Origin of the sequence: Candidatus Seribacter sulfatis (assembly GCF_964187635.1) — a bacterium.
GTDB lineage: Bacteria > Verrucomicrobiota > Verrucomicrobiia > Opitutales > Seribacteraceae > Seribacter > Seribacter sulfatis.
Genome location: NZ_CAXLMO010000038.1, coordinates 1 through 57,671 on the forward strand (window position 1 = coordinate 1; position 57,671 = coordinate 57,671).

The 57,671-nt window shown below is 40.7% G+C and carries 57 protein-coding genes (1 of these 57 running past the window's edge); 40 read left to right on the forward strand and 17 right to left on the reverse strand.

Going from position 1 to position 57,671, the window contains the following annotated elements; translation table 11 throughout:
* Positions 1-175: 175 nt before the first annotated feature.
* The 4 genes from clpX to ACKPQ5_RS04255 form a co-directional block, all read right to left on the reverse strand.
* Positions 176-1,471 carry an ATP-dependent Clp protease ATP-binding subunit ClpX gene (gene clpX, locus ACKPQ5_RS04240; RefSeq protein WP_407677853.1) on the reverse strand — a complete coding sequence of 432 codons (1,296 nt, stop codon included), beginning with the start codon at positions 1,469-1,471 and terminating at the stop codon, positions 176-178.
* A 9-nt stretch (positions 1,472-1,480) separates the two neighbouring features.
* Entirely contained in the window at positions 1,481-2,080 is a 600-nt protein-coding gene (locus ACKPQ5_RS04245) for an ATP-dependent Clp protease proteolytic subunit (protein WP_407677854.1), read from the reverse strand.
* 32 nt (positions 2,081-2,112) lie between these two features.
* Complete coding sequence (gene tig, locus ACKPQ5_RS04250; RefSeq protein WP_407677855.1) at positions 2,113-3,447, reverse strand: trigger factor; 1,335 nt, start codon at positions 3,445-3,447, stop codon at positions 2,113-2,115.
* A 127-nt stretch (positions 3,448-3,574) separates the two neighbouring features.
* Positions 3,575-4,195, reverse strand: coding sequence for a hypothetical protein (locus tag ACKPQ5_RS04255; RefSeq protein WP_407677856.1), 621 nt, complete (start codon positions 4,193-4,195; stop codon positions 3,575-3,577).
* 50 nt (positions 4,196-4,245) lie between these two features.
* Here ACKPQ5_RS04255 and ACKPQ5_RS04260 point away from each other — a divergent pair, with 50 nt between their 5' ends.
* Positions 4,246-4,650 (forward strand): acyl-CoA thioesterase, encoded by a 405-nt coding sequence (locus ACKPQ5_RS04260; protein WP_407677857.1) that lies wholly within the window; start codon positions 4,246-4,248, stop codon positions 4,648-4,650.
* Between the two features lies 1 nt (position 4,651).
* Here ACKPQ5_RS04260 and ACKPQ5_RS04265 read toward each other — a convergent pair whose 3' ends face one another.
* Complete coding sequence (locus ACKPQ5_RS04265; protein ID WP_407677858.1) at positions 4,652-5,191, reverse strand: shikimate kinase; 540 nt, start codon at positions 5,189-5,191, stop codon at positions 4,652-4,654.
* 66 nt (positions 5,192-5,257) lie between these two features.
* On the opposite strand from ACKPQ5_RS04265, the gene ACKPQ5_RS04270 reads away from it, so the two are divergent.
* The 8 genes from ACKPQ5_RS04270 (at position 5,258) to tpiA (ending at position 13,580) form a co-directional block, all read left to right on the forward strand.
* Complete coding sequence (locus tag ACKPQ5_RS04270; protein ID WP_407677859.1) at positions 5,258-5,701, forward strand: bifunctional nuclease family protein; 444 nt, start codon at positions 5,258-5,260, stop codon at positions 5,699-5,701.
* A gap of 59 nt (positions 5,702-5,760) precedes the next feature.
* On the forward strand, positions 5,761-6,825 hold the full coding sequence (locus tag ACKPQ5_RS04275) for a tRNA dihydrouridine synthase (RefSeq protein ID WP_407677860.1): 1,065 nt from the start codon (positions 5,761-5,763) through the stop codon (positions 6,823-6,825).
* Between the two features lies 1 nt (position 6,826).
* Positions 6,827-8,422 carry an apolipoprotein N-acyltransferase gene (gene lnt, locus ACKPQ5_RS04280; protein WP_407677861.1) on the forward strand — a complete coding sequence of 532 codons (1,596 nt, stop codon included), beginning with the start codon at positions 6,827-6,829 and terminating at the stop codon, positions 8,420-8,422.
* Between the two features lie 80 nt (positions 8,423-8,502).
* Positions 8,503-9,417 (forward strand): HDOD domain-containing protein, encoded by a 915-nt coding sequence (locus ACKPQ5_RS04285; protein ID WP_407677862.1) that lies wholly within the window; start codon positions 8,503-8,505, stop codon positions 9,415-9,417.
* Positions 9,418-9,471: 54 nt separating this feature from the next.
* Entirely contained in the window at positions 9,472-10,389 is a 918-nt protein-coding gene (locus tag ACKPQ5_RS04290) for an HDOD domain-containing protein (protein ID WP_407677863.1), read from the forward strand.
* Positions 10,390-10,491: 102 nt separating this feature from the next.
* Positions 10,492-11,514, forward strand: coding sequence for a type I glyceraldehyde-3-phosphate dehydrogenase (gene gap, locus ACKPQ5_RS04295; protein WP_407677864.1), 1,023 nt, complete (start codon positions 10,492-10,494; stop codon positions 11,512-11,514).
* Positions 11,515-11,590: 76 nt separating this feature from the next.
* Positions 11,591-12,790 carry a phosphoglycerate kinase gene (locus tag ACKPQ5_RS04300; protein ID WP_407677865.1) on the forward strand — a complete coding sequence of 400 codons (1,200 nt, stop codon included), beginning with the start codon at positions 11,591-11,593 and terminating at the stop codon, positions 12,788-12,790.
* Positions 12,791-12,815: 25 nt separating this feature from the next.
* Positions 12,816-13,580 carry a triose-phosphate isomerase gene (gene tpiA, locus ACKPQ5_RS04305; protein WP_407677866.1) on the forward strand — a complete coding sequence of 255 codons (765 nt, stop codon included), beginning with the start codon at positions 12,816-12,818 and terminating at the stop codon, positions 13,578-13,580.
* A 24-nt stretch (positions 13,581-13,604) separates the two neighbouring features.
* On the opposite strand, the gene bcp is transcribed toward tpiA, so the two are convergent.
* From bcp to ACKPQ5_RS04325, 4 genes are read right to left on the reverse strand one after another with little or no spacing between them, the layout of a single operon-like run.
* The gene (bcp, locus tag ACKPQ5_RS04310) at positions 13,605-14,096 is read right to left on the reverse strand and encodes a thioredoxin-dependent thiol peroxidase (protein ID WP_407677867.1); all 492 of its coding nucleotides are present in this window, start codon (positions 14,094-14,096) and stop codon (positions 13,605-13,607) included.
* Positions 14,097-14,101: 5 nt separating this feature from the next.
* Positions 14,102-14,371 carry a YhbY family RNA-binding protein gene (locus ACKPQ5_RS04315; RefSeq protein ID WP_407677868.1) on the reverse strand — a complete coding sequence of 90 codons (270 nt, stop codon included), beginning with the start codon at positions 14,369-14,371 and terminating at the stop codon, positions 14,102-14,104.
* Positions 14,371-15,030 carry a peroxiredoxin gene (locus tag ACKPQ5_RS04320; RefSeq protein WP_407677869.1) on the reverse strand — a complete coding sequence of 220 codons (660 nt, stop codon included), beginning with the start codon at positions 15,028-15,030 and terminating at the stop codon, positions 14,371-14,373. The genes ACKPQ5_RS04315 and ACKPQ5_RS04320 overlap by 1 nt, the downstream gene beginning before the upstream one ends.
* Positions 14,978-15,682 carry an SDR family oxidoreductase gene (locus ACKPQ5_RS04325; protein ID WP_407677870.1) on the reverse strand — a complete coding sequence of 235 codons (705 nt, stop codon included), beginning with the start codon at positions 15,680-15,682 and terminating at the stop codon, positions 14,978-14,980. Before ACKPQ5_RS04325 ends, ACKPQ5_RS04320 begins: the two co-directional genes overlap by 53 nt.
* Positions 15,683-15,779: 97 nt before the next feature.
* Between ACKPQ5_RS04325 and ACKPQ5_RS04330 the strand changes: the two genes are divergently transcribed.
* The 9 genes from ACKPQ5_RS04330 to ACKPQ5_RS04370 are packed head-to-tail and all read left to right on the forward strand — an operon-like array spanning position 15,780 to position 24,797.
* Positions 15,780-16,781, forward strand: a complete 1,002-nt coding sequence (locus tag ACKPQ5_RS04330) for an aldo/keto reductase (RefSeq protein WP_407677871.1) — start codon at positions 15,780-15,782, stop codon at positions 16,779-16,781.
* The gene (gene panB, locus ACKPQ5_RS04335) at positions 16,771-17,865 is read left to right on the forward strand and encodes a 3-methyl-2-oxobutanoate hydroxymethyltransferase (RefSeq protein WP_407677872.1); all 1,095 of its coding nucleotides are present in this window, start codon (positions 16,771-16,773) and stop codon (positions 17,863-17,865) included. The genes ACKPQ5_RS04330 and panB overlap by 11 nt, the downstream gene beginning before the upstream one ends.
* Positions 17,862-18,875 (forward strand): NAD(P)H-dependent glycerol-3-phosphate dehydrogenase, encoded by a 1,014-nt coding sequence (locus ACKPQ5_RS04340; protein WP_407677873.1) that lies wholly within the window; start codon positions 17,862-17,864, stop codon positions 18,873-18,875. Before panB ends, ACKPQ5_RS04340 begins: the two co-directional genes overlap by 4 nt.
* Before the next feature lie 21 nt (positions 18,876-18,896).
* Positions 18,897-19,556 (forward strand): epoxyqueuosine reductase QueH, encoded by a 660-nt coding sequence (locus ACKPQ5_RS04345; protein ID WP_407677874.1) that lies wholly within the window; start codon positions 18,897-18,899, stop codon positions 19,554-19,556.
* An 18-nt stretch (positions 19,557-19,574) separates the two neighbouring features.
* Entirely contained in the window at positions 19,575-20,384 is an 810-nt protein-coding gene (gene cysE / locus ACKPQ5_RS04350) for a serine O-acetyltransferase (protein ID WP_407677875.1), read from the forward strand.
* 54 nt (positions 20,385-20,438) lie between these two features.
* Positions 20,439-21,725 (forward strand): nucleoside monophosphate kinase, encoded by a 1,287-nt coding sequence (locus tag ACKPQ5_RS04355; protein WP_407677876.1) that lies wholly within the window; start codon positions 20,439-20,441, stop codon positions 21,723-21,725.
* Between the two features lie 32 nt (positions 21,726-21,757).
* On the forward strand, positions 21,758-22,876 hold the full coding sequence (locus tag ACKPQ5_RS04360) for an aminopeptidase (protein ID WP_407677877.1): 1,119 nt from the start codon (positions 21,758-21,760) through the stop codon (positions 22,874-22,876).
* A gap of 15 nt (positions 22,877-22,891) precedes the next feature.
* The gene (locus ACKPQ5_RS04365) at positions 22,892-23,899 is read left to right on the forward strand and encodes an adenosine deaminase family protein (RefSeq protein ID WP_407677878.1); all 1,008 of its coding nucleotides are present in this window, start codon (positions 22,892-22,894) and stop codon (positions 23,897-23,899) included.
* The gene (locus ACKPQ5_RS04370) at positions 23,892-24,797 is read left to right on the forward strand and encodes an RluA family pseudouridine synthase (protein ID WP_407677879.1); all 906 of its coding nucleotides are present in this window, start codon (positions 23,892-23,894) and stop codon (positions 24,795-24,797) included. The genes ACKPQ5_RS04365 and ACKPQ5_RS04370 overlap by 8 nt, the downstream gene beginning before the upstream one ends.
* Positions 24,798-24,844: 47 nt before the next feature.
* Here ACKPQ5_RS04370 and ACKPQ5_RS04375 read toward each other — a convergent pair whose 3' ends face one another.
* Positions 24,845-25,660 (reverse strand): LOG family protein, encoded by an 816-nt coding sequence (locus ACKPQ5_RS04375; RefSeq protein ID WP_407677880.1) that lies wholly within the window; start codon positions 25,658-25,660, stop codon positions 24,845-24,847.
* 250 nt (positions 25,661-25,910) lie between these two features.
* Here ACKPQ5_RS04375 and ACKPQ5_RS04380 point away from each other — a divergent pair, with 250 nt between their 5' ends.
* Positions 25,911-26,153 (forward strand): hypothetical protein, encoded by a 243-nt coding sequence (locus ACKPQ5_RS04380; protein ID WP_407677881.1) that lies wholly within the window; start codon positions 25,911-25,913, stop codon positions 26,151-26,153.
* A 216-nt stretch (positions 26,154-26,369) separates the two neighbouring features.
* Positions 26,370-26,657, forward strand: coding sequence for a hypothetical protein (locus ACKPQ5_RS04385; RefSeq protein WP_407677882.1), 288 nt, complete (start codon positions 26,370-26,372; stop codon positions 26,655-26,657).
* 3 nt (positions 26,658-26,660) lie between these two features.
* Here the strand turns inward: ACKPQ5_RS04385 and ACKPQ5_RS04390 are convergent, their stop codons facing one another.
* Complete coding sequence (locus ACKPQ5_RS04390) at positions 26,661-27,149, reverse strand: SixA phosphatase family protein (RefSeq protein WP_407677883.1); 489 nt, start codon at positions 27,147-27,149, stop codon at positions 26,661-26,663.
* A 55-nt stretch (positions 27,150-27,204) separates the two neighbouring features.
* Here ACKPQ5_RS04390 and ACKPQ5_RS04395 point away from each other — a divergent pair, with 55 nt between their 5' ends.
* Positions 27,205-27,774, forward strand: a complete 570-nt coding sequence (locus tag ACKPQ5_RS04395) for a toxin-antitoxin system YwqK family antitoxin (protein WP_407677884.1) — start codon at positions 27,205-27,207, stop codon at positions 27,772-27,774.
* On the opposite strand, the gene ACKPQ5_RS04400 is transcribed toward ACKPQ5_RS04395, so the two are convergent.
* Positions 27,771-28,664, reverse strand: coding sequence for a hypothetical protein (locus ACKPQ5_RS04400; RefSeq protein ID WP_407677885.1), 894 nt, complete (start codon positions 28,662-28,664; stop codon positions 27,771-27,773). The genes ACKPQ5_RS04395 and ACKPQ5_RS04400 overlap by 4 nt on opposite strands.
* Positions 28,665-28,775: 111 nt before the next feature.
* Between ACKPQ5_RS04400 and ACKPQ5_RS04405 the strand changes: the two genes are divergently transcribed.
* Complete coding sequence (locus ACKPQ5_RS04405; protein WP_407677886.1) at positions 28,776-29,501, forward strand: hypothetical protein; 726 nt, start codon at positions 28,776-28,778, stop codon at positions 29,499-29,501.
* A gap of 74 nt (positions 29,502-29,575) precedes the next feature.
* Positions 29,576-30,769, forward strand: coding sequence for a M29 family metallopeptidase (locus ACKPQ5_RS04410; protein ID WP_407677887.1), 1,194 nt, complete (start codon positions 29,576-29,578; stop codon positions 30,767-30,769).
* Positions 30,770-30,787: 18 nt separating this feature from the next.
* Here the strand turns inward: ACKPQ5_RS04410 and ACKPQ5_RS04415 are convergent, their stop codons facing one another.
* On the reverse strand, positions 30,788-31,039 hold the full coding sequence (locus ACKPQ5_RS04415) for a hypothetical protein (protein ID WP_407677888.1): 252 nt from the start codon (positions 31,037-31,039) through the stop codon (positions 30,788-30,790).
* 285 nt (positions 31,040-31,324) lie between these two features.
* On the opposite strand from ACKPQ5_RS04415, the gene ACKPQ5_RS04420 reads away from it, so the two are divergent.
* Positions 31,325-41,059 carry a tandem-95 repeat protein gene (locus ACKPQ5_RS04420; RefSeq protein ID WP_407677889.1) on the forward strand — a complete coding sequence of 3,245 codons (9,735 nt, stop codon included), beginning with the start codon at positions 31,325-31,327 and terminating at the stop codon, positions 41,057-41,059.
* Between the two features lie 35 nt (positions 41,060-41,094).
* Here ACKPQ5_RS04420 and dxs read toward each other — a convergent pair whose 3' ends face one another.
* Complete coding sequence (dxs, locus tag ACKPQ5_RS04425) at positions 41,095-43,017, reverse strand: 1-deoxy-D-xylulose-5-phosphate synthase (protein ID WP_407677890.1); 1,923 nt, start codon at positions 43,015-43,017, stop codon at positions 41,095-41,097.
* On the reverse strand, positions 43,017-43,271 hold the full coding sequence (xseB, locus tag ACKPQ5_RS04430; protein WP_407677891.1) for an exodeoxyribonuclease VII small subunit: 255 nt from the start codon (positions 43,269-43,271) through the stop codon (positions 43,017-43,019). The genes dxs and xseB overlap by 1 nt, the downstream gene beginning before the upstream one ends.
* 216 nt (positions 43,272-43,487) lie before the next feature.
* On the opposite strand from xseB, the gene ACKPQ5_RS04435 reads away from it, so the two are divergent.
* On the forward strand, positions 43,488-44,765 hold the full coding sequence (locus ACKPQ5_RS04435; protein WP_407677892.1) for a M48 family metallopeptidase: 1,278 nt from the start codon (positions 43,488-43,490) through the stop codon (positions 44,763-44,765).
* Between the two features lie 6 nt (positions 44,766-44,771).
* On the opposite strand, the gene ACKPQ5_RS04440 is transcribed toward ACKPQ5_RS04435, so the two are convergent.
* Positions 44,772-45,227: a VanZ family protein gene (locus tag ACKPQ5_RS04440; protein ID WP_407677893.1), complete on the reverse strand. Its 456-nt coding sequence runs from the start codon at positions 45,225-45,227 to the stop codon at positions 44,772-44,774.
* A gap of 86 nt (positions 45,228-45,313) precedes the next feature.
* On the opposite strand from ACKPQ5_RS04440, the gene ACKPQ5_RS04445 reads away from it, so the two are divergent.
* Together ACKPQ5_RS04445 and ACKPQ5_RS04450 are read left to right on the forward strand one after the other, a co-directional pair.
* Complete coding sequence (locus tag ACKPQ5_RS04445; protein ID WP_407677894.1) at positions 45,314-45,898, forward strand: FmdB family zinc ribbon protein; 585 nt, start codon at positions 45,314-45,316, stop codon at positions 45,896-45,898.
* 41 nt (positions 45,899-45,939) lie between these two features.
* Positions 45,940-46,311, forward strand: a complete 372-nt coding sequence (locus ACKPQ5_RS04450; protein WP_407677895.1) for a toxin-antitoxin system YwqK family antitoxin — start codon at positions 45,940-45,942, stop codon at positions 46,309-46,311.
* A 21-nt stretch (positions 46,312-46,332) separates the two neighbouring features.
* Here ACKPQ5_RS04450 and ACKPQ5_RS04455 read toward each other — a convergent pair whose 3' ends face one another.
* Positions 46,333-47,913, reverse strand: a complete 1,581-nt coding sequence (locus ACKPQ5_RS04455; protein WP_407677896.1) for an ATP-binding protein — start codon at positions 47,911-47,913, stop codon at positions 46,333-46,335.
* Positions 47,914-48,127: 214 nt separating this feature from the next.
* Here ACKPQ5_RS04455 and flgB point away from each other — a divergent pair, with 214 nt between their 5' ends.
* The 13 genes in view from flgB to ACKPQ5_RS04520 are tightly spaced (at most 25 nt apart) and all read left to right on the forward strand, a layout consistent with a single transcriptional unit that may run on beyond the window.
* Positions 48,128-48,517, forward strand: a complete 390-nt coding sequence (gene flgB, locus ACKPQ5_RS04460) for a flagellar basal body rod protein FlgB (RefSeq protein WP_407677897.1) — start codon at positions 48,128-48,130, stop codon at positions 48,515-48,517.
* A 17-nt stretch (positions 48,518-48,534) separates the two neighbouring features.
* Positions 48,535-48,969: a flagellar basal body rod protein FlgC gene (gene flgC / locus ACKPQ5_RS04465; RefSeq protein WP_407677898.1), complete on the forward strand. Its 435-nt coding sequence runs from the start codon at positions 48,535-48,537 to the stop codon at positions 48,967-48,969.
* A gap of 8 nt (positions 48,970-48,977) precedes the next feature.
* Positions 48,978-49,394, forward strand: a complete 417-nt coding sequence (gene fliE / locus ACKPQ5_RS04470; protein ID WP_407677899.1) for a flagellar hook-basal body complex protein FliE — start codon at positions 48,978-48,980, stop codon at positions 49,392-49,394.
* A gap of 25 nt (positions 49,395-49,419) precedes the next feature.
* Positions 49,420-50,988, forward strand: a complete 1,569-nt coding sequence (gene fliF, locus ACKPQ5_RS04475; protein ID WP_407677900.1) for a flagellar basal-body MS-ring/collar protein FliF — start codon at positions 49,420-49,422, stop codon at positions 50,986-50,988.
* 18 nt (positions 50,989-51,006) lie between these two features.
* The gene (gene fliG / locus ACKPQ5_RS04480) at positions 51,007-52,050 is read left to right on the forward strand and encodes a flagellar motor switch protein FliG (RefSeq protein ID WP_407677901.1); all 1,044 of its coding nucleotides are present in this window, start codon (positions 51,007-51,009) and stop codon (positions 52,048-52,050) included.
* Positions 52,037-52,717 carry a FliH/SctL family protein gene (locus ACKPQ5_RS04485; protein ID WP_407677902.1) on the forward strand — a complete coding sequence of 227 codons (681 nt, stop codon included), beginning with the start codon at positions 52,037-52,039 and terminating at the stop codon, positions 52,715-52,717. The genes fliG and ACKPQ5_RS04485 overlap by 14 nt, the downstream gene beginning before the upstream one ends.
* Positions 52,710-54,035, forward strand: a complete 1,326-nt coding sequence (locus ACKPQ5_RS04490) for a FliI/YscN family ATPase (protein WP_407677903.1) — start codon at positions 52,710-52,712, stop codon at positions 54,033-54,035. The genes ACKPQ5_RS04485 and ACKPQ5_RS04490 overlap by 8 nt, the downstream gene beginning before the upstream one ends.
* Positions 54,032-54,484, forward strand: a complete 453-nt coding sequence (gene fliJ, locus ACKPQ5_RS04495; RefSeq protein ID WP_407677904.1) for a flagellar export protein FliJ — start codon at positions 54,032-54,034, stop codon at positions 54,482-54,484. Before ACKPQ5_RS04490 ends, fliJ begins: the two co-directional genes overlap by 4 nt.
* Positions 54,485-54,486: 2 nt before the next feature.
* Positions 54,487-55,158, forward strand: a complete 672-nt coding sequence (locus ACKPQ5_RS04500) for a hypothetical protein (protein WP_407677905.1) — start codon at positions 54,487-54,489, stop codon at positions 55,156-55,158.
* Positions 55,159-55,167: 9 nt separating this feature from the next.
* Positions 55,168-56,115: a hypothetical protein gene (locus tag ACKPQ5_RS04505; RefSeq protein WP_407677906.1), complete on the forward strand. Its 948-nt coding sequence runs from the start codon at positions 55,168-55,170 to the stop codon at positions 56,113-56,115.
* A gap of 24 nt (positions 56,116-56,139) precedes the next feature.
* Entirely contained in the window at positions 56,140-56,565 is a 426-nt protein-coding gene (locus ACKPQ5_RS04510; RefSeq protein ID WP_407677907.1) for a flagellar hook capping FlgD N-terminal domain-containing protein, read from the forward strand.
* A 6-nt stretch (positions 56,566-56,571) separates the two neighbouring features.
* The gene (locus ACKPQ5_RS04515; protein WP_407677908.1) at positions 56,572-57,423 is read left to right on the forward strand and encodes a flagellar hook-basal body protein; all 852 of its coding nucleotides are present in this window, start codon (positions 56,572-56,574) and stop codon (positions 57,421-57,423) included.
* 25 nt (positions 57,424-57,448) lie between these two features.
* On the forward strand, positions 57,449-57,671 hold the beginning of the coding sequence (locus ACKPQ5_RS04520; RefSeq protein WP_407677909.1) for a flagellar basal body-associated FliL family protein. 317 nt of this gene lie beyond the right edge of the window; 223 of the gene's 540 nt are visible here — the first part of the coding sequence; the start codon lies at positions 57,449-57,451; the stop codon falls past the right edge of the window.

Consider the following 57,671-nt stretch of genomic DNA (forward strand, 5'->3'; position numbering starts at 1 on the left):
CCCGGTCTATTTAAAAATTTCATGGAATTATTTATTTCATTTATTTAACACCCTTGGGTTTACGGAAAAGATTACTCCAAAACAATTAATACAGGAAATTATTATCCGATTTGGCCCGCCTGAACTTATTCCACAAGTTCAGGTACGAACGAGTTCAATTTAGGGATCAAAGGAATTAAGCGGCGTCTAGCTTTTCAGGTTCTATTGGAGTAATCTTTGCTTTTCCTTTACCTCTTACCACGCCCGCACTTATTAGTACTTCCACAGCACCTTCAATTGCTGGTAAGTCGTACATAATATCGAGCATGATAGTCTCCATGATAGATCGAAGTGCGCGGGCACCTGTTTTCATTTCGACTGCCTGTTGGGCAATTGCTAAAATTGCTTCGCGAGTAAACCGCAGGTGTGCACCTTCCATCAGGAAAAGTTTACGATATTGTTTGAGCAGGGAATTTTTTGTCTCTTTTAAAATGCGAACTAATTCGGGGCGTGTGAGTTCGTCCAAAACTGAAACGATGGGCAATCGACCAATAAATTCAGGAATTAAACCGTATTTAACTAAATCTTCCGGTTTAACCACTGCCAATAATTCGTGAGATTCTTTGGGGGCATCGGCAGAATATCCTACCATTCGATTACCTGTTCTTTGTTCAATAATTTGATCGAGGTCAGTAAAGGCACCTCCGCAAATAAATAAGATGTTGGAGGTGTCCAGTTGAATGTATTCTTGATTGGGGTGTTTTCTTCCACCCTGTGGAGGCACATTACAAATGGTACCTTCTAAAATTTTAAGTAGTGCCTGTTGGACGCCTTCGCCGGATACATCACGAGTGATTGAAACATTATCAGTCTTGCGACCAATTTTATCAATTTCGTCTACATAGATAATACCACACTGTGCTTTTTCCACATTTTGATCTGCCGATTGAAGAAGGCGAAGAACGATATTTTCAACATCATCTCCGACATATCCTGCTTCAGTAAGAGTAGTAGCATCGGCAATCGCAAAGGGAACATCGAGCATTCGGGCGAGGGTACGGGCAAGGTAGGTTTTCCCACTCCCGGTTGGACCGATTAGTAGAACATTGCTCTTTTCAATCTCCACATCATCCAGTTCGCTGGATGAAAATTGGTCCAATTTACAATCACCGATGTTTAGTTCGGATGCTAATCTTTTGTAATGATTATGGACTGCGACTGATAATACTTTTTTTGCATGTTCCTGTCCGATCACATGTTGGTCAAGAAAACCCTTTATTACACTCGGTCTTTGTAGATTAAAAACTGGTTTCTCATCAGAACCTTTAGGTGGGGTAGTCTTTTCGCCCAATTCGCGATCGATAATTGTTTTACATACTCGCACGCAAGAATCGCATATGTAAACACTTGCAGGACCTGCAATCATCTTTTTAACCTCGCCCTGTGGTTTACCACAAAACGAACAAAAATTGATCTTGGTCGGTTTCGCCATAATGGATTTTTATTCCTTGGGCTTTTTGGAAATTACTTCGTCCACGATACCGTATTCTTTGGCTTCGTCTGCAGACATGTAATAGTCGCGGTCTGAGTCTTTTTCTAATTGTTCAATCGATTTCCCACTGTGTTGAGATAGAATTTCGTTGATTGTACTCCTCCAACGAAGAATTTCTTTCGCTGCGATTGAAATATCAGATGTTTGTCCACCAGCACCGCCACTAGGTTGATGAATCATGACCCTACTGTTGGGTAATGCAAATCGTTTACCAGGTGTTCCTGCAGCAAGGAGAACAGTACTCATACTCGCTGCCATGCCAATGCAATAGGTTACAATATTGCATTCCATAAAGTTCAATGTGTCGTAAATCGCCATCCCGTCAGAAACACTTCCTCCAGGTGAATTGATATACACATGAATGTCTTTTTTGGGGTCTTCCATTTGCAGGAAAAGCAACTGTGCAATGATCGAGTTGGCCACATAATCATCAATCGGCGTGCCGATAAATACTATGCGGTCGCGAAGTAATCGACTGTAAATGTCCCAGGCACGCTCTTGGCGACCTTCGCGTTCGTATACGTATGGTAAAGGTAAATAGGCTCCCATGTCTTCGATTTGGTTATTCGTTAATTAAAATTTTAGTGTGAGTGTTCGCCATCGATTTCACAAACTTTTTCCTTTGCTTTGGAAGCAACAAGTTCTAGTGTTTTGTCGTGTAGGACATCTTGTCGGAGACGACTAATCCGAGCTTGGTCTTTGGCTAACTCTTGCACATAGACCTGTGGGTCTGCACGCATCATCATTGCTTCGCGGGTCGCTGCTTGGGCAAGATCTTCGTTTGAAACTTCAATCTTTTCTAATTCTGCAATTCTACTCAGAGCAATGGTGATTTTAACTCTTGCTTTGCCTTGTACTTGTGCTTCGTTCCAAAGTTCATCTCTCTTACTCTCCATATCCTCTTGTTTTGCACCCTGTTGGACTGCTCGTTGGATATTGGATTGAAAAATCGACTTGGACTCATCTTCCACTGCCTGTTGAGGGAGAGGGAAGTCTGGAATTTCAAGAAATTTTTGGGTAACTTGACTACGTTTACCGTCAATGTTTTCTCTTTCTTTTCGAGAGAGAAGGTCGTCTTTAATTTTCTTTTTTAAATCATCTACGTTTTCAACCTTCAAAGCCTTTAAGAATTCCTCGTCGTCCACCGCTGGTGCTTTCTTTTCACGAACTTCGTGAATTTCGAGGGAGTAGACTACTTTTTTTCCAGCGAGTGGTGCGACTTCAAAGTCTTTTGCAAAATCTGCATCCACTTCTTTCTTCTCTTCCTTTTTCATGCCAATCACAGCTTGTGCAATTGCATCCACTCCCAAGCCTTTGGCTTGACCGGCTTCCTCCCATGTATTGGTTTGTTTTCCGTACATCGGTTTATCGGGAAGAAGTTCCGCCACGGGGGAACCGTCCAGCATTCCTTCATAAGAACATTTTACATAGTCACCCTCTACGATCGCTCTTTCAACCTCTTCGAAGGAGGCACGTTGATCACGAAGGGAGTCTAATTCTTTATCAACCTCTTCATCCTTAACTTCGGTGGGATGAGTAGTGAGTTCAAATTCTTCGTACTTAGGAAGTTCAAAATCGGGTTCTATATCCACAGTCACTTCCACTGTTGCCGGAATTCCTAACTGCACATCACCTGCATCCACCTTGAGGATAGAATAAACTTTAATATCCTTGTTTTCCAATACCGCTTCGTAAGCAGCAGTAGAAACCTTTCGGTTTAATTCCTGAATGATTTCAGTCGCGTATTTTTTACGAATGACTTGCTCGGGTGCTTTCCCTTTTCGAAAACCGGGGATATTTGCAATGCGACTAAGCTCTTTACATACTTGATTTCCCTTTTCAGACATTTCGTCCAAGTCAAAGGATACATTTACTATTTTGCGAGCGTCTCCCGCCTCTTTTATTTCTAGATTCACGGCTTTAGGTCAAAGAATATTGATTAGTATTAATGATGGTCTATGTGGAAATGCAACGAGCACAACACAAAGTAAGATATCATCAAAAAAAACCCTTAGGGTCAACGAGATAAAGGTACTCTTTATGTTAGCGACTTGGAGTCCAGTGAATTAGTTGAACACCTGAAATAAGCCTGGTCAGTTTGGATAGTCCCGATAACGAACTACGTAATTCTGTGGGTGAGAAGTCTTTAATCTGAAGAATCCATTCCCCTGTCTTAGAATGTTGGCCGATAATTTTGTACTGTTCTGGATCTAGTTTTTGTTCAATTTCCTCTTTTGTTACTCCGGGGTGGGGGAGTAGGTAGACTTCAGATGCTCGATAAAAGTAGTACTCACATTCTCCATCGAAGAGGGCACTGCTTGATTGTTCCTGAGCCAGGATAAAGAGTCTTTCCGAGCGAAAAGACCCGGACGACTCGATGACCCAAGAGCGTTGAAATACGGTTTGATTAAAATCCTCAGTGCTTTGATTATTTTCGAAATAGACCACGATACCATAGGGAATTTTTTCCTTAATTGGTTCAGGGAGAGGATGGAATGGTTCTCCCCCCGATGCACATTGCAATGATTCGTAATTACCGGGTCGTTCTTTGGTTTGGGTTTCTTTTTTCTCCAAAGCATAGCGGACGAGCATGGAGGAGAGGGCCACCCCGATGGCAATCCCAATCCAAATGGAAAAGGATCTTTCTTTTTTTGAAATAGACATTAAAAATTCGTTCGTTGCATATGTTAGGGTTTTTGCAGTAAAGAAATATTATGCTTTCGGCAAGCGTTGACATTCGAGTGCGTTACAAAGAAACCGATCAAATGGGAGTGGTTTACCATGCCAATTATTTTACATGGTTTGAAATTGCCCGGATCGAATTACTCGATCAAATGGGTTGCCCCTATCTTGATTTGGAAAAAAAAGATTATTTTTTACCGGTGCTTACATGCTCGGCTTCTTTTCAATCGCCCGCTTTTTTTGATGATCGACTCCAGGTGAAAGTGGAAATTGCAAAAATTCCCCTGGTTCGAATTCAAGCGAGTTATGAGGTGAGAAGAGGGAGTGAATTACTGGTGACCGGTCAAACGGAGCATGCATTTGTTTCGGGTGCCGGGCGGGTAGTACGGCCACCAGGAAATTTTTTGAATCTCGCGAAAAAAAGTTTTGAAGATTAATTTAGCTTATTGAACTGAGATACGCTTGCACAATTTCATCGGCAACTTGTTCGGTATTTCGCTTTTCGGTTGAAATACAATGATCTGCAAGAAGATATTTGGGTTCCCTTTTTTTCAGAAGCGATTGGATGGCTTCTTTGGGATTTTCCGTTTGAAGAAGCGGGCGAGAATTATTTTCTGAAGTTCTTTCCAAAATCGTATCGACGGAGGCATCGAGAGTGAAGACCTTTCCTTTTGATTTGAGCAATTCAATCATTCCTTCGGGAATGGGAAGTCCGCCCCCGCATGAAATTAGGCAATTTGTTTTTGGGCAACCGGATTGAATAAACTTTTTTTCAAGTTCCCGGAATTTTGCCTCTCCCTCGTTTTCAAAGATTATGCGAATCGAAGAACCGTAAGTTGCTTCAATTTGTTGATCCGAATCAAGGAATTCCATTTTTAACTTCTTCGCGGCCCATTTTCCGGCAGAACTTTTTCCCGTTCCCATGAAGCCAATTAGGTAAAGGTTGGGCGCCCGGACATTTTTTTTCTTAGGATTCATTCAAGTGAGCAAATAAGAAGTTGATAATTGCTTGCGAAACAGAGAAAATATGGAGATAATAAAAATATGAATAACGACTCAGTGGAAGTCACCGTAAAAGGAGTAATGCCAACATCCAACGGATGCGCAATCTTTTTGGGGAATGATGAAAAGACCTTTGTCATATATGTAGACCCGGCAATCGGCAATGCGATCAATATGACGATTAATCAGGTCAAAAAGGAAAGACCCTTAACTCACGACCTGATTGGATTAATTCTGAGGGGATTAGAAACGCATATTGAACGGGTTCTTATTAACGATGTAGATGAGGGTACTTTCTTTGCCCGAATCATTTTACAAATGCAAAATGAATTGGGAAAAAAAATTATTGAATTAGATGCCCGCCCGAGCGATTCAATTGTTCTTGCCTTACAGATGAAACAACCGATTCATGTGTCCAAGAAAGTATTGGAGAATGTGGAGGATATGTCCGAGATCCTCGAGCGCATTCTCCGTAAGCAGGATTAGCACTCGTTGGGGCGATTGGTTCAGTGATTTCAGAATTGAAATCATTTCCGTTTAATCAAGTGAGTTCAATACCCCATTCTTTAATAGAGGGACAATGGCCCACTGCCCTTGCACCAATGCAGGATGTAACAAGCTTACCCTTTATGGAAGTAGTTGCAAAAAGAGGGGCTCCCGATTTTTTCTTTACGGAATTTTTTCGAGTACATGGAAACTCGAGAATCGATCAAGATATTCTTCTCGCAATTACTGAAAACCCAACCGATCAGCCAGTTTTTGCCCAATTAATTGGTGAAAATATAGAAGATTTAAGACGAACTGTTCGTGATTTTGCTCCTTATCCTATAGCAGGAATCGATTTAAATTTAGGATGCCCAGCTCCTCGTGTATTTAAAAAAAATGTGGGGGGCGGGTTATTACGTTCACCTGAGCAAATCCTTGAAATTTTGAAAATGCTTCGAAATGAAGTCAGTTCACTGCTTACAGTAAAAATGAGAATTGGTTTTGAAGATGATCGATTTTTTCAAGAATTATTGGAGGTAATGAATGAAACCAAAGTTGACCTATTAAGCCTGCATGCTCGAACAGTACTGGGTGGTTATCGATCGGCGCCCAGTTACGATCATGTTAAAACCGCGGTACGGAGTGTGGGTTGTCCGGTTTTGTTAAACGGGAATGTGACCTCAGTTGAAAGTGCAAATAAGTTACGGGAACTCACCGGTTCCCATGGGGTAATGATTGGCAGGTCTGCAATTCGTAACCCTTGGATCTTTCGACAGATTCGAGAATCCCAGGATGGGGAAGAAGTTTTTTGTCCGACTTTATCGGATGTGTATGAATATGTTGTAGATCTTTATGATTCGATTGAAAAACCTGAAATTGAAGAGAGAAAAAATGTGGGTCGGATGAAAAAGTTTCTCAATTTTGTTGGATTATCTGTGGATGCGGAAGGACAATTCCTGCACCTGATGCGCCGAACGCAAAGTAAAAAGGATCTGTTTGAAGTCTGTGCTCACTATTTACTTAGTGAAGGGCGAGAAGGTCAGTTTTACAATCTTGAACCATTTGATGGTCTAGTAGCGAGACCCAGTTCCGAATCCTCGTATTCCACTTGTCAACTAGGATAAAATGATGAAGCCGGATTTTTCTTTTAAAGAGTTTTTACAAAAGGTATGGATTCCGTTGAGTGCTTCAATGGGAACTTACCTTTTCCTGTTACTCGCCCAACCTCCAAGACAGTCACCGGAGTGTGCCTATTTTTTCTTATTACCCGCGATTAGCTGGTTTTGCTTTAAACCAAAGTTAAAGACTGTTGCATTCAACTTTTTCTTAGCTGGATTACTGTATCATGTATCATTGGTCGGATGGATGAGGCATATTTCACTGGGTGGTTTATTGTCTGCATGCACTCTTCTTTCACTTTACTACCTTCCTTGGTTTTTATTGGCTCGGATTCTTGTGCCGCGTGCAGCAACTGGAACCTTTAAGATTCGTTTGTTAATTCTTCTTATTCTGCCCTCTGCCTGGGTATCGATGGAATGGTTGAGGTGTCAATTTACTTTAGGTTTTCCTTGGTGTCCACTTTCAGTCACTCAATGGGAACGTCCAGTTTTATTGCAAACTGCTCAATGGCTGGGGTCTTGGGGAGTATCCTTCTTCCTCGTTCTTTTTAATTTGTGTCTCTGTTCATATGTACATCATTTGTTGGTAAGGAGAAGGGAGTCAAGTGGAGGCATTTTGGGAAATATTTGCCCGGACTTTTATTTAGCAATAATCGTTTTTGTTTTCATGGTGAGTCCATTTTTTCTTTTTAAAAATCAAACGACGGGTGATAAGGTGGAATTCCAGGTCGGTCTTTGCCAACCCTATTTGATGGAAAAATGGAAGGGCGGTAATGCGGGGATCCATAAGGATACCTTAAAAAGGCAGACCCGTTTTTTAGGATTGATGAATCCGGACCTGATTGTCTGGCCAGAGGCTTCCACTCCTTATGCCTTGAATCAAGATTCTGCATGGGTGGAAGAACTGTCTAGCCAAACTCAAACCCCCTTGCTTATTGGAGCAGTATGGAAGGGAGAGGATTCAATACACAATACAATATCAGAAGTTTTACCGGAAGCGGGAGTGCAAGATAATTGGTATGCGAAGAGAGTTTTAGTTCCATTTGGTGAGTATGTACCATTTCCATTTAAATGGATTCCTGGAGTAAGGAAATTAGTTGGACCGGTTGGAAGTTTTAAGGAGGGAGATGAGGTGAAAACCTTTTCCGTTCATTCAAAAAAGAATCAAGATTCGACATTCAAAATTGGCCCACTTATTTGTTACGAGGATATATTTCCCAGATTGTGCAGGGAAACCGCACTCGAGGGTGTTGATCTCTTCTTTGTTACCACTAATGATGCATGGTTTGGTCGGGAGGGTTGCGCTGAGCAACATGCTGCTCATTCTGTCTTGCGTGCGATCGAGACCCAAAGACCTTTTCTTCGTTGCGGTAATGCAGGCTGGTCGGGATGGATCGATTCTAATGGATACCAGCGCGAAGTATTGAGGAATGAAGAAGGAAGTATCTATTTTGAAGGCGCGACCACACTTAGCATTACAATTAATCAGAATCAATTATCCACAGCATCTTTTTATGTCCGCTATGGCGATTGGTTTGCATATATGTGTCTATTTTTAACCCTTGCGTCCCTTCCTTTCGCTTTAAGAAAAAAACGAAATTAACTTTTTAGGTTTGAAATTTTTTTACACTTGTTCATCTATTGTAAAGTCTAATGATGTTGTAATCTAACTACAAAATACAAATGGAATCGAGTTCTATCAATTATGAATATTTAGTCGGGCAAATTCAGCGGAATTTACCCACTTTGCCGACCATTGTTAATGAATTGACCAATGTATTGCAAAATCCAGACGCCTCCACTTTTGCTGTTGAAGATGTAATGACTGCTGATCAATCCATGACGATGAAAATTTTGCGAGTTGCAAACACTTCTTTTTATCGTGGGGGAAGAGAACGGGTAACCGATGCCAATGAGGCAATTGGGACATTGGGCTTTGAAAAAATAAGAAATGTGGTACTGACCACCTCTGTGTTTAAGATGTTTTCTGGGCCATCCGCGGAGCAGAAGTTCTCCCTCGAGGGATTGTGGAAGCACTGTCTCGGCGTTGCATCAGCGTCAAGGTGCATTGCCAATTTTTTAGGTAAATCTTGGAGTGAAAGGGCATATACATGCGGATTAGTCCATGATATTGGAAAAGTGGCTCGATTCAAACTGGATGAAAGTGAAGAGACGGAGGACTTTATTACTGATTCGCAAACCTCTCTTGATAAAAAGATTAATTTTTATAAATCTGAATTAATCAACCAATCACCCCGTCATGATTACCTTGGCTATTTGATATGCAAAAATTGGGGATTATCGTCTTTTGTGGAGGGGGTGGTAAGGTGGCACCATGAACCCCAACCCGAACGCCGACAAAAAGTAACTTCGGAAGATGCACACGAACTCATTGATGTGGTAATTCTTGCTAATTGGGCAGTGAACGATCAAAAATTTGGCTTTAGTGGACACGAAAGCCCAGACAAACCATCAGATGCTTTGCTTGCCCGTCTCAACTTGAATCCCGGTCAAACAGATCATTTGTACAAAGATATACAAAACGAATTAAAAATGACGGAGGACTTCTGTGACCTTCTTGATAGCGGGGGCGTTTAAATAAATTTTTCAATTTAGGTTGATTCCTATATTTGAATTAATTAGCTTAACTTCGTGGGAGCGGAAAGTATTGGTGGTTTTATAGATTATAAGTCTATTGGTGAAGAGTTAAAAGATAACTTGCCTACACTTCCTACTGTCTTCGAATCTCTTTCTGACATGTTAAAAGATCCGAACTCTCCTACCCACTCTATTCAGGAGATAATGAAGTCTGATCAAACTTTAACGATGAAAGTCTTGCGCGTGGCAAATAGCGTCCATTATCGGGGAGAAAGGGAAAGAGTAACCGATGTGGGAGAGGCGATTGGTACACTCGGGTTTGATAAGATTCATATGGTTATTTTGACTGCATCTGTTTTTAAAGCATTTTCCTTTAAAAATGCAAAAGACTTAAATTACGATCCTGTAGAACTTTGGAAACACAGTTTAGGGGTAGCAGTTGCATCTTCTACCATTGCTGAGCTAACTAATCATTGTCAAAGGCAGCGGGCTTACAGTTGTGGATTAGTGCATGACATCGGAAAGGTTGCCCGTCTTCAATTACACCCAGAGTCTTTTTGCGAAGATGTGGGTGATGCAATTTACGAAGAAATTCCATTGATCGATGTGGAAAGAAAGAAAAATTCCCCGACCCATGATCGAGTGGGGCAAATTGTTTGTAATGAATGGGGTTTAAACAGAGATGTGGAATCTGTTATCCGCTGGCATCATGAAACCGATATTGTTGAGCGCGGGACGGTAGGAGAAGACGATTTAAATAAGCTAATTGATGTGGTCTATGTTGGGAATTGGCTTTCTCATTCATTACATTTTGGATTTAGTGGTCATCGGTCTCACGGTAAACTTTCAGAGGAGATTATGGCTCGATTAAATTTAGATGAAGATCAACTCGATTATTTCAAACAGGAAACCAGAGAGAATTTTAAGGAATTCCGCAACTTCCTAAATTTGATCGAGCGTGCTTTTGGCTAGTTTTTTTCGTATATACTTGCCATTTTTGGTATAAAATCTCATTCGTATTATCTTCACACAAATTTTAGGTTATATTACCTTAAACTCAAACATTATCAGTCAATGTCTATTAAAATTGGAATAAATGGTTTCGGTCGTATCGGCCGCTTAGTTTTTCGCGCTCTTGTCGATCAAGGTTTGCTAGGTAGCAAATTTGATGTTGTGGCAATCAATGACTTGGTTCCATCTGACAACCTTGCTTATTTATTAAAGTATGATTCCACTCAGGGGCGTTTTAATGGTACGGTTGATGCACCGACTGAAGACTCCTTGGTTGTTAATGGTCATACTATCAAATGCTTAGCGGTTCGAGAAGGGCCTGCCGCATTGCCATGGGCAGAACTTGGTGTTGATATCGTGATTGAATCGACTGGATTATTTGTGAGTAAAGATGCCGCCGAAGGTCATTTAAAAGCAGGGGCCAAAAAGGTAATCATTTCAGCACCCGCGAAAGGAGATGTGAGGACTATTGTTCTTGGAGTGAACGACGACGAGTTGAAAGAAGACGATGCGATTGTATCCAATGCATCTTGCACCACCAACTGTTTGGCTCCGATGGTAAAAGTAGTTCTAGAAAATTTTGGGATTGTGGAAGGTTTAATGACCACAGTACATAGTTACACTGCGACACAAAAACCAGTAGATGGTCCGTCGATGAAAGATTGGAAGGGTGGAAGAGGTGCTGCAATAAATATTATTCCCTCCACGACTGGTGCCGCAAAGGCAGTCGGTTTAGTTCTTCCCGAAGTTCAAGGAAAGCTCTCCGGTATGGCATTTCGAGTACCCACTCCAACCGTTTCGGCAGTTGACTTAACGGTTAAAACGGAGAAATCAACTTCTTACGAAGAGATTTGTCAAAAAATGAAGGAAGCTTCCGAAGGTCCTTTAGCCGGAATTCTTGAATACACCGGTGATGAGGTGGTTTCTTCTGACTTTATTCATTGTCCCGCTTCATCTATTTACGATGCAGGTTCAGGAATGGGATTAAGTGACACATTTTTTAAACTTGTTTCTTGGTATGATAACGAGTGGGGCTACAGTAATCGTTGTGTCGATTTACTGAAGAAAGTAGCTAAGTTTGTCTAGACTTTAGAACTGCTTTTTTTGCCAATAAGCGGAAAACTTCCGCTTAATTCCATTCCCATTCTGACAGTACTTTATTATGAATGATGTAAAAAACATCGATGATGTAAACCTACAAGGTAAACGCGTTTTTGTACGAGTTGATTTTAATGTCCCCTTGGACGCGGATGGAAGCGTGACAGATGAAACCAGAATCAATGCCGCACTTCCGACCATTAGGAAATTACACGAGCAAGGTGCAAAGATTATACTTGCTAGTCATTTAGGACGTCCGAAGGGGCAACGTGTTAAATCGATGAGCCTCGCACCAGTTGCACCCATACTTTCTGACAAGTTATCATTACCAGTCTTGTTTTTGAATGATTGTATTGGTAGTGATGTGGAAGAAGCCCTTCAAAATTTACAGGATGGCCAGATCGTGTTGTTAGAAAACCTTAGGTTTCATAAGGGTGAAACTGAAAATGATCCGACTTTTGCAAAAAGTCTTGCCGCACATGCTGATGCCTTTGTTAGTGATGCTTTTGGGACGGCCCATCGGGCACATGCTTCGACCTATGGAGTCGCAGAACTTTTACCCATTAAAGTATCAGGGTACCTGATTGCGAAAGAGCTTGAATTCCTTGGGCAAAAAACTGCTTCTCCCACTCGTCCATTCACGGTGATCTTGGGTGGGGCGAAAGTGAGTGATAAAATTATGGTAATCGATTCACTCTTGGACAAGGCAGATGTGATCATTATAGGTGGCGCAATGGCTTACACCTTTGCATTGGCAAACGGTAAGAAGGTGGGTGAAAGTTTGAGTGAACCGGATAAAGTTGAATTAGCACGGTCCGCACTTACCAAAGCCAAGGAAAAAGGGGTTCGATTCCTATTACCCATCGATACGCTTGGAACCAATGCATTAGACTTTGATGCAAAAACTTTGGGCGAGACTCAGGTTTTTGAAGGAGATATTGATGATGGTTGGGAAGGGGTAGACATTGGTCCTAAAACAACCGAATTATATGTAAAAGAAGTAGGAGAGGCAAAAACTGTCTTGTGGAATGGACCAATGGGTGTTTTTGAAATTCCGGAGTCCAGTAAAGGTACTTTTGCGATCGGAAAAGCAGTTGCAGAGGGAGATGCCATTTCAATAATTGGTGGTGGCGATTCGGTTAAGGCAATTAATCAAAGTGGTTACTCGGACCAAGTTACTTTTATGAGTACTGGTGGAGGTGCATCATTAGAATTTTTGGAAGGAAAATCTCTTCCCGGTGTCTCTGTTTTAGATCGTCGATAATTATTAACTATAAGAAACTATTAAAATGTCCCGTAAATTTCTCATCGCAGGTAATTGGAAAATGAATAAAACCGCTTCTGAAGCGGTTGATTTAATCGAAGAAATCAAGTCTTCAGTAGGCGATCAGACTTCTGTCCAGGTGTGTGTTTGTCCACCGTTTACCTCTCTCTCTCAGTCATCAGAGTCTGTCGAGAAGTCTGAAGTACTTCTTGGCGCTCAGGATATGAATGCCGCTCAATCTGGTGCATATACTGGTGAGATTTCTGCCGAAATGCTTCGTGATTTATATGTTAGTTTTGTTATTCTTGGGCACAGCGAGAGAAGGCAGTTCTTTGGAGAGACTAATCAAATTGTAAATCAAAAGATCCATGCTGCGATCGGAAATAATTTAAAACCGATTTATTGTATCGGAGAAACTTTAGATGAAAGAGAGGCGGGGAAAACTTTAGACATTGTCAGGACACAAGTAAGGGAGGGCTTAGAAAATTTTCCTACTCATTCCATTGAAAACTTAGTCATTGCTTATGAACCTATTTGGGCAATCGGGACGGGTAAAACTGCAACCGATGAGATGGCACAGGAAGTTCATGCAGAGATTCGAAAGGTTCTTGCTGAAATGTTCGGTGATACTTCGGCGGACAGTATCCGTATTCTATATGGAGGTTCAATGAAACCTGAAAATGCGGCTGGTTTGCTTGCTCAGAAAGATGTGGATGGTGGTTTAATTGGTGGAGCTTCTTTAACTGCACGTGCTTTTGTGGGCATTATTGAAGCGGCTCAGTCTGCATAACAAGCATACGAACAAGCCAACAGATCAAGTAGAGTTACTCTTTTTGTCCTGTAATTCCCGAACAAGTTCTTCGGGGTGACTTTTTGCTTTTACCTTTAAATAGGTGCTTTCTACGGTCCCCGATTTGGTAATAAGAAATGAAACTCGGTGAATTCCTTCGAATGTACGCCCCATAAATTTTTTTTCACCCCACACACCAAATAACTTGGCTATTTTATTCTGCTCATCAAGAAGTAAAGGAAAGGGTAATCGAAATTTTTGCCTGAAATTTTCATGCGTTATTCTACTCCCTCCCGAAATACCAAAGATTTTAATTTCCTTATTTTGAAAAAAGCAATAGTGATCGCGGAATCCACAAGCTTGTGCCGTACAACCGGGAGTGTTATCGCGAGGATAAAAATAAAGTAAGTATTTTTGGCCTAAAAGAATTTCTTTTGAAAAAGAATTTCCTTCTGAGTCGGTAGTAGAAAAATTGGGTACGGTATTAGCTTTTTGAAGAGGGGAAATCTGTTGCATGTTATTTACAATGCAAAGGTAGCGGTTTTTCCGACAAATTCAACCAAGGTGGATTCAATCTTTTCTTGGATCTCTTCCACTAACTTGACTCGTTTTTCTCGTTCGTCTCGAAAAGAAACTTTTACCATTTTATCTCGGTTCAGAACGAGTTGGATTTCAAGGATGACATTTTGTGTTAATCCTTTTTTTCCAATTTTGACATCCACCTCTCTTACTTTTGCGGAGGACTTTAACAGTCTTCGTTCGCTTCCACTCTTGCTATTTTCTTCGGACATTAATTTTGTTTGTTAATAAATTGCATTACATTACTGCTGTCTTCCGATGCAGTAACTAGCTCATTCTTATAAATGAGTTTTCCTGATTTAGAAATAAGAAATGTCCATCGTTTGGGAGTCACTCCTCTTTCAAGTGTGAATTTATCACCTTTGAAGAAACGTTCAATTATCCCTCCCTTGCTTATTGGCACATTAAAAAGCTTGGCAACTTTACCTTGGGGATCCGAAAGAAGGGTGAATGGAAGTTTTTCGGCTTTCTTAAATAAGGAAAGGTTACTGGTTTGGTCTCCACTTATGCCAACAACCTCCACTTCCAATTTTTTCCATTTCTGAAAGTCATCTTTGTAGGAGCATGCCTGCTTGGTACACCCACCCGTCATCGCAGCAGGATAAAAATATAAAAGTATCTGCTTTTTAGCTAAGAAACTTTTGGAGTTCCAAGTTTCTCCTTTTGAATTAACGGCCTGAAAGTTTGGCACTACTTCATTAATCTCAATTCCTGGTAAGGAATTGGAAATTAAAAAAAGAGTAGAGAAAATGAGTACATGAATGTTCATTCTTTTATTTTGCTCTTTAAGTTCCGCGAGAACAAGAATTCTTTTATTATTACCAAGGAATTGGTTCGCCGTCCTCTCCAATGAAAATACCGGTTTTGTCATGGGGGAGTTTTTCCAGTGCATGGAGCATCATCGAAACTGCCTCCTCTACATGATACTTTGCCTCTTGTCCGCCCATTTCCGTTTTTACCCAACCGGGGCTTTGCGAAATCACTCTTATATTGAACGGTTTAAGATCAATAGAGGTCTGCCTGGTTAACATATTTAAAGCTGCTTTTGAACATTGATATGCAATCGCTCCTCCCAATTGAGTATCCCCTCGTAAATGAATTGAGCCCAAACGTGAAGATAAATTAATAATTAAAGGTGAGGTTGAACGTTGGAGGCATGAAACTGCATTTCTGGTCACCAAAAGTGCACCCAGCAAATTGACTTTATAGACCTGCTCGACTGATGAACTTGTTACTTCTTCCAGTTTACTCCAGTCAATGATACCCGCATTATTAAAAAGCAGATCGATGTATTTTTGGTTTTTATCCAACTCATCAAAACAGGATTTTACGGACACCTCATCTTCCACATCTAAGGATAATATTTCAATTCTGCCTTTATATTGCAGTTGCAACGATTGTAATTCATTTGCCCTATTTGTATCTCTGCAACAAGCGTAGATGAAATTTCCCTGCAATAGGTATTGCTTTGTCAATTCAAGCCCGATGCCACGGTTGGCTCCAGTTATTAAAATTCTTTTCATATTTTTTTAATTCCTTTGAGAATATCCTAGATCAAGGTGTGGAGTAAGGATAGTGTAATAGGGAGTTAGAAGTAATATTAAATAAACAAATTTGGCGATGAAACAAAATCAATTAGGAAACTCCGATCTTTTGCTATCTGAAATTGGCCTTGGCACTTGGGCGATTGGTGGTGGTGATTGGGGGATGGGGTGGGGCGAGCAAGACGAGCAAGATTCAATTTCCTGCATACTGGAAGCTTTGGAGCAAGGAATTAATTGGATCGATACGGCTCATGCATACGGTTTTGGGGTTGCCGAAGAAGCAGTCGGAAAGGCACTTCGTGAATTTAACGATGACAGTATTATTGTAGCAACAAAATGTGGCGTGCTCCCCGAGGAGGATAATAAACCCAAACGATTTATCTCGAGAGAAACAATACTAGAAGAAGTGGATGGTTCATTAAAAAGGTTGGGCCGCGATTGGATTGACCTTTATCAAATCCATTGGCCAGTACCGTCCGAGAATTTGATTGAGGCGTGGGAAACATTACAGGATTTAAAAAAAGCAGGTAAAATCCGTTGGGCTGGAGTATGTAATTGTTGGCAGCCTGAACTGGAGGCATTGCAAGCAGTGGCTCCAGTGTCTTCTAATCAACCCATGTACAACATGTTGGACCGTAAAATCGAAGAGAATGTATTGGGTTGGTGTGATCAAAATAATTCTGGTCTTTTGGTTTACAGTCCAATGCACTCCGGAGTATTAACCGGTAAAATTTCTCACCAGTGGCTGGATAGTCTTCCTCAAAATGATTGGAGAAAGCATAAAACCGATCACCCCGTGGTTAAACCACTTCATAGTAAAGATGGTTTACAAGCCTTTCTTATTCTGCAAGAAGAGTTACGATTATTCGCACAAGAAAGAGAGATGACAATTGGGCAACTAGCCGTGTGCTGGGCATTAAGTCCCCGAGAAGTCACTTCTGCTATTGTGGGAGCCCGGAAGCATGGCCAGATTCTTGAGACTGTACAGGCATCTAACAATTCGCTTTCTCAGGATGATAAAAATTTAATTATGAAATATATTACCAAATTTGAAGAAAGTCTTGATCATGCCGGATGAAAAAAAAGTAAAGCCTGTGGAGGGCTCTAAAAAAGAAGTAGTGAGTGATAAAACTGCTTCCGAGATTAAGAAGCCGGTAAGAAGGAAAAAAAAGCCCGTTGCCTTATCAAAAGTAAAAGAGAAAAAACCTGCTACCAAGAGTTCGGTTGCCAAGCCCGTTGAGAAGAAGGAAATAATTACTAAGGAGAATGACGAAAAACCCCAACCTGTAGAAAGTGCCAAAGTAGCTACTGAACCTGTTGTTTCGACTCGCCCGCAGCCTCCACGTGAACCCTCTCCCCGTCGACATCGTGTCGATCTCGCCGAGATTAAGCCCAATATCAAATATATTGCCGGATTGAAGGGGAAAAGATCGATAGTGGGTTTAACTGCTTATGATGCAATTATGTCAAAACTTGTTTCGAAGGCGGGAGTCGATTTTATTTTGGTAGGTGATTCTGTAGGAACTACCCTTTTGGGGTACGACACCACCATTCCGGTTACGATCGATGATATGGTTCATCACACTTCTGCCGTTCGTAGGGGACAACCTGGTTGTTTAGTGGTCGCAGATTTACCATTTGGTGAAGCGAGTCTTTCGTTTGATCGATTACTTGAATCTTCGCGTCGACTTATGCAAAATGGAGCAGATGCAGTGAAGATCGAAGGAGGGAAAGATGTGGCAGATGATATTGAGAAACTGGTTGCCACCGGAATCCCAGTCATGGGGCACATTGGATTGTTGCCCCAGACTGTTAAGGCGATTGGAGGGTATCGTAAATTTGGATCAAGTCGTGAAGAAGCCGATAGTTTGTACACCGATGCGATTAGCTTGGAAGAAGCGGGTTGTTTTGCCGTGATCGCAGAGATGATGGACGATCGGGTTGCCACTCAATTGGCCACTCAAATTCTTCCTCCTTTAATAGGTATTGGAAGTGGCGATAAGTGTGATGGTCAAATACTCGTCACCCATGATTTAATTGGACTTACCCCGAGCCCACTGCCTTCTTTTGTTAAACCATGTGCAAGTTTAGGTCTCGATGGATTAAATGCCCTCACTGGCTATGTGCAAAAAACGAGGAGTAACCCAATCGCGAAAAAATGAACTTTTGCGTGCTTGGTGCTGGTGCCTGGGGGACTGCAATGGCAGTCTATCTATCCAAGTGCGGACACTCGGTCTCGTTGATTCCACGACGCGTTGAACATGCCCTTACCCTTTCTTCGGAACGAGAAAATAAAGATTACCTGCCTGGGGTTTGTTTTGATGAGGACTTACAAATTGGATGTTCCTTACGCCCCGTTCTCATGGAGTCCGAATACCTCTTTTTTGCATGTCCATCTCATGCCCTTCGTGACACTTGTAAACAGGTACGTTTATTCCGTGAGGATTCTTGGAATTTAAAAGGTGGCATCGCACTATGCAAGGGACTGGAGCCAAAAAGTAATTTATTTGCTCATGAAGTGATTCAGGAAGAACTAGGCAATGAAATTGGTTCTGGTTATTTAACAGGACCAAGTCACGCTCATGATGTAGCTGTCAATAAGCCCACTGCGATGGTACTTGCGATGGATTGTGAGGAGACTGAACTGATTGAACTGCAGAGTAATTTAAGTTCTAAAACAATGAGAATTTATAGATCCGAGGATCGGATCGGAGTGGCTCTGGGAAGTTGTTTGAAGAATGTATACGCCATTGCAACCGGCTTATCAGACGGACTGGGTTTAGGAGATAATGCAAGAGCCGCACTTCTCACAAGGAGTATGAATGAAATGATCAACCTCGGAATTTCACTTGGAGGTGAGAGCGAAACATTTTTTGGACTGAGTGGATTTGGTGACTTAATTGGAACTTGCATGGGCGAATGGAGCCGCAATCGAAGATTCGGACTCGCGTTAGCGAAAGGGGGTACACCGAAGGATATTATTAGAACTCAAAAAACGGTTGTCGAGGGGTATTGGGCAACTGGATGCTTTTTTGAGAAGTGTGATTCTCAGGGTGTTGAAATGCCAATTCTTCGTGAGATTTATGGTATTTTATATGAAGGGAAAGATCCTTATCTTGCACTGTCGGATTTAATGAGTCGTGGGCTTAAGGCTGAATCATTACGGGAATAATCAACTTTCATTTTAATTATCATGAATACTGCGGAAGTACCGATTTTAGAAACCCCCAACAAGGAAGATCGTTTATTACTACATTCATGTTGTGCACCCTGTGAGGGGGAGGTGTTGGAAACTTTGTTGAATTCAAAAATTCAACCTACTGTATTTTTTTATAATCCTAATATTCACCCCAAAAAAGAATACGAGATCCGCAAGGCCGAGGATAAGAAATTTTGTGATAAAAAAGGGGTGGATCATATTGATGTTGATTATGATGTAAGAAATTGGTTCGAACGTATAAAGGGATTGGAATGGGAGCCAGAGCGAGGAGCACGGTGTACCGTTTGCTTTGATATGCGTTTTGAAAGGACTGCTCTCTATGCACATGAACACGGTTTTAATTTGTTTTCCAGCAGCCTGGGTATTTCACGGTGGAAGAATATGAAACAAATTAATGGTTGTGGAGAGCGGGCAGCGGCTCGCTATGAGAAGCTAGACTATTGGACTTACAACTGGAGGAAAGCCGGTGGTTCGCAGAGAATGATTGAGATTTCAAAAAGGGAAAATTTTTATCAGCAAGAATACTGCGGTTGCGTTTATTCCTTGCGGGATACTAATAAATGGAGAGTTTCTCAGGGCCGAAAAAAAGTAAATATTGGAGAAACTTATTACGGAGTGGAGCCGGGTGCTTAATGTTAACTTTTTATTACCATGAATAATTCAACGGTTTGGAAAACTTTGGTAGAAGAGGCGCGGGAGATTGCCTCCAAAGAAAGAATTCTGTCAAAGGTTTTGACTGAGTTTATTTTGGAAAGAGAAAGTCTAAGTGATGCTTTGGGTTGGAGATTAGCATCTCGTTTAGTCAAAAGTAGCGTGCCAGAAAGTGATATTCGTGACTTGATCAAAAAGGCTTTTGAGGAAGATATTGAAATGCTACAAAGCGTTGAATCTGATTTAATTGCCGTTACTGAGAGGGATCCTGCCTGTAATGATTTTATCAGTCCCTTTTTATATTTTAAAGGATTTCAGGCACTGTGCTGTTATCGAGTTGCCCATTTTCTTTGGCAAAAAAATCGAAAGGATCTAGCCCTTTATTTACAAAGCTTAGTGGCGGTTGTTTATTCCGTGGATATTCACCCTGCCGCAACCATTGGAAAAGGAATTCTACTTGATCATGCAACTGGCTTTGTGGCCGGTGAAACGACTGTTATTGAAGATAATGTATCGATTTTACACGAAGTGACTTTGGGAGGGACCGGAAAAGATCGTGGCGACCGACATCCCAAAATTAGATCCGGTGTCTTAATTGGTGCTGGAGCTAAGATTCTAGGTAATGTTGAAATTGGAGAAGGATCTAGAGTGGGGGCCAGTAGTGTAGTGCTCGATGATGTTCCTGCCCATATTTCAGTCGCCGGAGTTCCGGCCAAAGAAATTGGCACGATTAAAAATGTATCTCCTGCCATGGGAATGGATCATAATTTATTGGAGATGCGTGAATATGAGAGCGGGGGAGGGATTTAATTAAAAATGTCCTTTTATTGACGAAACTACTCCCTTCATGTACACAAAATTCTGATGCTTCCAAAATCTAAACCCGAACCACCTATTTCTTCCGACAGTTCTTCAAGCACTGAGGATCAATCAAACGAGTCCATTATTCCTGCTGATTTTGAAAACAAAGGGAAAAAGAAAGTGGAAGATCTTGAAGTAAAAGATGCGCAATTAATTTTTCACTCGATTTGGCATGAACTCGAACAAGAGGTCGGAGTGGAGAACCTTCATTTCCCGGCTGAGATATTCTGGCTTAATGGATCCCCGGGGGCGGGAAAAGGTACTCAGACTGCGTTTATCATGGAGTTTCGTGACCTGACTGAGAAGCCAATAATCGTCAGCGAACTGTTAAACTCTCCGGAAGCACGCAAGAAGATTGATGCGGGTCTACTGGCGGGAGATCGTGAAGTTACCAAGTTGGTACTTCGCAATTTACTGGAGCCCAATTATCAGAGTGGTGCTATTGTGGATGGGTACCCAAGAACAAAGACCCAGGTTGAATGTTTGAAACTTTTTCATCGTCGGCTCACTGAATTAAGACATAAATATCTTGGTACTTTTCAAGAAGCACAATTTCCAAAACCTCGTTTTCATATCATCATGCTATTCATTGATGAAGAAGAGAGCGTCAGAAGACAATTTATTCGTGGTCAAAGGTCATTGGATCATAATGCAGAAGTGGATGCCTCCGGTGTGGGGAAAAGAAGAGAGGTCCGGAAGACCGATTTGGATGAAGCGGCAGCACATAGTCGGTACAAAACCTTTAAGGAGTCAACCTATGATTCTCTTACCACTTTGCGTGATGTATTTCATTACCATTTCATCAATGCACATGGCTCGGTTATTGAAGTTCAGCAACGGATTATTCAGGAGCTTAAATATCAAAGTTCATTGGAACTGGATGAATTAACTCATGACCAAATTTCCTCGATTCCTCTGGCTCAAAAACTTTCGTTACATGCCAGGCAACTTTTAGTACAGAGGCTTGATTCTTATCAGAAATTTCACCCGGAGCTTTTTGAACAAGTCGTTGGCTTGATCAAAAGTAAATTCATTCCTATCGTTGAGAAACATTCCATTTCTGGTTTAGCTTATATTAATTCTGAAGCTTCCGTTTTTGATGATCCACTCGCTGTAGCGATGTTAATTGATATCTTCACAGAAAGAGGTTTCACCGCTGTTGTGGATATTCGAAGAATGGAAGTTCCTTCCCGAATTGATCCTAAAACCTATGAAATTATTAATCGGGTGAAGAAAGTCTATCGAGTAAGAATTAATTTCCCTGGTTCTACCATTCGACGAGGTTTGTAAAAATTCCACCTAGCTATTTCTTTACTTAAATTATGGATCATAGATACGAAAAATTAGCGGACACTCTAGTTTATCACTCCACCAAGTTAAATCCTGGAGAAAAGGTATTGATTCATGCAATTGATATCCCTCAGGATATGACCTTGGCACTAATTCGTGCGACCCGAGAATGTAAGGCAATTCCTTTTGTGCAGGTTCAAAATGGACGGATTGATCGCGAGTGTATATTGGGAGGAGAGGATATTCAGTTTGAAACTTCTCTCAGTTGGGAAATGGAGAGAATGAAGAGTATGGACGCTTACATAGCGATTCGTGGATCTTTAAATGTCTTTGAAAATTCTGACCTCCCACAGGAAGATTTAAAGCGGGCAATGAAGATACTGAAACCTGTTCTTGATTGGCGTGTGCAGAAAACAAAATGGTGCGTTTTGCGTTGGCCTTCTCCCTCGATGGCACAACAAGCAAAAATGAGTAGTGAGGCATTCGAGAACTTTTATTTTGATGCCTGTTGTATGGATTATGGACGAATGAGTGAAGGTATGGTTGCTCTCGAGAATCGTATGCGAAATGCGGATCAAGTTAAGATTGTTGGTCCGGGTACAGATTTGAAATTTTCAATTAAAGGGATCGATGCCGTAGCATGTGGAGGAACGCACAATATTCCTGACGGAGAAGTCTTTTCCTGTCCTGTTCGCGATAGTGTAGAGGGTACAATTACTTTTAATGCAGATACGATTTATCAGGGTACTTCCTTTTCAAATGTCGTTCTTCATTTTGAAAAAGGAAAAATTGTGGAATCAAGTTCATCCGCTAACTCTGAAAAATTAATCGAAATTTTAGATTCTGACGAAGGAGCTAGATTTATTGGCGAATTTGCGATCGCCTTTAATCCCATGATTCGTGAACCCATGCTTGATATTTTGTTCGATGAAAAAATTGCAGGCTCATTTCATTTCACTCCTGGACAGGCCTATGAAGAAGCTAACAATGGAAATAAATCCCAAGTTCATTGGGATATGGTAAACATTCAACGACCTGAATATGGTGGTGGTGAAATTTGGTTCGATGGTGAGATGATTCGAAAAGATGGTGAATTTGTTCCTGTGGATTTACATAAATTAAATCCTGATTATCTTTTGCAAAATTCATAGCACAATCTGACTGAAATGAGCCCGCCGGCATTGAATCAATTCCTTGCCTCTTTGCCCAAAACAGAGACCCATTTACATATTGAAGGTGCTCTGCCGTGGGAACTTTTAATTGAAAAAGATCCTGCGAAGTTTAATCCGGTTCCCTTTTTTCATGAACCGAACTTTAAGTATCAGAGTTTCGAGCAGTTTGAATCTATTCTTATCGAACATGCGATGGGTTGGTTTGATTCAGCAGAAAGTTATCATGAAGCGGCAAAAGTAATTTTTTCAAAACACATACAGCAAAATGTTAAGTATGTAGAAACAAGCTTTCACGCTGGAATGATTGAATTTTTGAAACTGCCTGGCGAAGAAATTTTAAATGCGATACTGGATGCTGTTCCAAAGGGACTTGAGGTTCGTGTTTTTCTTGGCATTAGTCGTAATGCATATACCCCTTATTTGGGTCCCATATTGGACCAGGCGATTGGTTGGTCCAATTTGTCCGGTATTGATTTACATGGTCTTGAGTCGTTACCATTCGAGACTTGGATTTCTCCTTTTTGGAAACGTGCACAGGAGCATGGGAAAACAGTAAAGGCCCATGCGGGTGAATTTGGTCCTGCTTCCAATGTGTCACAAGCCGTTAAAGAATTAAAGGTGAAGAGAATTCAACATGGTACCCGTGCATTTGAAGATGAGGAAGTAATGCAACTCTTGGTTGATGAACAGGTTACCCTTGATATGTGTCCCATCAGCAATGTTAAATTAAGAGTAGTGGATCGAATGGAAAACCATCCCATTAAAGATTTTATGAAGAGAGGAATTCGTTGCACTGTCAGTACGGATGACCCTTTATCTTTTAATAATTCATTGAATGAAGAATATACTTCTTTGGTGAATCACTTATCTTTTTCTTACCAGGAAATTGCCCACTTAGTATCCAATGGCTTCGAGGTTGCCGATTTGTCCGAGGCGACTAAAAAAAGTTTTCTCAGTCAAATTAAAGAAGAAATATCCAAAATGAACAGAGTTGATGGCTGAGGAACTTTTTATTTGCCCGGAAGGATTATCGGGAAGGGTTGATAAAATTCTTGCTCAGGTATTTCCAGATAAAAGTCGTTCGTTAATTCAAAAGGCAATTGAGGGGAAAAAAGTTAGACGACAAGAGGGGGCATTGCTTGTAGCGAAATCAAAGATCTATGCTGGAGAGGTATTGGTAATAGATCTGTCTCGAGATGACATTATTCCGTTAGTTGCAAGAGATATCCCCCTTACTATTTTATATGAAGACGAAGAAATAGTAGTAATTAATAAAGCAAGTGGAATGGTGGTTCACCCGGGAGATGGAACGAAGGATGATACCCTTGTTCATGCATTGCTCCATCACTACCCAAATGGTTTATGCCCAGTAGGAGCACCTGAAAGACCCGGTATAGTTCACCGTTTAGATAAGGAAACAAGTGGCGTTATGGTAATCGCAAAATCAGAACGGGCTTACTATTCGTTGGTTGATCAATTTTCGCAAAGGAAGACGGATAAAGAATATTTTGCCTTAGTTTTTGGGGAACTTCCCGAGGAGAAGGGAAGGGTGGATAAACCAATTGGCAGGCATCCCAAAAACCGGACCAGGATGGCAGTGGTTGAACACGGAAAGTCGGCATTGACTGAATGGGAAACCATTCGAACATATCAAGGACCTTTTAGTTTTTTGCGTGTTAAAATTCATACTGGTAGAACGCATCAAATCCGTGTCCATCTTTCATTTCTTGGTCATCCGTTGGCAGGTGACTCAACCTATGGAGCAAAGAATCACTCTGGATTTAATCGAGTGATGCTTCATGCGCATTGTTTGAAACTGACTCATCCTGTCAGTGCTGAACAACTTACTTTTAGAGCCGAATTACCCTTAGATTTTGAAACCTGTTTACATTTATTGTAGGGGGCGAAGGGAGATCCTGGTTTGTCAAATGGGTGGGTAATCTAGATCTAACTAATTTCTTTTAGGTTTTTGGTAATGAGTGCGAATGCCTCATCCACATCATCTACAATTTTAAATAATTCAATATCTTTGGGCGAGATAACACCCCATTTAATAAATTGTTCAAAATTGATTAGTCCTTCCCAAAATTCGCGCCCGTATAAAATAATAGGCATTTGTTTACCCAGTTTTTTGGTTTGGATTAATGTTAATGTTTCAAAAAGTTCATCCATTGTTCCAAATCCACCCGGGAAGACTACCACCGCTTTTGCGTGATAAAGAAAATAGAATTTACGTACAAAGAAATAATGAAACTCGAAGGATAATTCTGGAGTCGCATATTGATTCACGCCTTGTTCAAACGGAAGACTTATACCCAATGCGATTGATTTACCTTTGGCCTCAGTCGCACCTTTATTTGCCGCTTCCATCATGCCTGGTCCACCGCCTGAACAAACATAATATTTATTTCCAGGCACTTCTTTAGTATCGGACCACTCTGTTAGGCGGAACGAAAGTTTTACGGCTTCATCATAGTATTTGGACAATAGGACGATACTCTCCTTCTGGGCCAGTTCCGCTTGATCCTGATCTGAAATTGTTGCTTTTGAAGAAAGGCTTTTTTTGAATAACGAAAGTTCCTCCTGTGCTTCTTCCTGAGGTTTTGAGCGAGCGGATCCAAAAAAAACGATTGAGTTCTCAACTCCCTGTTCACGCAGCCGTACTTCAGGTTCAATTAATTCACATTGTACTCGGATTGGCCGTGCTTCATGGCTATTGAGGAACTCTTTATTTGAATATGCTTTGGATAATTTTTTTGTCATATTGATAGTGTCGCGTTTTCTTCGGTAAATGAAAAGTTCATTCAGAAAAATAAAAAATGATTTTTTACTAAAGTTGCGTGTTTAACGACCGATTATAATAATTAGCCGCAAGGATGCAGCCTCATTTATTACTGATTCAATCAACAGGAGGTCGATTAGAATCACAACCATAAGCAATGTCTTAGGACATTAAATTCAAATTGTTGTGATATTTATTCAAGACTATCTAGATAAAAAGGAATTGTTAACTATGAGTGACGAATCAAACCAAACTGCATCTAAATTTAACACCCAACGGGATGTGATCTCATTCCCCTCTGAAGCAGAGGACGAAGTTACCAAAGAAGAAATTGGTAAATGGGTCGATCAATTAATGGAGATGCCCGAACCTGAAATTTCCTCTTCAGTATTCGTTCATGAAGGATGTAACGAACTTGATGATCCATTGACCTGTGTTGCAGAAAGAATTCTTTCGGAAGAAAGCTATCTGTAGAATGCAATATTTTGGAAAATGAGGTATCTCATGATGAACCGACGAAATAGGTAAGAGGTTGAATCAAAATCTTTTCGTTAAAGATTTTGATTATACGGTCGACTATAGAGGTAGCTACATGGATGTAGCCTCATTAAAATTTGGTTCAATCCACAGGAGGTCGATTAGAATCACAACCATCAATTTTGCCTACTTGGCATTTTTAACAATTTTGTTGTGATATTTATTCAAGACTATCTAAAAACGGATGAAAACTTAATGATGAGTTCTGATTCTACTCCTTTGAGTTCAAACTCCAGTAATCAGAGTGTGGTTATTACATTCCCCACAGATCCAACTGAGGTAGTCTCCAAAGAAGAAATTGGTAAATGGGTAGACTTGCTAATGGAAATGCCGGAACCTAGGAATTCCGGTGCTGATTTCATCAACAAGGGACTTGAGCAATTCGATGATCCCTTGGGCTGTGTTGCAGAAAAAATTCTTTCAGAAGAAAATTTAAGATAGAATTCAATTTTTTTTGGGATATTCAAAATTTTCGATTGCACAACTTCCCACTTCGAGAAAATTCCATTTATCGGTTTTACTACTTAAAATTACCACTCCACATGTTGGGATACTTGAGATTGAACTCGATCCCAATAAGTTCGCGAGATGGGTAATGGTTGGGTTGTGAAATACTAAAGCAACGGAACTTATTTCTGAGGGAAATGTTTGAATTTTATCCAAAATTGTAGAGGTGGATCCTTCGTATAGTAGTTTGTCATATTCTACTCTTTGTAAAGGACACCATTGAGCTTTAATTAATGCGATTGTTTCTTTTGCTCGGCATGCAGTCGAAGAAATAATTTTTTCTGGAGAAGCGTAAAGGGATTTTAGTGTTTTGCCCATATTGGGGGCATCTTGTAGCCCTCTTGCATTTAATGTTCGTTCGTGATCTTGAATTTGGCTGTTGTCCCAAGAAGACTTTGCATGTCGAATTAAGAATAGGTTTTTCATTGCGGTAAGTTTTTTTCGTATTGCACGAGTCGGACTATTCTTCACCATATCAATTATGAGATCAATTATTCTTTCGTTCGTATGGATCACTTTTTACTTGGGGGGATGTAGTGATCAGGATCCCGAATCTGACACTCAAAACACAGAAACCGCTTTCATTGAAGTAGAGAAGAGCGAAGATTTGGTGATCGATGATCGATTTAGTTCAAAAGATCGTGATGTAGTCAAAATATTTGCCGATTTTGAAAAACCGATTGCGACCTTTCCCACGATTGAGCAACGCGAAGCAGTTACCCAAAAAAATGGTCGTCTATATCGTAAAGATTTATGGGACGAACCTTTTACCGGTACTGTGATTGAAAATTTCTCCGATGGATCACTTTCGTTAAAAACCTCTTATTACAGAGGATTACCCCATGGGCAACAAGTCAGGAATTTCTCCGATGGGCAAAGAGCCCTTGAGGCAAACTTTGATCAAGGTGTCCTCGTGGGGGTTAAATCGAGATGGTGGCCCAATGGAGTAATAAGGGAAGAGGCTTACTGGAGTGAAGGGAAGTATATTGGACGTCGTTTGTGGGATCGAACTGGACGACTAATAAAAGAGGAAATTACACCTCAAAGTTAGCTTCTTACTTTTTCACTTTCCTGAATTTTTGATACATACTCAGAAAAGTCTCCGACTCGGATAATGGATAGGTTCTCAATCACCTGCCTTCTTTCAATTGCACGAAGTAATTCGAATGATTCGTCGCTTATGTCGTCTGGCACTACTACGACGAGATGACGTGACTGGAGTCTGAAATTGGTATCGCTCAGTGTTTGAATTAAAGAAATTTCGTCACTATTTTCCCAAGTATTTCTAATTTCAACTCCAAGTGATAAGGAAGGAATCCACAAATCTGTTTCGCCGACTGAGTATCTCTTTCTTACCTCCAATTTAAGGGCCAATAACTTGTATTCACAAATATGAATCAGATCCATAATCGAAGCAGAATTACTTAATAATGATTCTTTTTCTTTTAGCACAAGGGATGAAAGGTAGGCGATCAAGTCGCCATGATGAAGCATCTGCATTCTTTCTCTCGCAAAACTCCGCAGGTGAGGATCTGGAAAGAGAGTGTCCAAAGAGAGTGTCTCGTTATTATTTTGTGCTGGATTGAATGTTTTGTTTTCAATTTTTAAAATAGCAGGTTCAAGGTCTTCTGGAAAAGGAATCGTGTGGACGCGAAGATCGTAACTCGCTTGCTTTCTAGACATTTCGCTCAGCTTCTCTCGAAGCCATATACCAAGGTAGAAAACATTTTTATTATTTTCATATCCAACTTCTCTGTATCCTTTTACTTTTTCCCTGAATGCAAATACGCCCTTATCATAGTACTCGTATGGTCCATCCAATTTATTTACCGATGCGGCAACTTCTTCAATTAAGTCTCGATCATCTTTCCAGTCTCTTCTCCTCCGGTGGTAAACTGGGGTTCCAATCGTCGATGCTCTCGGTCTTTCAAATCTAGGCATTTTTATAGAATAAGATAATTTAAGAACACTTTCAATCTATATTATGTCAGGAATTTTAAAGTTTTCATATTGTTGCATTGAATAGGGAAGAGTGTTTGAATTCAATTCCTTATGAGAATCATAAAAGTTGAATTTTTCTTTAGTGTTTTTTTATTACTGCTGATTTCTTTAACTGATTCTTTCGGAGAATTAAACAAATCACAAGTTTCCCCGTCCGGAAACGAAGCAAATAGCACACTGTTAAAGCAAGAGGTTATTAGAGTTATTAAACCTGGAGTCTTTGACTACCAATCACAGGATTACATGGTTCGGATGAGAGTATGGGGAGTTGAGTTTCCTAAGCGGGAACAACCTGGTTACAATGAGGCACTCACATTTAGTGAACAAAAACTCTTATCTGTCTCCCCGAAAATTCAAATAAGGCAAGAATTTGATTTGCAAAATTTGAAAGTGGTGGAAGTTACCATCATGAATGGGCAGATGAATTTTAGTAGGGAGGCTATTTCGCTTGGAATTGGCTGGCATTCAGAAAAAGAATCGAACCGTTACGGTCCTTTTGTAATCGCTCAGCTAAAAGCGAAAAGATTAAATTTAGGAATTTGGGCTAATAATTTTAACTACAAGCAAATTCAATCCCCTTCTTCCATACCCACACCTCGGCTTCCCGGAATGTACAATAGCCAAAGATCTTTCGTCCCATCGCTTAGTTTTTGGGTGACTACTTTTGGAAAGATTCACCGACCAGGGTGCTCTTTTTATCAAAGAGGGCGGGGGAATTTGACCTCAAAACCCCAAGGACTTGATTGTCGAATATGTGGAGGTCGGAACTCGAAATAATTAAAAAATTTAAAAAAATGTGTTTTTTTAAAGCGTAGTATTGTAGAATTCGCAAAAACTTATATACAACCCTTATGTATTTACCAAATATCAACGAATTCCCAAAGTTTTCTTTAAAGCGTCTTCTCAGTACCTGTTTTGGCAATAATGATTCAGGAGGGAAACAAATCTGCATATTAATTGATCTTCCTGACCTTGCTTTGATGCACGGGCACAAATTTTTGGATTCTAGCGAGTTTTCTGTTCAGAAGTATGCACACGATGTCTTTCTTCGAGATTTAAAAAACGGAGTATCACAGGATCTCAATTATTCGGGCAATGACATATTTGCATTCAAAACTACTGGCGGAAGCAACCTAGATCCGGAGGATGCAGCAACTAATTTCAACGGTGATTCTCTTTCCTTGGAAAATGATATTTATCCAAAATATGATATCATACTTGCGATTACTGATTATTCATTAACTGCACCATTAACTGCTTCTGCTAAGATTCATGGCTTTCGTGGTGCTACACTGCATGGTGTTAATGATATAATTTTGAACTCAGGTTTAGCGGTTGATTACAATGAAATTAGCAAACAATCTGAACTCTTTAGGAGTGTATTAGATCAGTCTGATTCCTTTGAACTCGACTTTGAAGTGTTGGGGAAAAAGTCTACACTCACAATCAATTGCCAAAACCAATCGGCTCAGAAAAGTCATGGTCTTTGCCCGGGGGGGATACCCGATGTTGCAAATCTTCCCGCCGGTGAAGTTTATTTTGTTCCCACATCTGCCTCGGGATCATTTCCATTTCGTTTTTCGGACGGTACGCTCGCCCAGATGGAGGTTGATAACGGAGCAATTATAAATGCCTCGCTCATTCGAGGAGATCAACAGAAAGTTGATGACCGCAACCAGCAACTCAAGGAAGATCCTGCAACCGGTATAATCGGAGAACTTGGCTTTGGTACTCAATTACTACCTTTCTCTGGTAAAGATATTCAAGATGAGAAAATACTCGGTACTTGTCATGTTGCCACCGGACGGAGCGATCATTTAGGAGGTTCATTAACCCCTGACCTTTTCAATTCACGGATGAATGCATCGCATGATGATATTTTATATGCACCACCAAAGACTCCTGAAATTAATGTTTCGGAAGTAAGAATGAACAAAAATGGGGAGAGTATTAGTATTTTAAAGGACTTTCAGCCCACTGCTTTTTTACTGGATCATCTCTCCTCTGAGTATCCGGTTGAAAAATTTCTAACCAGTGTCTCCTAACAGAAGATTTTTTTTATTTTATTTAACAGGATTTTTCCTGTTCACAGTTTCTGTTTTTGGCTTTCGACAAGCACCTTCTGTCCCTCGTGCACCCTCAGTCAGTAAAGTTCGTACTGTTCCAAGCTTCGGTGCCTTCAAGCGTGCACCCTTCGTACCCTCCGCTCGAATTGCTCGAAAATCACCAGGCGCTCCTCGTTCTCCCACTGCTAGATATCCAAAGCGTGTCAAGCGCCCACCTTTAGTTAAACGTCCTAAGCCGGTCAGAAACACTCCGTTTGTTCAACGTGTGCCTACATCCAAAAGAGTTCCTTATGTAAGACGAGTACCGAAGAGGTCATGAGTTAGATCCTTCCGAGTTCACTCGGGCAAAATTTTTCCCTAAAAGCTTTGCAATACGACCTTATATTTAGGAGGTTATTGTTAATGTTTGTGCGCTTACCTATTTTTGCTCGTTGGAGTAATTGCATCCTCGTTTTTTGCAAAAGGTTGCTGGTTTGTTTGTTTTTGCTTTTTTTGTCTCAGCACAGAGGGTATTCGAGCAACCAAGATGGTAGTATGAACCAGACATATTCGGTGGATTGGAATGGTACGGTCTTCTTAGTGAGTGGGGATGGGTTTTTGAATTCATCCTTTCCCACTTTGTCATTATACGAAAATAATTATTATGTTTTTAACAATAACAGCACTGGGGAGTTTCGTTTTTCTGTAGGAGAAGATAACAATACTCAATATTCAAGCCTTGATGTTTGGAACAACGGGTCTTACAGCAGTGACGAATATTTGTTGTACTCCCCTGAGTTAAATTCTTCCCGAATCCTTTACTATTTCAATCCCGAAGATAACGCTTCGGTTGGCCAAATTAATATTTCTCCTCATGATTCACAATTTTTTCATCCCCAAGTTAATGTAACTTCTTTTAAATTTGGTCAATCGGTTGCAATTAATGATTGGAACCAAACTATTATTGGTTCCCCGGGGGAGACAATATCTCATGACGGTGCAATTCATGTTTTCAATAAAGAAGTAAATGGAAGTTACTCTTACCTTGAAGAAATTGTTCCTCCTGTGTTGGGTCAAAATGGCCAGTTTGGCCATGCATTGGAAGTAGAAAACCAATTTCTTTTTGTGAGTTCGCCTGATAGTTCGACTTATTCCGGTTTAGTCGATGTTTTTACTCGCGAATCGAATGGAAGTTATGGATTTACGGAAAGCCTGAATACCTTTGCAGATAATTTGGACAGTTTTGGTTGGGATATTTCTGCCTCTGGTAATTATTTGGCAGTCAGCTCACGACAATCCATCAACAATGGTGGTGGTAAAATCTCAATTTTTGAAAATAATGGTACTAATTGGGGTAATGTTACTGTTTTACGTGCAGATGATAATCAAAGTAATGATGAATTTGGTTACTCATTAAACCTTTCTGGTTCTCGTCTACTTGTAGGTGCACCGAAAGCGGACGCTAATGGTACTGATTCGGGAGCAGCCTACATTTTTGAGCAAAATGGATCGGGATGGAATCAAACTGCAAAGCTATCTCCGAGTGGTTTATCGGCTGGCGATGAGTTTGGATATTCAGTCTCGTTAGCAAATAATTTGGCCTTCGTCGGAGCGAGGCAAAAAGATGGAAATAGAACTAATGCGGGAGCGGTTTATATTTTTCATCTTAATGGACTGAACTGGGAGCAGGTTTCAATAATTTATCCACCCCAAGACCAATCCAATCAGTTTTTTTCTTCTGACTTGAAAGTAAACTCGGATATTCTTGCTGTCTCCTCACCCAGTCAGGGTGAGGGGTATGTATATTTATATCGTGTGGAAAACAATGGTTCGAATATTTCATTGATTTCGAGCCTGGGTCTTGATGAGGCCAATTCCACGGATCAGGGTTTTCTTTCTATCGCATTGAAAAATGGAACCGCGATAGTTGGAATTCCTGGAGATAGTACTTTTGCGGATGTCGGTGGTGGTGCTTTGGCGTTTCATAATGATGCATGGCAAATGAAGGTTTTACCCGAGTTGGCGCCGATTATTGATCATAATGCATCGAGAAATCATACTATCGCGGAAGATAGTGGAATCTATCAATATGACTTCAACGGTTCACATCCATTTGATTCAAATTTGATTTGGTCTCTATCCCTCCATCCAGATGGTAATGCAAGTTTTGATTTAAATTCTACTACTGGCATGTTTTCTTACACTCCAGATGGCAATTTTAGTGGAATTCATGAATTTCAAGCGACTCTTTCAAATGAAAATTACTTCGATGTAGTTGATTTTAATGTAACAGTCACACCGGTTCAGGATGCTCCAATATTTATTACCACCTCTCTTCCATCAGGCATGGAAGGAGATGATTATAACCAAACTATCTCCGTTTTTGACGCCGATGATGATGACAACCTATCTTTGAGTTATAACTCTGCTTTAGTGGGTTTAAACGTATCCGGGTTTAATATTGTTGGAGTTCCGGATGCAGGAAGTGCGAATGGACAAGCATATCAGGATTATAATGTTACTCTTTCGCTTAATGACGGGAATGTTAGTGTCCAAGGAATATTCGATATTCGGATTCTCAAGCGCAATAACCCGCCACAAATTTGGGTGAACGGAGATTCTAATCTATCAGTTTTACCTGATATTACTCTAAGTGAGGATTTTAATGAGACTACTTGGTATGCCTCTTTACCATTTTTAGACTACAATGATTCAGACGGTCATTTAGTTGATCTTAATGTGACCGTTTATCCAACCTATGGGAATCTGACTTGGGACATTAATGCAACCGATTTGAACAGGAGTATTTCCTATACTCCGCTTGTACCTCATTTCAATGGAACTGATTCCTTTACGATGATTTTAAGAGATATTGAAGGGGAGGGTAATAAATCTACTGTATTAACTTTTAACTTGGTGGTTTCTCCAGTCAATGACCCTCCAGTAATTTCGTCTGTGCCTTCCTCCACTGTCGTAAATGAAGGTGATATGTTTCATTACCCACTGGTGTTATTGGACCCAGATCTTAGCGATGTGGGAAGCACGGAGGTGCTCAATGTGACGGTTGAGAACCTTCCTCCCAGTGGATGGTTGGAATACAATTCCACCACTCAGATTTTATCGGGTACGCCATCTTGGTCGGACTATGAGGACGCGGGACCGAGGCTAATAGTCATTAAGGTGTTTGATCATGCTGGATTGGAGGATACTCAAGCATTTACCCTTCAAGTTATCCCTGATAACTATCCACCAGTGATAACACAGGGGGCGACTTTCTCAACCTCCCTGAATGAGGATTCAGTTCTCAATACGTGGAGTGGGCTTGATTTATCCGTTACAGGATTAGACCAGACCTTGGGTACTTTAACTTGGGCAATTTCACAGCAGGCCCAAAATGGAACCGCATCGGTTACAGGAACCGGAACAACACCCACTTCCCTGAGCTATCAACCAGATGGTAATTTTTCTGGAACTGATTACTTTTTAGTTCAAGTTTTTGAATCTTTGGATCCAAATGCTTCGGACGTAATTCGAATTAATTTAAATGTTTTGCCAGTAGAGGATGATCCGGTTTTTAAGAGTTTGACCTCAGGGGTGGCCATCCAGGATTTCCTCTTTGACTATAATATCACAACTTTTGATGCAGACCTTGGTACAAATGTAACGATTTCCTCTCTTGTTCCTTTACCTGGGTGGTTAAGCTTAAGTGATTTTGGGAATGGTTCGGCACGATTGAGGGGCACACCTAATCAATACGACCTTGGTAATAACTTAATCGTGCTCGAAGTTCGCGATCAAACGAATCGATTTGCAGTTCAGGCTTTTATGCTTGTTGTTTTGGATGAAAACACCAATCCAGTCATCGCACAGGGAGAAACCACCACCTTTGTGCATACAGAGGATCTGGCTTGGAATGGAAGTTCGCTCATTTCCGCAACCGATATAGACGGACAATTCTTAAATTGGACTCTCAAATCGAGCCCATCCAATGGAAGTGCTCAAGTTTCTGGTCAGGGTTCATCGCCCCCTGTTTTAGACTATATTCCTGATTCAAACTTTTCAGGTTTGGATTCTTTTCAGGTTGAAGTCAGTGATGGAATTGGAAGTGATTTTATTACCATTAATTTAAATATCCAAAATGTTGACGATGCACCCGTTTTTTCGATTCTTCCCACCGATCAGGTTACGATCGATAACCAAAGTTTTGCCATTTCTCCAAAGGTATATGATGCAGATAGCCTAGTTGGAAGCGAGATTCAATTGACTGGTCCTGCATGGCTCGGAGTTTCCTCTTTTGATCGTTCCACCGGAGTTGTTCAATTGGCAGGAGTTCCTGGAGAAAGTGATGAAGGCAATTCATCCTTTTCTTTACTAATTACCGATTCAACTGGTTTACATAATTCCGCTGAATTTAAAGTTCAGGTGCGGGTTCTTAATTATGCACCATTAATCAATTCTGGTTCGGCGTTGGTATCGGTTACAATGATCGAGGATGATAATACAAGTTGGAGTGCACCCAATTTAGTTGGTGCTGATCACGAAACTTCTGCAAATGATTTAGTATGGTCTTCCACTAAGCCCAACTTTGGTTCCGTTTCCGTTTCGGGTACTGGTTCTAGTCCGGTTACTTTTGATTATTATCCTGACGGAAATTTTTCTGGCTCAGATTTCTTTACAGTTATGGTAACCGATGGGGGTGGGATTGAGGGATCACCTCCTAAATATGATACGATTTTAGTGAATGTGGAAGTTTCTCCTGTAAACGACGCTCCGGTTTTTATTTCCACCCCAATGACGGACAGGAATGAATCTTATAGTTGGAACGATGAATCAGTCTATATTTATCAGGTAAAAACCTATGACGCAGACTGGAATTATGAATGGCACACCATTGATCTAAATGTCAGTGGGAATCTACCGGAATGGTTAACTTTTAAAGATGAGGGAAATGGTACCGGACTTCTTTATGGATTGGCTTCCGTCCAAGAGGAAGGAAATTATACTATTTCTCTTGAGGTTTTTGATTCCAATCAAACTTCAACGATTCAGAATTTCACGCTGGAAATCAGAATCGATAATTACCCGCCAGTTTTTAAGTCAGTCAGCGAAGCGAACAAAACAATTTCTGAATTAATTGTATATGTTGATGAGGATTCTAATCTAAGTAGTTCCCGGGGCGGATGGGTTGCCCCCTCTGACTACATAGCTGTAGACCCTGATCCGACAAAGCCATCAGCAATGCCCCTGACTTGGACTTTGGCAGAAAATCCTAATAGTGGGGCAAGTGTAGTAGTTCAGGACTCACCTGATTTCGGTGTACTTGACAGGCAACGACCTTATTTATTTTCTTATCTTCCCAGACATAATTTTTTTGGTGATGATATTATCAAGCTCAAAGTGAGCGATGGTAATCGAAGTTCTATCCTTCCTGTACGGGTAAAAGTAAGAGCTCTTCCTGATGCCCCCACTTTTACCACATCGTTTGACTCTGTATTAGTGGCAAAAGAAGGAGCTCAGTTCAGCTTGGATATTTCAACTGTTGATCCTGATAATAGTCCGAGGACTATCAAGGTTTTTGGACTACCATCAGGGGGGAACTCATGGCTCAAGCTGGGTGACCAAAATAGTACCAATGGGAGTGCTCGCTTGTTTGGTGTTGCCCCTTCGCAAAGTAGTGGCGATCGATATCAACTTGCTTTTGTTGTTACCGATGAGACAGGTCTATTTTCAGTGCTCAATTGTCAACTTGTTGTGGATGGAAAGAATTTAAGCCCTGTAATTGACGCTGGTTCCTTCATGACCATTCGTTTCGATAGTAGTGGACAAGCACATCCTTCTGATATCGCTCGATTATATGCAAGTGATCGCGAGGGAGAAAATCTTCTCTGGAGTCTGTCTCCCAATTCTTTACCCTCCTTTGGTACGGCATCTGTATCTGGGAATGGAACCTCAAATCCTCAGATTAAATACCTTCCTTATTCTTCTGTGCAAAAGGATCGCTTTGGGATAAGGGTATCCGATGGGGTAAGTTTTGATGCAATTGAAATTACTGCCATTATCGTTGAAAACTTCGATTCATTTGATGTTACTGAACCGACGATAACTTCCACATCAGCAGGGCTTATTTTCTCCGATCATTTTAAGATATCTAATCTGACCCGGAACTCGGTTACTCAAGCACTAATGCTTCAAGGTCCAGCATGGCTAAAAGTGAAAAAAGTGACATATGATTTATTTAAGTTAGAGGGTATGGTTCCTGATAATGTTACTGGAGACTTTGCAATAAAACTTTCCTTTTTGGAAAATAATGAACGGAAAGCGCTCAAAGAGTATACTTTGAAGGTTTTAAATATTTCTCCTCCTCAACTCAGTCTTAAAGGAGATCAATTTATTCAATTAAGCGTGGGGCAAACATTTTCAGACCCGGGTTATCTTTCCACTGCTCAAGACGGTAGTGATTTAAATGACAGTGTTGAAGGTGCTGTAGATACAAGTCAAAAGGGTCTTTATCAAATTACTTACCGCTCGGAAGATTCTTCAGGGAATTTCTCAGAATTAAAAAGAACTGTTCAAGTTGTGGATCGAAATGACAGCGTTCGTATATCGAATATTACTTCAATCCTCCCAGTAGGACTTGATACTTTTGCAGTTTTAAAAAACGGATCTTTTTTACTTGGCTCTTCGTCTGAGTCGGAAGCAATAGTATCCAAATACGATAATTATGTAGAGCTCTCCCATCCAATTCACACACTAAGATTTAAAGCACAGAAAATTTCGATTGAACAAATTCTGGAGCTAAAAGACGGAGGTTTTTCAGTCTGTGGCGTCTTTCGTGGGAATTTAGAATTTGGTAAGAACTTAGTGACTTCGAAAGGAAATCATAATGTTTTTATTCTGAGACTAGATAATAATTTCAAACATGTTTGGTTAAAGACTATTTCCTGTTCCTCTACCTTGTCTAATTTAGAACAAATGGAAACTATCGATCAATCCATTCAAATTGCGGGAAACTTTCGAGAACAACTTAAACTCAATTCCCAAAATTGGAATGCACAGGGTGAGAGCGATAATTTTGTCATGAAATTATCAGATTCCGGAGAGTTGATATGGCTCAAGACTTATGGAGGTGAGGGAACGGAGGAAATGGTCGGGATGGGAGCATTATCAGATGGATCTTTTGTTACAGTAAGCAATTCAGTGAAAGAAAACTCTCCGTCCTATTCTACTTTAGTTAAATTCAGCAAAGACGGAGTCGTAACCGGAGGGAAGTCCTTCCCCAATGTTAACTTGAATCAGTCGCTCGGTCTTGAATGTATAAATGATTCACTATTGGTTGTTGGGCAATTTGAAACTCAACTAGTCATTGATTCTATGGCAATTTCTTCCAGTTCCCTTTCGAGTGGGTTTACTTTATCCTTTAATTCTGATCTCGAATTAAATTGGATGAAATCCTTTTCTTCTACTGGAAGTACTTCTGTACGGGAAGTCCAGACAGATCGATTTGGATATCCAATTGTTGTTTTAAATTACGATGGGAACTTGTCGATTCCTGGCAGTTCGCTCATTCATGAAGCGTTAGGATTGAATGATTTGATGCTTATTAAATTAGACCCAATTACCGGAGCAATCATTTGGGAAGAACCAATCAGCACAGCAGGGAATGATCTTGTCAAAGAGTTTCAAGTCGGTCCATTTGGAACTATCTTATTAGGGGCTTCTTTCACTTCGCCATTTAGCTTAAACGAATTTTCATATTCTGTGGGAAATCAGTTTTTGGTCCAAGTTGAATCTATTCTGGGGAAACCGACTTTTACTTCCTTTTCTAATTTGAATCTTCAGGGAAATACTTTTTTTCATCAGGAAATTAAAGTTCTCAATCAACCGTTTGTCCGAATGGAGTTAATTGAATCTCCTCCGTGGATGAATTTTCAAGATAACTTAAATGGAACAGGCATGCTTGGTGGTGTTCCATCTAGTACGATTTCCAGTACTGGAAATGTAAAGGTTCGAGCATACAATGGAGATGGTGGTATTTCTGATTTAGATTTTAATTATTCTGTTACAAGTAATCCCGAAGCAATAATTTCTAATCAAACATTACCCTCTTTTTCTTCTGCGCTTAATTTTGGTAAAGAAGTCAATATTTCTTCTACTACTCCTTCATCAGATGGAAAATACTTGATCGGTGGTACCTTTTCTCAATCAGTTAAATTAGGGCAAACTATTCTTCGCAGCCAAGGCCAAAAAGATGGCTTTGTCGCAAAGGTTTCTTTGAGTGGAAATATAGATCGTTCGGTACAATTGATCAGTTCAGGTGATTTATCTGTAGGCTCTACGATTCTTGGACTCGATGGCGAAATTTATATTATTGGAGACTTTAGCGGAGATCTTCAAATTGGTCCTTTTAGTATTAAGTCTTCGGGTGGATATGACTTATATGTGGCTCAATGGTCAGAAGATGGATCTTTGAAAAACCTGAGCTCAATTGGAAGCTCCTCCAATGAGTACTTTCAGGAAGCTTGCTTTTTTCAAAATAGTCTTTTTTTGACAGGACAATTTGACGGAATTTTCTCCCATGGTGCTTACTCTGTTAATTCAAATGGAGGAAAAGACGGCTTTGTTTTAGAAGTCCCCTCGATTGATATCTCTTCTGCTACCTGGTTACAAAGCTTTGGAGGAATTGAAGACGACAGGGTTGATGCTCTTGCTATTTCATCAATGGGCAAAATTTTCCTTGCTGGTTCTTATCAAGGAACTTCTTCTTTTGGAGATATTACCCTTCAATCACTTGGTCTGTCCGATTGCTTTGTCGGGGAACTCAATAATAAGGGAATTTGGCAAAATATTTACTCTGGTGGCGGAGAAGGAGCAGATGAGGTCAATGGCCTCTACATTCAAAAAGAAAACCGGGTAGTGATTGCTGGTAATTTTCGAAACTCGATGAGTTGGGGAAATCGAGAAGTGATAAGTAACGGGAAGCAGGATGGTTTTATTGCTGTTCTTACTGATAAAGGAAATTGTATTTCCTTCAATGCCTACGGGGGTACTGGAAATGATTCAATTGACTCAATTCAGAAAAATTCGATTCACTCTTATTTTGTTGGTTCCTTCTCCAATGAAATAAAATTGGGTGAAAAAACATTCTCAACATCCGGTAAGAAAGATTCTTTCTTAGCAAAGCTCAACCAAGAGGGTACTAGTGTAATTGATGCCGTGCAGATCGGAGGGGCAGGAGATGACTTAATGAAATCTATTACCAGTGCATTTTCTGGGCATATACTGACTACAGGAATAACTACTGGAATAATGGACTCAAGTGGATCTTTATCCACCGCGGAGAACGGATCTCTTAATTCGTATATCGCACTATGGGGACCCAGCCAGTTTATTCCCATTCTTTCTCCTACACCTAAAAAAAGCATTCCTACATCCAGTATGTATCGTTACGCATTCAACTCTGGACCTTGGCCGAGTGGGACCGAGGTGGCCCTCAATATTGTGCAAAAGCCGGATTGGTTAAATATAGACCTTTTTACGGATGGCAGTGGTTTAGTTTGGGGAAAAAGTCCAACTACAGATAGTCCCGATGTAACAACGGTGAGATTTGATATTAATTCGACCAGCCTTCCGGGACTGACCGCTGAATGGCAGGTCAAAGTTTTAGCGAAAGGAAGTGCTTTCTCTATTCTTGGAAACCCAGTTTTGAATGGAGTTCAATTTGAACCATACCGCTCCGAATTCATACTTACCGGTTCATCGTTTGATAATATTTTAATAATACCCGAGGGTTTCCCAAAATGGTTACAATTAAACCGCATATCGAATAATCGATTTGTGATCGAAGGAACACCATTAGAAAGAGACACTGGAACTTTTCCGATTCAGGTATTTGCCGACAAGTTCATCGATCAGAATTTTAGTTATCAAGAAACTCTTGAATATTCCTTAACTGTTCAGACTAAAATGTCTCAAGAAGCAACCTTGACTAATTTGGGGGACTGGAAAACAAATTGGTTAGGCTATTTTAATACATTTGATAATTCATGGACTTATCACGAAGATTTTTTATGGATCTATTTAGTGGCTGGTACCCAATCCGATAATATCTGGTTTTGGACTGAAAGATGGGGATGGTCCTGGACCAATACAGAAAATTGGGACGCCACTAAGGGGGAGGGCTATTTATACAACTCTTTGCTTTCGGACTGGTTGTTTTTTAGAAGAAAGCAAGATAACGTACCATCTGCTGTTTACCACTACAGTTTGAAGAAATGGCTTTCCTATGAATGAAAGCGATTACATGCCTCGCTAAGCAATTTGTATTTTTAAGCAAATATTGGAGCAGACAACTGATCTTCGATTAAGAGAAATGCCTCGATCGATTTCGTTAGACTTTCTTGATCCAGTCCTACTTTACTTCTTAATTCATGAACCGAGTTTCCGTGTTCAATGAATTGATCAGGCCAACCAAATCGTTTAACCGCAGTTGTGGTATTATTCTTTTCAAACACCTCAAGAATACTAGACCCGAATCCACCCATGAGAACATTATCTTCAAGCGTAACGATATATTGGTGAGATTCTGCATGTTTGAGTAAGTTTTCTTCGTCTAGGGGTTTGATAAACCGTGCATTTACCACTGAGATTTTAATTCCGTATTTCTCTAACAAGTGATCGGCAATATGCAGTGCGGTTTGAACAAAATCCCCAATCGCCCAAATCGAGCAGGTAGTACCTTCCCTTAGAATTTCAGCTTTTCCGATTTCAAGAGGGACGGGTTTATCCTTTCGCTTAACGCCTACTCCTTCTCCGCGAGGATATCGGACAAAGGAGGGAGATCCAGAGGTTATACCGGTCGCCATCATGTCCTGTAATTCGTCCTCGTCCTTGGGTTGCATAATAATTCCATTTGGTATGCAGCGCAGGTAGGATATATCAAATAACCCATGATGGGTGGGGCCATCATTAGGAGACAGTCCGGCACGGTCTAAGCAGAAAGTAACTGGAAGGTTTTGTAAGCAGACATCATGAATAATTGGGTCATAAGCCCTTTGTAAAAAAGTGGAGTATATTGCACATACCGGAAGTTTACCTCCAGTTGCCATACCAGCTGCTAAGAGGACTGCATGCTCTTCAGCAATACCCACATCAAAGAAGCGTTCCGGAATTGCCTTGTGCAGGGCGTCCAATCCAGTACCGCTTGGCATTGCTGCAGTAATACCGACAATATTTTCATTCTCTGCGGCCAATTTGGATAGGCATTCTCCAAATACATCTTGGTATTTGGGCGGAGAAGTGGGAGAGGAGGGTTTACTTTGTCCTGTTTGCTTGTCAAAAGGTCCGGATCCATGCCATTTTTCCGGTTCTTCCAACGCCACGGGAAACCCTTTTCCCTTTTGGGTAAGAAGGTGAAGAACAATGGGTTCGTCGGAAGTTTTGGCAAATTCAAAAAAGCGAACTAACGACTGTACATCGTGTCCGTCAATTGGACCGAGGTAACGGATGCCCAGTTTCTCAAAAATACTTGAGGGTGCAATTAATTCTTTTGTGTCTCGCTTCGCCTTCGATAGAAATTTCATCAGTGAAGGACCACCGGGAACTTGAGTGAGGAAACTTTCCGCGTCTTTGTGTAATCGAGTGTAAGCGGGATTGGTTATTAATTCGTTGAAATACTTGGAAAACGCACCCACATTTTTGGCGATTGACCACTCATTATCATTCAAAATTAATATGAACCGTTTAGTCGAACTGGCAATGTTGTTCAAAGCCTCCAAAGTAATTCCACAGGTAAATGCGGCATCACCGGCTACCGCAACAACATGTTCGTCCTTTTGATTAAGGTCACGTGCAATGCAACGTCCAAGAGCGGCAGAAAGGGCAGTGCCTGCATGACCGGCTCCAAATGCATCGTGCTTGCTTTCTTCCCGGGAAAGAAATCCACTTAATCCGTTTGATTGACGAATTTTTTCAAACCGCTCGTCATTTCGTCCGGTAAGTAGCTTGTGAACATATCCTTGGTGGGAAACATCCCAAAAGAAAGAATCCTGTGGAGTATCAAAGGCAAGATGCAAGGCAACAGTTAATTCGACCACGCCAAGGTTGGGACCAACATGCCCTCCGTTTTGAGAAGTAGCATCAATAATTCTGTTTCGAATTTCTTGGCAAAGAATTTCGATCTGTTCGTAATCGAGCTTTTTTAAATCAGCTGGACTTGATATTTCTTTTAAAATCTCAGAATTATTTTCCATCACACCATGTCCTCAAAATCTTTTTTGATTAATTCTTTGTCCTTTTCCTGAACTTCTTTGATGTTCATTTCTGCAGCCTCTATTTTTTCTCGGCAAAGTTTTAACATTTTCACGCCAGTTTGGTAGTGCGTAATTAAAGAGTCGAGTGGAGCCTCACCGGACTCCATACGTTGAATGATTTCTTCAAGGTTTGCCAAGGCCTGTTCGAAAGAAAGCTCTTCTTGAGCTGCGGACTGTTTTTCAGGAGTTCCCATTTTATATGAATTTTTCTATAGCATTTTTACTTAATCGCAATTCAAATAGAATTAGTTGAACATCGGCATGGTTGGAAAAATACTAAAGTAGTTTTTTCCAAATGCTGATCGCTTTCTTTTTATTTTCCAACAATGTAATTGCAATCACGCTTACTATTATCACGACGAACTGAGAAAGAGTTTTTGGGGGCTCTATAGTCGACAACTTTAAATTGAATGGATAGATTAGAAATAATGACTGATTTGCAAACGATTATAGTGGTGTTGGCAATATGCCAATTTTTATTTGAGTATTTTCTCAAGGTTCTGAACGAGAAGCATGTGGCTAATTTGATCGAAGCTCAACCGGAGGAATCGAAGTCATTGATGGATGACGAGACCTGGAAAAAAGCGAGTAATTATTCAATCAGTAAGAGCCGGTTTTCAAGGGTAGAAGAGATTTTTGGTTTCGTGGTCTTCTTTCCGGTGTTTTTATATGTCTTGCCCTCAGTATTTGAAATTTGGCCGGTGACTCTCCTCGATTCAGTTTGGTGGGGGGCTTTTGTGGCAACTGCATTGCTAAATGTTCTACAAATACCGGGGCTGTTTTTTGACTGGTATAATCAATTCACATTGGAAGAAAAATTTGGCTTTAATAAATCGACAAAAAAACTATGGGTTACGGATAAGGTAAAGGGAATAATTTTGGGCTTTGCTCTTTCCTACCTTCTGTTGGCATTATTGATCTGGTTGTACCGGACAATCTCAGCGGCATCGCCTGAATATTGGTGGGCCGCTGCATTTGTGGTGTTTTTTGGTATACAGCTTTTAATGATGGTACTGTACCCCAAGTTAATTCTTCCCTTATTTAATAAGTTGACCCCGTTGGAAGATGGTGAATTGAAGGATCGACTAATGGCCCTATCCGATAAGACCGGATTTAAGGCAAATACAATTGAAGTGATCGATGGAAGTAAGCGGTCGGGGCATTCGAATGCTTATTTTACCGGTTTTGGACGATTTCGCCGAATTGTATTGTATGATACACTTATCAAACAGATGTCTATTGAAGAGATTGAGGCGGTACTTGCCCATGAGGTGGGACATTATAAAATGGGCCATATTCCCAAGCGCTTGGTGATGTCTTTTGCGATGGGATTAGCGGGCTTCGGGTTAATGGGGTACTTGCTCGAAAGTGCCTGGTTTTATAAGGGACTGGGCTTAGATGTTAGTTTAGTTTCCTCTTTGAGTCCCTTGATTATTGGCTTATCCCTGACACTAGGCTTTTTTACCTACTGGCTCACTCCAGTCAGTAATTTATTTTCTAGAAAACACGAGTTTGAAGCCGATCATTTTGCAAAAATTGCAGTAGGGGGGGAGGAGCCGTTAATTTCTGCCCTGAGAAAACTGTATGTCGAAAATTTATCCCATCCATTGCCTCATCCATTAATGGCAGGATTTCATTATTCTCATCCGACCCTGCTCGAAAGAGAAGGAGCGATGAGAAAAAATTAGACTGTATTACGGTGAGAGTGTACCGAATTTTCGGCATAGGATGGAATGTGTGATTAAGCCAAGAAATACTCCTGCCAAATTCATGATCAAATCGCCAGGGGAGGGGAAACGATCGGGAATAAAAGCCTGTGCCATTTCATTAATAATTCCATATAGCGTGGCGATATAAAATGCCTTGCACTTAAGAGCTGAAAAAAAGGAACGAATTGGTCCGAGGTACCAGGACCATAACCAGGCAAGTCCATAAAAGAGGGGCAAGTGACTTAGGTCCTGCAGCCAAAAAGGGTAAGCAAAGAGTTCCTCGGAAAAGCGGACAAAAAGTTCATTTGCATCCAGCTCCTTTAGACTGTCTGGCTTGGGGAAACCGGTGAGCACTTGTAGAAAAAAAGTATAGCCCAATGGCAGGGCAATCCAAAGCTTACTGGGTGGTGGGTTGCTCCAAAAGTGGAAAATTGTCTTCATTGCAGATTCGAAAAGATTGCTAGCGTAAAAACTTTACGTCATTGATTTGTTTTAAGTTAGTATTTAACTAGTAGAACTTTTATATTATGCCAATCTATGAATTCATGAGTCGAGAGACGGGAAAGATTTATTCATTCTTTGCCCACTCCACTTCATACTCGGATAAAACGCCTGAATGCCCCGATGGAAAAAAGTATAAGATGGAAAAAGTGATGTCGGGGTTTTCGATTACCGGGAAAAAGGAAGAACCTCAGGAAATGCCCGAGCAAGATTCAGGGGAAGATCCCAATGATCCATTTGCAGGAATGGACCCCAATCAAGCAGAAAAAGTAATGAAGGAGTTGGAGGGTGCCATGGGAGGAATGGACGAAGATAACCCAGACCCCAAACAAATGGGCCAGTTGATGCGCAAAATGTGTGAGATGACCGGGGAAACAATGGATGAACCAATGGAAGAAGTAGTACGCAAGCTCGAAGAGGGAGCCGATCCGGATGAGTTGGAAGATCGAATGGGAGATTTTTTGGGAGATGATGAACAATCGCCTGCACTGCCCGCAGGAGAAGAGGGCGCCTCACAAGAAACGATCAAGTCGAGATTGAAGAAGTTGATGAAGGCAAAAATCATTCGCGACCCAGAACTTTATGAATTTTCAGACTACCTAAAAAATTGAGAGATTTCTGTACTCGATTTCTCCCACCTGTCTGGATCTCTTTGCTGCTCTCTTGCGGAGAGGATATTAAAGAAGAAACTCCCCGAGAAATTCCAACTGAATGGATCGGAAAGGAAGAAGATTTTCAAAAAGAATTTATAGTCGAACCTGATGATAATCTCACAATTCTTTTGCACCGGGAAAGTGCAGTTCCGTTTGCAGGTAAGTTAGAAAGAAACGGATCTAAATTAAATACAATTCAAACATTTGACGGTGGTCGCTTGAACGGAAAGAGTATTAAAAAATCAAAAGACGGTTCTTGGGTGGAAGCAAATTACTTGGACGGACGGCTTCATGGAGAAATGATCTTTTATGGGAAAAATGGAAAAATAAGATCCACACTGCGTTATGAGAAGGGAATTTTAACCAAGTGAAATAATGTGTAATTCAAAATTTTATTGATTGGTCGTTTTAATAAAAGCCCGGGTAGCTCGTTTTGCACGTTTCACATTTTGAGAGGGCTTGTCTTCTTCATCTGTTTCTAATGGAAGAAATAAGAAAAATGTAGTCCCTTTTCCCTTCATCGTTGAAAATCCAATTAATCCATTGTGATCTTCGATGAAAATTTTGGCATTATATAACCCAAATCCTGAACCGCCTCCTGAAGACTTTGAAGTAATGAATGGATCAAACAGGTTTTTCTCAAGTTCTGAAGGAATACCTTTCCCATTATCACTTAACGCCAGTTCGGCACCTTCTGCAGGGGCGGTTGTTTTATTTCCAACGGCTCCCTTCATGATTAATTGTCCTTTTTTGACTTTCCTTAACGATATTTTAATTTTCCCTGTTCGGTCGATTGCATCCCTTGCATTGATTACTAAATTAAGTATCATCTGCCTAAAGCCAGTCTCTTCAATAAATGCCGGCATGGTCTGAGTGCCAAAATCGGTGGTTATCTTAGCACTTCTTGGTATTATAATATCTACTAAGTCCATTTGATCTTTTAGTAATAATCTCAGATCGTGAACGGTTCGTGAAGCAGCTTTCTCTCGGTGTAAATCAATAATTCTACGCACTAATTTTTGGGCCTGCATTGCACTTTTCTTAATCTGCCCCAGTCCTTTGGCCATTGGGTCGTCCTTGGCCATCATGCCATGATAAAGTTCGCTAATTGAATAAATTCCTGCCATCAGATTACTAAAGTCGTGCACTAGGCCATTTGTGAGTGTGGCCAAGCCTTCCCGCCAAACAGAGTGAGATAATCTGTGCTCGGCGATCGCTTGCCTTGTTATATCAACAAAAACTCCATCATATCCAAGAAGTTTGTTGGTCGCAGTAATTATGGGGGTACGAACATCTAATAAATAAATAATCTGGCCCGTCGGTGGAATAGTTACTCGGTAGGTAAAACTAAAGGTTTCCGGGTTTTTTCCGTTGGTATTTAATTCTTTCAAAAAGTGTTCTCTGTCCTTTTCGAATATTTTGCTTAAAAACAAGCCGCCATTACGAGCCAGTTCAGTGTGTTCGGCTGGAAATATTTTTTGGATTCCCCGTGACAAATAACTAAAGGTCATGTCCGGCCTTTGCGTAAAGAAAATCCCAGGGAAGTTGCTAATATAGTCGGATAGTCTACTTTCAGCCTTTTGAAGCCTTATCAAGGTGTTTGCCAGTGCCCGGGGGTCATTCATTAAATCGCCCATAAATGCCTTTTTTAAAGAATCATGTGGCGCAAGGGCAGGGGACAGAGAAATTACAGAGTTGTGGGAATAACTTACATTTTGAAAGTGAATACCAACTGACGAACGGTGACTTTCTGGAGACAAGGGGAAAAAACACTCGAAGTCTTTCCGATGAAATTCTTTCGGGAGCAGGAGTGACCAACTTTTTTCTAGAGAAAGAAAAAAGGGTCGGAAGTTTTCTCCGATTAAGTCTTTGGCTCCCTTTCCTGCCCAAGATGCAAATGCGTCGGAAACTTTTTCAATCTTTCCCTCTGGAGTTAAGCCTACTTGACAATTTTCAAAATTTGGTGATTTCACTAGAAATTCAAGTAAACATTAAATTACCGCTGAAGAAAAGAGAGAACGACGGCTGAGAGCAAAACAAGAGATTTATTCCTATCTCGGAAAAAAATGCTAGGTTTAAAATCAATTTGCTACACTTCATTTCGATAATTCTAAGGATTTATTCCTTTAGACTCTTAGTTTAAGGCGGAAATACTATTTGGCACAAGTATTGCATTGTGTGTGCCACATGGCAGTCGTACTCGATAATTTATATAGTCAGGAGAATTACCTAATCTCCAAAAAACTCCTTGATGCAACTCATTTGCGTCACGAGGCACTTTCTAACAATATTGCGAATGTAGAAACGCCTGGTTTTAAAAGAAGAGACTTGCCTAAGACTTTTTCGGTTGAACTGAGAAGAGCAGTGGATAGGAGCGATTTTCGTCGGGTGAAAGGACTCCTTCCTCGAAGTGTAGAAGACCGTCAGGCTAAACCCGTACGGATGGATGGCAATACGGTACAAATCGACGAAGAAATGCTCGCGATGAACCGTAACGCCTTAAATTATGAATATCTGACTGGTGCAGTAGGTGGTTCCATTAAGGAATTAAACAAAGCAATTAGAGGGCGCGTCTAAAATATTTTATTATGAGTATGAATCTAATACCGGGGATCGAATCAACTGGCAGTGCATTATCTGCGGAGAAGATCAGGCTTGAAATTATCGCCCAAAATATAGCAAACTCGAACACTACACAGGATGCTTCGGGAAATGTATATAAAAGAAAAGAGGTTTCCTTTGAAGAATTTATCAAAACTCCCGAGCGAAGAGTCCCTGGTTTTGTGGATGAAAATCTTTATCAAGGAGTTCGAGTCACTGATGTGTTTGATGACCAAACCCCAGGTCGAATGATCTTCAACCCTGGCCATCCTCATGCAAATGAAGATGGTATGGTCGAAATGCCCAATGTGGATGTGTCCCGCGAAATGATTGATTTAATAAGTGCTTCACGTGCGTATGAGGCTAATTTAACTGTTGTCAAAACTTCCCGTCGATTAGCCCAGCAAGCTCTCGCGATCGGTCGATAATTTATATTGTGAACGAAATATCATCACTTCCTAGTCTGAGCGACCTGCTCACACAAAATTCTAATCTACAGGCCAACAAGCAACTCGACCGTTTTGCCAAAACGAGTGAATTGGGTCAAGGCTTTGGTGCGAAAGAAGCGCAGCAAACTAACGGTGTTGATTTTGTTCCAATTGATAAAACTTCCCCAACCGATCGAGTTACTGCGCCCGGTTTCTCTCAAATGTTTGAAAACTTTGTTAAAGGGGTTGATCAAAAGAAGAAAATTTCAGCCCGTGAAACTCAGGATCTTATTCTCGGGAAATCTGATAACATCCATGAAGCAGTTGTTAAATCACAGGAAGCAGGTGTGGCATTTAATTTGATGATCGAAGTACGAAATAAACTGGTTGAGTCCTACAAAGAATTAATGAGGATGCAAGTTTAGTGTTCAGTCACTTTAGTTAATTTATATGAAAGAACGATTTAGTAAGCTTGCCGAACTTTGGAACGGCTTGAATTCAAGCAGAAAATTAACCCTCGTCGTAGCCGTAGGTGGAATTTTGCTTTTGAGTGTTGGTATTCTCTCTTGGTCAGGTGGAGGCACTTCAATGAGAGTTTTGGTAAGCGGAGCTGATGCCGATGACCTAAGTGATGTGGTTGATGTGTTAAGATCAAATCAAGTCGAATTCGAGTACAGTGAGAATGGTGACACAATATTAGTACCTGAAGACAAACGTGCAGCTATGAGAATGGAACTTGCAATGAAAGGTCTTCCAAGAAGCGGTGATGTGGGTTTTGAAATTTTTGATGAAGGAAATTTTGGGATTAGTGATTTCGTGCAGCGGACAAATCACACACGCGCCATTCAAGGCGAATTACAGAGAACTATTGCAATGATGGATTCGATTAAGTCGGCAAAAGTATTTATTGTTAAACCAGAAAATAATCTTTTGCTCAGCGAAGATCCTAATGATAGACCAAGTGCGTCAGTTTATGTAGATACCGGTGGAAGTACGCTTGACAAGGCCAATGTAAATGCAATTCAGTTTCTTGTATCCAATGCCAACAAGGGAATTAATAAATCGAATGTAGCGGTGATGGATAATCAAGGGAATCTTCTTTCTGAACAGGGAGAATCTAGCGGTGCAGCAGGTATCGCGGGTCAGATGATGAAGGCCTATGAAGCACAGGAACGCCGATTGGAAACAAAGATTGAAACTATGCTTGCTAAAACAGTCGGAAGGCAAAATGTGATTGCACGAGTTTCAGTGAATTTAGATACCAAATCAATGACAGAATTGGATGAAAAGTTTGATCCTGACGGCCAAGTTCCACGAACTTCGACCACCGATAAGGATATGGCTACCACTGTCGAGACACAGCCACAAAATAACGCAACAGGAATGGGTGCTAATGTTCCTAATGTTAGTCAGGATGCGACACAACAAGACCCCATAATGGCAAAAAGTGATGAGTCCAGAGAGTCTAAAACCACAGATTTTGAGATCAGCAGGAACCTGAAAGAAACAGTGCAGGAACCGGGCTCTATTATTAGCCGAAGCGTAGCGGTTCTTATCGCGAAGGGTGAGTCACCAAGAACTGCAGAGGATATTGATGTTATCCGAGAAGCTGTAATTAATGCAGTGGGAGCTAGATTCAACCTTGAGGAAAGCGAACTTCTTACTCATGTTTCTGTGAAAGAAGTAGTTTTTCAAGACCCAGCGATTGGCGGTATTGGGGGGGAGACATTAGATCAGTTTCAAAACTTCGTTGATAAATATGGCCCTCATGTAAAGACTCTAGTAGGTGTAATCCTAGCAATTGCATTGTTTATTGTCTTCATTACGATGCTCAAAAGATTCAAGCCCAATGAGGCTGAGGTACAAGTTTTGGATGAGGATGATCAACAACTTCTAGCTGGTACAAGAAGCCTTGGCAGTGGATTGACTCCAGAACTTCTTAACGACTTAATTCAGGAAAAACCTGACAATGTTGGAACAGCCCTCAGGAGGTATTTAGAAACGGGTTCCTCCTCCTAACTGCAAATTTTTTGAACGATGGATGAAGTAACCGAAGAAGATTCCGTTTATGACCGCTACTCCCGTATGTCTAGGCATCAAAAATTGGGTCTTCTTATGATCGCCCTTGGGCCTGAAGCATCCGCAACACTCTTAAAACGTTTTGATTCCAAGGATTCTGAAGGAATCTGCAAAGAAATCGGAAACTTTCCAATTGTGGATCAAGAACTCAAGGATTGCGTGCTGGATGAATTTTCTGAAATTATTGAATCAAGTGTGAATTCAAACCTTGGTGGATTGACATTTGCCCAAAAGACCTTGGAACTTGCCCACGGTGACTACAAAGCGAATAATATGATGAATCGAATCGCACCCGTTCGAGAATCACTTGATTTCATGGATGACATTAAAGAAATGGACTCCGGTCAGATTTACAATGTTCTTCGCTTCGAGCAACCCCAAACGATTGCTTTTGTTCTCGCTAATGTGGATGCAGATAAAGGTTCTGAAGTTCTTCAAATGATGGCACCTAATGTCCAGGAGCAAGTAGTGGAAAGAGTCGGTTCCATGGAGACAACTCCAATAGATCAGATTGAGGTTGTTGCTAACACATTGGGAGCAAGAATGGGCAAGAAAGGACAATCGCCTCGCGTAAAAACGGGTGGAGTAAAATCCGCCGCTGATTTACTGAATTGGTTCGACAAGGAAGAGGGCAAGGAATTACTCAAAAGTATTGAGAAAAGAAACCCTAAATTAGGCGGTTCCATTCGACAACGGATGTTCCGTTTCGAAGACTTGGTACGTCTCAGTCCTGGTGATGTGAGTAAAGTCACGAAAGAGGTGGATCAAGATGACTTAGTTATTGCACTTAAAAACGCTTCTCCTGAACTCAAGAAAATAATTTATTCGACTATGTCCAAGAGAGCAGTTGAGGCGCTTGAAGAACAACTTACTTTTCTTGGACCTAAACGCTTATCTGAAGTGGAATCTGCCCAAGACCGAGTGATACAAATTGTACGCGAACTCGAGGAGGACGAGGAAATTATTCTCGATACCGGAGGAAGCGACGTTGTCGTACAATAGATCCATCAATTTCCCGAAACCACTCAGTGGATTCAAGGTAGATCATATTGGCGATCCGTCAGTTACAGCGGCTCAATCGAAAGAAAATTCGTTAAATGAGTATAATCGTGGAAAAGCAGAGGCCACCGCTTTCTATCAGGCTGAAATTTCAAAATTACGAACTAACTACGCGGATTCTCAGTCTAAGTTATTAGCGAGTATTGATACTAAAACAAACGAGGTTATTGCAAAACTTGACCACCGACTTCCAGATTTGGTCATCGGGCTTGCGGAACGTGTTCTTGGTCAAATCTCCTTGGATCGTAATGCGATAGAAGAAATCGTCCGAAGCATGGTTTCAGAATTTTCAGGTGAAGACGAGAAACTCGAAGTGTTTCTTTGTCCGCAGGATTTATCCTTATTGAAATCGATGGCTGATTCTGAAAAGCCTGCAGTTGAAGAGGAAAAAGCTGAAGATGAAGAAGGCTTTGCATCTGCTATTGCTGGTATTTTTGATGGATTAGATGGGGATGATGCTCTTCTCGAAGGTTACCCCAATGTTAAATTTTTTGAAGACCCTTCTTTACAGTCTGGAGATTGTCAGATCAAGAGTCGGTTTGGTCTTCTGGATGGCCGGGTTTCGACAAAACTAAGAAAAGTGGAAGAGGAGCTTAAGCGAAATGATTGAGTCACTTGATGAGAGGTTCGCCTTTATGGAGGACGGAATTAAGGGGGTTAGAACTTACGATAAAGTGGGAACTGTACGTCGTGTAACGGGTCTCATTATTGAATCTGAAGGTCCTGAGGTAAGTATCGGTCAAGTCTGCTCAATTGTTTCGGATAGACATAAGGATAAAATTGAAGCACAGGTGGTCGGGTTTAGAGATAATTTTGTCCTTCTAATGGCTTTGGATAGTGTCCATTTAATTCATCCTGGATGTAAGGTGACGTCCCAACGTAATAATAATTTTGTCCCTTGTGGACCCGCGTTACTCGGTAGGATTATTGATGGGATGGGAAGACCGATAGACGGAAAAGGCCCACTTCTTACACCTCGGCGAGAGGGCTTTTATGCTGAACCTCCCAACCCGTTGAGTCGTTCAATGATCTCAGAACCCTTTACTACGGGAATCAAATCAATTGATACTTTTATTCCACTTGGTGTTGGTCAAAGAGTCGGGATTTTTTCTGGTAGTGGCGTAGGGAAATCAATTCTGCTTGGAATGATTGCACGAGGTTCTGATTCTGATATAAATGTAATCTCTTTGGTCGGGGAACGTGGTCGTGAGTTAAGGGAATTCGTGGAAAAAGATCTCGGTCCAGAAGGAATGAAAAAAACTGTAATTGTAGTTTCTACCTCCGATCAACCTGCCCCGATGAGAATACGGGCTTCTATCTTAGCGACTGCAATTGCCGAGGGATTTCGAAACGAAGGTTCAAAGGTTCTTCTCTTAATGGATTCCTTAACTCGTTTTGCAATGGCACAGCGCGAAATTGGCCTTGCCGCAGGAGAACCCCCAGCTTCCCGTGGATATGTTCCTTCCGTTTTTTCTTTATTGCCAAAATTACTGGAAAGAACCGGTACGAGTGATTCGGGAGCAATTACTGCTATTTACACTGTTCTAGTCGAGGGAGATGATATGAATGAACCCGTTGCAGATGCAGTCAGGGGTTTTCTCGATGGACATATTGTTCTCAGTCGTAGACTTGCCAATGCTAATCATTTTCCTGCTGTGGATGTGTTGCAAAGTGTAAGTCGTTTAGATCGTGCGGTATGCAATGAGTCGGAGATTCAGATTATTTCTGAGGCTCGAGATTTACTTTCTGTTTACAAGCAAAATGAAGACCTTATCAATGTCGGTGCCTATGTTAAAAAGAGTAACCCTAAAATAGATCGTGCGATTGAGAAATTCGACAGAATCGATTCATTTCTTAAACAAAGATATGACCAAGTTTCGACTCGGGAGTCCTCTTTTCAACAACTTTCAGAAATTTTTGGTTCATGAAAGCATTTACTTTTCGTCTGGAGACTCTTTTGCACCTTCGTGAAATGTCTAAAGAGAAGGCAATGAAAAATTATGCGCTAGCGATTTCAAAACGTGAGAATGCTGAGATTGATTTAAAAAATGCCGTAAAGAGTCTAGAAATCCTTAATAAGGATATTATTGTTAAAAGAACTTCTGGATTTTCTGGTCATGAACAAGAGAATTTCAACCAATCTATTAATCGAACGAAAGGGGAGATTATTGATTTCAATTCGAAGCTTGCTGAATCAAAAAATATAGAATCTGCTAACCGTAAAATTTACTTGGAGGCAGACTCCAATTGCAAGAGTTTACTGAAGCTTAAACAGAAGAAAAGAAGCGAACATTTGAAAACAGAAGAAAAAAAAGAAGAAACAGAACTTGAGGACATCATTGGTGCTCGGTTTGTTTTCAACAAAACTAGTTATTAATTATGAAAATATCACCCATTATTATTGTTATATTAGCTGTATTGCTATCAGTCGGGGCCGCTGGTTTTATGGTAGTACTTAGCTACGATGATTTGTTTAAGCCCAAACCTGAGATAAAGGCAGAATTTACTAGTGTTGAATTTGATGCTGATGATACTAGCTATTCTCCTGCAGAAACTCATTCGATGAACCAATTATCCAAAGAGTTGGCTGCATTGAAGGAAAAATTACTAGAAAGAGAAACTGAGCTCGACTCGCGCGAATCTGCGATCGCAATGGACTTAGAAGCACTGGAAAAACAGAAAAAAGAGATGAATCAAATTCAGGATGATCTGTCTGCTCGTTTAGCTGATTTTGAAGCAAGGCAAGGGCAGGATTTAAGTGAGGAAAAATTAAAAGAATATAAAGACACATCTAAGAGATGGGTTGAAATGGGTCCGGAAGTTGCGACTGTAGAGATCCAAAATTGGAGGCAAAAACGGAGGTTTGAAGAAGCCCTGACCATATTTGAACTTCTCAAAGCGGAAGACAAAGCTCCGATTATTTCTTTTATGTACAACAGCGATGAAGATTCTTTGATCGAATTGGCTGATGCACTATCAATGAGAGATCGTGGTTTGCTTCCTAGCTTAGACTTAGGAGATCTTGCCCCAACTGGCATACCTGCAAACTAGGTTTTATTGATGTCAGATTCTCCGCAGATTCAAAGTCTTGGTAATGGTCATTCCACTCCCAAGCATCAGACAATTGGCAGGAACGGATCATTTTGGATGCCTAAAGATTCTCCTGATATTAAACAGACTAGCACTTTGAATTCCAAATCTGGTAAGAATGATTCTTCTGTTCCTCCCAAGACAACCAATTCACATTCTTCGAAGCAAAGCTCCAATCTTCATTCTTCCAACCGCTCCAATGTTAGCTTTGAAAGAACAATTTTGTCTGAGTCTAGCAAGATTTCACCTCGAGTATCTTCACCCAATAATTTTGCCACCAAACAAAACACAAACCCGACAAAGCAAGACTTAGTTAAACCTAACCTTTTTCAACCATCGATAACTGCTAAGAGTGTCAAAGCATCTGCTCTTAATACACGTCCTACTGTTATTTTAGTTCCCAAGGAACCTATTAAAAACCCAATATTCAATGAACCAACCCATAGGTCAACGAATCGGGATAATCAAAACCAAGATAGTAGAAAAAAGAACAAGGATCATGGCGCAAAAAATGCTCAATCCTTAAAGTCAATGAATCTCAATGATAAAGAATCCTCTGTTTTGGAGGTTGGTGCATCGAACTCTTCGACTTCTGATTCTTCAATTGTTCTTAAGCTAGTAAATCTTATTAGTAAGGCTGTTTCGCCTCGAGTATCATATACCAACAAATTTTCAAAGAAAGTAGTTCGTTTTGCAATTGATTTACCCAGTGGAGAGAAATTGGGCGTGCGAATAGAAAAATCTGAAAAAGGAGTTTCTTTATGTTTTATTGCTCCTGATGAGAAAACTAGAAGTATGCTCGATCTTTGCCAAAAGGGGATTAAGCAGAAAATAGACTCAGACCAAGAAATTGAGGTTAATGTTCATGTATTTTCCGATTATCAAGAGATGGATAACTATTTTCTCAAAGCAGCTTAAGTTTAATTTTTACAAAATAACATTATGATAGACGCAATTGCAGCAACCCAAGCGAATCAAAACCCCCGAGCATCAACAGCATCTGATGCGTCCAACTCTTCTAATTCTGCCATGCAGATGGAAGACTTTCTTCAGTTGCTAACAAGCCAAATTAGTAACCAGGATCCACTTGAGCCAATGAAGGATACCGAGTTCATTTCTCAAATGGCAAACATTGCTTCATTGGAACAAATGCAGCAGTTTACTAAAGGTTTTGAAACATTTGCTGATTCTCAGAAAGATATGGTTGCACAAGCTTATCTTGGCAAAATGGTCAATATTTCTGAGGAAGGACAAGATGTTACCGGTTTGGTTGATTCTGTTGAAAAAAATGAGGATGGTAAAATCTTTGTTACTGTCGGAGATAGAAATTACCTCCCTGCGAACATCACACGCGTGAGCAATCCATAATCGTAAATGATTGCTTCATTACATAACGGTGTAACCGCTCTTAAAAGTCTTACTCAGGGATTGCAGGTTCTTGGTAATAACATTTCTAATGTTAATTCGCTCGGGTACAAGTCTTCTAGGGCAAACTACTCGGATAATTTTTATTTACACATGAACGATGCTGAATCTGGTGCGGGGGGGATACCAAGCAACAACATTCAGCAACATGGTACTGGCGTTCATGTTGGTTCAATATCTTCCGATTTTACTCAAGGAACTGTAGAGATTACTGGTTTGGACTTGGATTTAGCGATCCAAGGCGAAGCACTTCCGAATGGGGGCGGCTTTTTTGAAATTGCAGATCCAGTGACTGGCGAATTGTTTTATACTCGAGCGGGTGCATTTGAATCAACTGTGGAAGGATTTGTTGTTACCCGAGATCAATACCGATATCAATTACAAGGATTAGATGGTCCTTTAGTTGTAGGAACACAAGAGGGGGAAACTCTTCTAGCCCGTAGGGTTGAGGAAGATGGTAAAATCAATTTAGTAGTAAATAAAGACGGAGCAGATGAAATCAGAGGTTCAGGTCAAATAAAACTTAATAATTTTCTCTCTCCTCAATATCTAAGAAGGGTAGGGAACGGATTTTATTCAAATGGACAAGCCGGTCAAAACATTGCTGGTATTAGTGATAACGCAATCCCAGCAACAGGCTCAAACGGTAAGCTCAAACAGTACGCTTTAGAATTGTCTAATGTTGATCTGACTAACGAGTTTGCTGCCATGATTTCTCACCAGCGTTCTTTTCAGGCTGGGTCTCGTGTTGTTACTACCTCTGATATGATTCTCTCTGAAGCCGTTAACCTTAAACGATAGATCTTAACCTTTATTCCCTAACGATATGTGTGCCGCTCAACTTGACGAACTTCCTGAAACCACTGAGGTTCCTGCCCCTAAGGCAGGTGGTGGTAACTTAATTCCTGCTCTTATAGCAATCATTCTTGCCCCTGCTCTAACAGTCGGTGCAATGTTTTTATTGATTAAGATGAATAAACCGGAGGAGACTATAAAACCTCAAATAACTGAAGGTGGTCAACCCTTAGATATGGAACCATCGGGTGAGG

Bases quoted from the DNA above. Each gene is read 5' to 3' on its own strand.
- clpX (WP_407677853.1), bottom strand. From the start codon at position 1,471: ATGGCGAAACCGACCAAGATCAATTTTTGTTCGTTTTGTGGTAAACCA.
- ACKPQ5_RS04245 (WP_407677854.1), bottom strand. From the start codon at position 2,080: ATGGGAGCCTATTTACCTTTACCATACGTATACGAACGCGAAGGTCGC.
- ACKPQ5_RS04255 (WP_407677856.1), bottom strand. From the start codon at position 4,195: ATGTCTATTTCAAAAAAAGAAAGATCCTTTTCCATTTGGATTGGGATT.
- ACKPQ5_RS04260 (WP_407677857.1), top strand. From the start codon at position 4,246: ATGCTTTCGGCAAGCGTTGACATTCGAGTGCGTTACAAAGAAACCGAT.
- ACKPQ5_RS04265 (WP_407677858.1), bottom strand. From the start codon at position 5,191: ATGAATCCTAAGAAAAAAAATGTCCGGGCGCCCAACCTTTACCTAATT.
- ACKPQ5_RS04270 (WP_407677859.1), top strand. From the start codon at position 5,258: ATGAATAACGACTCAGTGGAAGTCACCGTAAAAGGAGTAATGCCAACA.
- lnt (WP_407677861.1), top strand. From the start codon at position 6,827: ATGATGAAGCCGGATTTTTCTTTTAAAGAGTTTTTACAAAAGGTATGG.
- ACKPQ5_RS04285 (WP_407677862.1), top strand. From the start codon at position 8,503: ATGGAATCGAGTTCTATCAATTATGAATATTTAGTCGGGCAAATTCAG.
- gap (WP_407677864.1), top strand. From the start codon at position 10,492: ATGTCTATTAAAATTGGAATAAATGGTTTCGGTCGTATCGGCCGCTTA.
- ACKPQ5_RS04300 (WP_407677865.1), top strand. From the start codon at position 11,591: ATGAATGATGTAAAAAACATCGATGATGTAAACCTACAAGGTAAACGC.
- tpiA (WP_407677866.1), top strand. From the start codon at position 12,816: ATGTCCCGTAAATTTCTCATCGCAGGTAATTGGAAAATGAATAAAACC.
- bcp (WP_407677867.1), bottom strand. From the start codon at position 14,096: ATGCAACAGATTTCCCCTCTTCAAAAAGCTAATACCGTACCCAATTTT.
- ACKPQ5_RS04315 (WP_407677868.1), bottom strand. From the start codon at position 14,371: ATGTCCGAAGAAAATAGCAAGAGTGGAAGCGAACGAAGACTGTTAAAG.
- ACKPQ5_RS04320 (WP_407677869.1), bottom strand. From the start codon at position 15,030: ATGACAAAACCGGTATTTTCATTGGAGAGGACGGCGAACCAATTCCTT.
- ACKPQ5_RS04325 (WP_407677870.1), bottom strand. From the start codon at position 15,682: ATGAAAAGAATTTTAATAACTGGAGCCAACCGTGGCATCGGGCTTGAA.
- ACKPQ5_RS04330 (WP_407677871.1), top strand. From the start codon at position 15,780: ATGAAACAAAATCAATTAGGAAACTCCGATCTTTTGCTATCTGAAATT.
- panB (WP_407677872.1), top strand. From the start codon at position 16,771: ATGCCGGATGAAAAAAAAGTAAAGCCTGTGGAGGGCTCTAAAAAAGAA.
- ACKPQ5_RS04340 (WP_407677873.1), top strand. From the start codon at position 17,862: ATGAACTTTTGCGTGCTTGGTGCTGGTGCCTGGGGGACTGCAATGGCA.
- ACKPQ5_RS04345 (WP_407677874.1), top strand. From the start codon at position 18,897: ATGAATACTGCGGAAGTACCGATTTTAGAAACCCCCAACAAGGAAGAT.
- cysE (WP_407677875.1), top strand. From the start codon at position 19,575: ATGAATAATTCAACGGTTTGGAAAACTTTGGTAGAAGAGGCGCGGGAG.
- ACKPQ5_RS04355 (WP_407677876.1), top strand. From the start codon at position 20,439: ATGCTTCCAAAATCTAAACCCGAACCACCTATTTCTTCCGACAGTTCT.
- ACKPQ5_RS04360 (WP_407677877.1), top strand. From the start codon at position 21,758: ATGGATCATAGATACGAAAAATTAGCGGACACTCTAGTTTATCACTCC.
- ACKPQ5_RS04365 (WP_407677878.1), top strand. From the start codon at position 22,892: ATGAGCCCGCCGGCATTGAATCAATTCCTTGCCTCTTTGCCCAAAACA.
- ACKPQ5_RS04370 (WP_407677879.1), top strand. From the start codon at position 23,892: ATGGCTGAGGAACTTTTTATTTGCCCGGAAGGATTATCGGGAAGGGTT.
- ACKPQ5_RS04375 (WP_407677880.1), bottom strand. From the start codon at position 25,660: ATGACAAAAAAATTATCCAAAGCATATTCAAATAAAGAGTTCCTCAAT.
- ACKPQ5_RS04380 (WP_407677881.1), top strand. From the start codon at position 25,911: ATGAGTGACGAATCAAACCAAACTGCATCTAAATTTAACACCCAACGG.
- ACKPQ5_RS04390 (WP_407677883.1), bottom strand. From the start codon at position 27,149: ATGAAAAACCTATTCTTAATTCGACATGCAAAGTCTTCTTGGGACAAC.
- ACKPQ5_RS04395 (WP_407677884.1), top strand. From the start codon at position 27,205: ATGAGATCAATTATTCTTTCGTTCGTATGGATCACTTTTTACTTGGGG.
- ACKPQ5_RS04400 (WP_407677885.1), bottom strand. From the start codon at position 28,664: ATGCCTAGATTTGAAAGACCGAGAGCATCGACGATTGGAACCCCAGTT.
- ACKPQ5_RS04405 (WP_407677886.1), top strand. From the start codon at position 28,776: ATGAGAATCATAAAAGTTGAATTTTTCTTTAGTGTTTTTTTATTACTG.
- ACKPQ5_RS04410 (WP_407677887.1), top strand. From the start codon at position 29,576: ATGTATTTACCAAATATCAACGAATTCCCAAAGTTTTCTTTAAAGCGT.
- ACKPQ5_RS04420 (WP_407677889.1), top strand. From the start codon at position 31,325: ATGAACCAGACATATTCGGTGGATTGGAATGGTACGGTCTTCTTAGTG.
- dxs (WP_407677890.1), bottom strand. From the start codon at position 43,017: ATGGAAAATAATTCTGAGATTTTAAAAGAAATATCAAGTCCAGCTGAT.
- xseB (WP_407677891.1), bottom strand. From the start codon at position 43,271: ATGGGAACTCCTGAAAAACAGTCCGCAGCTCAAGAAGAGCTTTCTTTC.
- ACKPQ5_RS04435 (WP_407677892.1), top strand. From the start codon at position 43,488: ATGGATAGATTAGAAATAATGACTGATTTGCAAACGATTATAGTGGTG.
- ACKPQ5_RS04440 (WP_407677893.1), bottom strand. From the start codon at position 45,227: ATGAAGACAATTTTCCACTTTTGGAGCAACCCACCACCCAGTAAGCTT.
- ACKPQ5_RS04445 (WP_407677894.1), top strand. From the start codon at position 45,314: ATGCCAATCTATGAATTCATGAGTCGAGAGACGGGAAAGATTTATTCA.
- flgB (WP_407677897.1), top strand. From the start codon at position 48,128: ATGGCAGTCGTACTCGATAATTTATATAGTCAGGAGAATTACCTAATC.
- flgC (WP_407677898.1), top strand. From the start codon at position 48,535: ATGAATCTAATACCGGGGATCGAATCAACTGGCAGTGCATTATCTGCG.
- fliF (WP_407677900.1), top strand. From the start codon at position 49,420: ATGAAAGAACGATTTAGTAAGCTTGCCGAACTTTGGAACGGCTTGAAT.
- fliG (WP_407677901.1), top strand. From the start codon at position 51,007: ATGGATGAAGTAACCGAAGAAGATTCCGTTTATGACCGCTACTCCCGT.
- ACKPQ5_RS04490 (WP_407677903.1), top strand. From the start codon at position 52,710: ATGATTGAGTCACTTGATGAGAGGTTCGCCTTTATGGAGGACGGAATT.
- fliJ (WP_407677904.1), top strand. From the start codon at position 54,032: ATGAAAGCATTTACTTTTCGTCTGGAGACTCTTTTGCACCTTCGTGAA.
- ACKPQ5_RS04500 (WP_407677905.1), top strand. From the start codon at position 54,487: ATGAAAATATCACCCATTATTATTGTTATATTAGCTGTATTGCTATCA.
- ACKPQ5_RS04505 (WP_407677906.1), top strand. From the start codon at position 55,168: ATGTCAGATTCTCCGCAGATTCAAAGTCTTGGTAATGGTCATTCCACT.
- ACKPQ5_RS04510 (WP_407677907.1), top strand. From the start codon at position 56,140: ATGATAGACGCAATTGCAGCAACCCAAGCGAATCAAAACCCCCGAGCA.
- ACKPQ5_RS04515 (WP_407677908.1), top strand. From the start codon at position 56,572: ATGATTGCTTCATTACATAACGGTGTAACCGCTCTTAAAAGTCTTACT.